The sequence below is a fragment of the Ruegeria sp. BHSB172 genome, assembly GCF_059613165.1.
In genome coordinates, this window is the sequence record NZ_JBXWRZ010000007.1 from 1 (window position 1) to 55760 (window position 55760).

Consider the following 55760-nt stretch of genomic DNA (forward strand, 5'->3'; position numbering starts at 1 on the left):
CATCGGCGAATGCCTGCACCAGTTCAACCGAGACTGGTCGCGCCGAGTTATGGGGCAGGGGGCCGTCGTGCTGCTGATCACAGACGGGCTGGAACGGGGTGACCCCGATCTGCTGGAAAAAGAGATCGAACGCCTGCACCTGTCGGCCCGTCGACTGATCTGGCTTAACCCGCTGCTGCGCTGGGACGGGTTCGCGCCCAAGGCGCAGGGCGTCGCCGCCATGCTGCCGCATGTGGACAGCTTCCGCGCCGGTCACTCTATTGCATCGCTCGAGGATCTGGCCGCCGTGATCTCAAGACCCGACGACCAGGGAGAAAAAGCGCGCCTGATGGCGGCTTTGTCATAGTAGTTACTGCATCAGTTTCTCATTGCATTCGCGTGCCATTTCCATGGCCTTGTAGGTGCCGGTCAGATCGACGGTGAAGCCAAAAGACTTCTCGGGGAAGACGATCATCACCTTCTGGCGCGCCAGATCATCGGCGAATTGCGGATCGTCCGACAGGACATAGCCGCCCGAATAGCCCTTGGTGATGTTGCCCTTCATGCCAGTTGCCTCGCCGACATAGAGGTTGTCGCCCAAAAGGATCGCGACCCCTTCCTTCTCGCCACGCTTGATGTCGGTTTCGGCCTTGGTAAAGACCCCGACATATCCCACGCCGCGATCTTCGGTCAGGCCCATCTGAACCACGTTTTCCACGTCGTCCACGGCCTCGATCAAGCAGGATTTCTTGTCGTTGTCGATGAAGACCTTCCAGCCCTCGACCTCTCCGTATTTTTCGAATGTGTCTGCCCAGGCGGGGGCTGCCGCGACAAGCGCCGCCAAGAAAGATGCGGAAATGTGTTTCAACATGTTCGTCTCCAAATCTCGAAAATCAGGGATACCGCAGACCGGCGCCGCGAGCGTAGAGCGGCGGCTCGCGTTAATCAACCGGAGGCTCCCGGGCCATTTGATCCAAATCATGCAGGAAACGGAATGCTTAAAGTATAAGGGAAATGGAATGTGAGAATCTTCAGGAGGAAATGCCATGCCAATGACCTGGAAAGCGGGTGGAGTTCTGCTCGGCCTTGTGTTCTTTTTGGCGATCTTGCTGGTCAAGCCGATCGGCGTGTCCACGCAGTTCGTCATTCTGGACGGCATCATCGCCGATGCCGTCAACCCGGATTTCGTGACCGCAACCGATGAGGGCTATACTTCGACCAACGCCTATCTGGCGAAATCCGGGGGCAAATACGCGAAATCGGTTGCGAACCCGCTGAACTATTCCTTTGTCTTCGTCCTTGCGATGATGTTGGGCGGGTTCCTGTCGGCTAGGGCACGGGGCGGTATCGAGGGCCAGGACCGCAAGGTTCCCGCATTGTGGCGGGCGAATTACGGCGACGACCCGTTGAAACGCTATCTGGTCGCCTTTCTGGGAGGTTTCATCGTTTTGTACGGCGCACGGCTGGCCGGGGGCTGCACGTCCGGACACATGATGTCGGGCATGATGCAGACGGCCGTCAGCGGGTACATTTTCGCCGCCGGAGCTTTTGCCGCCGCGATCACCGTTTCGATCCTGATGTTCAAGAAGGAGGCCTGAGCCATGATGTCGATCATACTTGCAATTGTCATAGGGGTCGCATTTGGCGCGGTCCTTGATCGGGTCGGCGCGTCGAACCCTTCGACCATCAACAAGATGCTGAACCTGACGGATCTGCGGTTGGCCAAGGCGATCATGCTGGCCATCGGTCTTGGTTCGGTTCTGATGTTCGGCGGTCAAATGATCGGGCTGGTCGATGTGGGCCACATGTCGATCAAGGCGGCCTATGCCGGCGTCTTCCTGGGCGGGCTGCTGCTGGGGGCCGGCTGGGCGATGGCCGGCTTTTGCCCCGGAACGGGCTTGGTGGCCGCGGCCTCGGGGCGCAAGGACGCGCTGTTCTTCGTGGCGGGCGGATTGCTGGGCGCTGCGGCCTACATGATGACCTATCCGATGTGGAAGGCCAGCGGCCAGCTCGACCCGATCTGGGGCGGAAAGGTAACACTCGGTGTCGTACCGGGCTCGGGCTATGATGCTGTAACAGGCCTGCCTGGCGACATTCTGGGCATTGTTCTGGGCCTGGCGTTCATCGCCATTGCCTTTGCGCTGCCCGAACGGCTGTTGGGCCAACCCTCAGAGCAAGCGCATCCGGCCGAGTGACGGCCCGCTGCGCATATCCTTGAAAGCCCGGCGCGCGGTGACGTGCCGGGTTGCTTTTCATCCCGCAAAACCTGCTTATGTTGAAGCGGATCAGGCGGGAGACTCCGATGGACAGATTTGACAACAGCCCGGAAACGGCTCTGGCGTGGTTCCGCAAAGGGCGTGGAGCCGCGTTGGCCACCGTCGTCGAAACCTGGGGCAGCGCGCCCCGGCGGGTGGGTGCCCAGCTGGTCATCGGCGGCGACGGCCGGATCGAAGGCTCGGTCTCGGGCGGATGTGTCGAAGGCGCGGTGATCGTCGAGGCGCTCGAGGCCATGCAGGAGGGCGAGGCGCGCCTGTTGGAATTCGGTGTCAGCGACGAGGATGCCTTTGCCGTCGGGCTGGCCTGCGGAGGCACGATCCGGGTTCTGGTCGAGCCGGTGGGCTCGGTCCTGCCAGAACCGATGCTGGCCGAACTGGTGGCGGCGCGGGCGCGGCGCGAGCCCATGGCCTATGAGGTCAACGTCGAGACCGGCCACCGCGCGCTGCGGCGCAACGCCTATGCGGACCGGCTGCGCATGGATCGCTCGGGGTTCGAAGAAGATGGTCAGACCTTCGTGGCCGTGCACAACCCGCCCTTGCGGCTGATCGTGGTGGGCGCGGTCCATATCGCGCAGGCACTGGTGCCGATGGTGCGGATCGCGGGTTATGACCCGATCATCATCGACCCGCGCGAGGCGTTTGCGTCCAAATCCCGTTTTCCCGGTGAAAAGCTGCTGACCGACTGGCCGGACGAGGCCGTGGCCAGCATCGGTCTGGACGCGCGCACGGCGATGGTTCTGCTGACCCACGACCCCAAGCTGGATGATCCGGCTCTGCAGGCTGCGCTGAACTCGGACGTGTTCTATATCGGCGCGCTGGGGTCGTCGCGCACCCATGCCAAACGGGTGCAGCGGATGACCGAGGCGGGATTCTCGGCAACGCAGTTGCAGCGCATTCATGGGCCGATCGGTCTGGATATCGGTGCTGCAGGACCGGCTGAGATTGCTGTTGCGATCATCGCGCAGATGACGGCCGTGCTGCGGGGCAAGGCATGAAATTCGGCCCATTACCGGTTGCGGACGCGAAGGGTGCGATCCTTGCGCATTCGGTCATGGCTGGCACGAAAAAGCTGCGCAAGGGAATGATGCTAGGCGACGCGCATGTTGCCTTGTTGACCGAGGCGGGCGTGTCCGAGGTGGTCGTAGCGCGGCTGGAACCCGGCGACTGTCACGAGGACGAGGCAGCGCGCCAATTGGCCGCGGCGCTGACCCCGGATCCGAAGGGTGCCAACTTGCGCGTGACCGATCCGTTTACGGGCCGCGTCAACCTGATTGCGGATCAAGCTGGGGTTGCCGTTCTGGACGTTGAGGCTCTGCTTGCGTTCAATCAGGTCAACCCGATGATCACGGTGGCCACCGTTCCTCAGCATCAGCAGATGGGTGCGGGCGGCATGGTCGCCACGATCAAGGTCATTTCCTACGCGGTGCCGCTGGCGGACGTTCAGCGTGCGGCGAAGCTGGACAAAGGAGCCATTCGCCTTGCCACGCCGAAGTTTGGCAGCGCCGGGTTGGTGGTGACCGACATCCCCGGCGGGCCGCCCAACGAAAAGGGTATCGTCGCGATGCGCGGCCGGGTCGAGGCCCTGGGTCTGAGCCTGGACGACGTACAGATCGTTCCGCACGCGATCGACGCTCTGGCGCAGGCATTGTCCCGGATGAACACCGATATCGTGATGATCCTGACCGGCTCGGCCACATCCGATGTCGAGGACGTCGCGCCGCAGGCTGTTCGGCGCGCGGGCGGACAGGTGGAGCGCTTCGGCATGCCGGTTGATCCGGGCAACCTGTTGTTTCTCGGGGCTTTGGGCAAGCGGCCGGTCATCGGTTTGCCGGGATGCGCACGCTCGCCCGCGTTGAACGGGGCCGACTGGGTGCTCTCGCGGGTGGCCTGCGGGATCCCGACGACGGGTGCCGATATCGCGGCGATGGGCGTCGGTGGTCTGCTCAAGGAAATCCCGACCCGTCCGCAACCCCGCGCGAAACGCAAAGTGACGTAACGGCAGTTTCGCTCCGCTGGCGACCTGCAATACATGTTGGCAATTGCCCCCCAACGGACGGGTTCGAAACGGCCAAGATTTTTGTTCTCAAACGACTTTTCCCGTGTTTAACTCGGGCCAAGGATAAATACGAAAATGGGAGGAACTTATGACACAGGTCTCAATGACCGTGAACGGAAAGACCGTGAGCGGTGATGTCGAGGGCCGGACGCTGCTGTCCAGCTTTCTGCGCGATCACCTGTCGCTGACCGGTACCCATGTGGGCTGTGACACGGCCCAATGCGGCGCCTGCGTGGTTCATGTGAACGGCGCGGCGGTGAAGTCCTGCAACATGCTGGCGCTCGAGGCGGACGGGGCCGAGGTCGGTACCATCGAGGGGCAGGCCAACCCGGACGGATCGCTGAACGTGATCCAGCAGGCGTTTCAGGATCATCACGGCCTGCAATGCGGTTTCTGCACGCCCGGTATGGTGATGTCGGCGGCGGCCCTGCTGAAGGAAAACCCACGCCCGACCGAGGCCGAAATCCGCAAATACCTGGAAGGCAACCTGTGCCGCTGCACCGGGTACCACAACATCGTCAAGGCGATCATGGCCGCGTCCGGCCAGGACGTCAGCCACATCGCTGCCGAGTGATGCCGCTGCGGGCGCAGGAGGAGGCGCCCGTGGGATGACAGGGATGCGCACAAGCATCCGTTTATGGGAGGAGAACAAGCTATGCCCAAAGACAGTGGCATCGGAGCCAGTTCCAAGCGCCGCGAGGACGTGCGCTTTTTGACCGGAGCGGGCAATTACACCGACGACATCAACATCCGCGGTCAGGCCTATGTGTATTTTCTGCGATCTGACATCGCACATGGCCGGATCAAAAGCATCGACTTGTCCGCCGCCGAGGCCATGCCCGGCGTGGTTCGGGTGTTTACCGGCAAAGATTTCGAAGGCGTGGGCGGCATGCCCTGCGGCTGGGAGGTGACCGACAAGCATGGCGCGCCCATGCAGGAACCGCCGCACCCGATCCTGGCGCAAGGCAAGGTGCGCCATGTGGGCGACCCGATCGCGGCCGTCGTGGCCGACAGCCTGGAACAGGCCCGTGACGCGGCCGAAGCAATCGACGTGGATATCGAGGAATTGCCCGCCGTTCTGGACATGAAAGCCGCCGCTGAAGAGGGCGCGCCGCTGGTCCATGACGATCTGAAAAACAATATCTGTTATGACTGGCAGTTGGGCGAGGCCGACGATGACAAGGTGAACGAGGTGTTCGCCAATGCGGCGCATGTCACCACCTTGGAACTGGTGAACAACCGTCTGGTCGCCAACCCGATGGAGCCGCGCGTGGCCGTGGCGGAATACAGCCGGGGCACGGATGAATACACGCTCTATACCACCTCGCAGAACCCGCATGTGATCAGGTTGCTGATGTGTGCCTTCGTGCTGGGCCTGCCCGAGCACAAGGTCCGCGTCGTGGCGCCGGACGTGGGTGGCGGTTTCGGCACCAAGATCTTCCACTACGCAGAAGAGGCGTTCTGCACCTTCGCGGCCAAGGCGTGCAACCGCCCGGTCAAGTGGACGGCCAGCCGGTCCGAGGCGTTCATGTCGGATGCGCAGGGCCGCGACCATGTCAGCAAGATCGAGCTGGCGCTGGATGCCGACAACAATTTCGTCGGGCTGCGGACCCATACCTATGCCAATCTGGGGGCGTATCTGTCGACGTTTTCCAGTTCGGTGCCGACCTGGCTGCACGGGACGCTGATGGCGGGCAACTACAAGACGCCGGTCATTCAGGTGAACGTGCGGGCGATGTTCACCAACACCGTGCCGGTGGATGCCTATCGCGGCGCAGGCCGCCCCGAGGCGACCTATCAGCTGGAGCGCGTGATCGACAAGGCTGCGCGCGAGTTGGGCGTTGATCCGGTGGCGCTGCGCCGGCAGAACTTCATCACGCAGTTCCCCTATGACACGCCGGTGGCGCTGACCTATGATACCGGCGACTACAACGGCACCATGGACAAGCTGGAGCAAGCCGCCGATTTCGCGGGCTTCCCGGCGCGACGCGCCGAAAGCGAGGCGCGGGGCAAGCTGCGCGGCCTGGGCGTGAACTGCTATATCGAGGCCTGCGGCATCGCGCCCTCGAACATCGTGGGGATGCTGGGGGCGCGTGCGGGCCTGTATGACGCGGCAACCGTGCGGGTGAACGCCACCGGTTCGATCAGCGTCATGGTCGGGGCGCACAGCCACGGGCAGGGGCACGAGACCGCCTTTCCGCAGGTCGTGGCCGACATGATCGGCATCGACGAGTCGATGGTCGAGATCGTGCACGGCGATACCTCGAAGATCCCGTTCGGCATGGGCACCTATGGCTCGCGCTCGCTGGCGGTTTGTGGATCGGCCATGGTCAAGGCGACCGAGAAGGTGATCGAAAAGGCCAAGAAGATCGCGGCGCATCTGCTGGAAGCCTCCGAGGCCGATATCGAGCTGAAAGACGGCCAGTTCACCGTGGCCGGCACCGACAAGTCGGTGGCCTGGGGCGATGTGACCCTGACGGCCTATGTTCCGCACAACTTCCCGCTGGAGGTCGAGCCGGGGCTGGAGGAGACCGCGTTCTATGATCCGGCCAACTTTACCTTCCCGGCCGGCGCCTATGCCTGCGAGGTCGAGGTTGACCCCGAGACCGGGCAGGTGACCATCGAACGGTTCACCGCGGCGGATGATTTCGGCAACATCATCAACCCGATGATCGTTGATGGCCAGGTGCATGGCGGTATCGGACAGGGGATCGGTCAGGCCTTGCTCGAGAACTGCGTCTATGACGAGAACGGTCAGCTGCTGAGCGCGTCCTTCATGGACTATGCCATGCCGCGGGCCGATGACGTGCCGTTCTATACCGTGGATCATTCGAGCCAGACGCCGTGCACGCACAACCCGTTGGGTGTAAAGGGCTGCGGCGAGGCCGGGGCGATTGGATCGCCGCCTGCGGTGGTCAATGCCGTGATCGATGCGCTGAACTCGGGTGGCAAGGCGGTGGACCACATCGACATGCCGGTCAGCCCGTCGCGTGTTTGGGCGGCGATGAACAGCTGAGTGGAGAGGTTGGTGTGCGAGGGGGCAGCCCCTCGCGCTCCCCGGGATATTTACAGCCAGATGAAGGGCGGTTCCTCGCCTTTCGGAAAGGAAGAGCGAAATGTACAATTTCGAGTTCAAGAGTCCCTCGACCATCGCCGACGCGGTTGCGGCATTGGCGGGGGAGGATGCACAGGCGTTGGGTGGCGGGCAGACCCTGATCCCAACGATGAAACAGCGCCTTGCTGCGCCCACGACACTGGTGAGCCTGGGCGGCATTCCCGAATTGAAGGGGGTGTGTGTCGAGGATGACGGATCGATTGCCATCGGTGCAGCGACGACCCATGCGACCGTGGCGCGAGAGGTTGCCGACAAGTATCCGGCGCTGGCCGATCTGGCCAGTCATATCGGCGACCCGGCGGTACGCAATCGCGGCACGATCGGTGGCTCGCTGGCCAACAACGATCCGGCGGCGTGTTACCCGGCGGCGGTGTTGGGATCGGGTGCCGTGGTCGTGACCCATTCCCGTCAGATCGCTGCCGATGACTTCTTTCAGGGCATGTTCACCACGGCACTGGACGAGGGGGAGATCATCACCTCGGTTCGGTTCCCGGTGCCGCAGGTTGCGAGCTATCAAAAATTCCTGCAGCCAGCCTCGCGCTTTGCATTGGTTGGCGTGTTCCTCGCGCGCTTTGCCGATGGGGTGAGGGTGGCCGTAACCGGGGCCAGCGAGGATGGTGTGTTCCGCTGGACCGAGGCCGAGCAGGCGCTGAACAAGGAGTTCCGGCCCGATGCCCTGATGGACCTGCGGGTCAACCCGATGAACATGATAGGAGATCTGCACGGCAGCAAGGAGTACCGCGCCCACCTGGTGGGGGTGATGACTCGACGGGCCGTGCAGGCCTGCATCTGACATCACGACTGCGAAAAGCCCCGGCGAGGGGCTTTTTATTTGGAGCGCAGGCGCGGCAGTTTGGCGGGTTCCCAATATGCGCCTGCGTCTTCGCGGGCTTGCTGGTATCGGCGGACCCGTTCTGCGGCGGCGTCACCGCTCTGCGCGAAAAGGTGACCCAGCAGAACTTCGATTGCGGCCATGGACCCGGAAAAGCTTGAAAACAGATGTCTCGACCGTGTGCTGACCGTCAGGGTCACGTCCGCGTCAATGCCCGGCGCGATTACGTCGCTGTCGGCCAGCAGGATCAGCCGAAGCCCCCGGTTACGGGCAAATCGCATGGCTTGGATCGTATCGGCGGAATAGGGGTGCACCGTCATGGCAAACAGGCAGTCACCATGATCGGCCTCGAGAAGATCGTCGATGGCTGATCCCATGTGGCGCGGGATAAGGTGCAGGCCGGGATGCGCCATTCGGCCCGCATAGTGGAAATAATAGGCCAGCGCGTAGCTGGCGCGCGTGGCGGTCACGAAGCACCTGCGCGCCGAAGTCATGAGTGTCACCGCGCGCTCCACCTTGGCCGGATCCAGCAGGCGCAAAGAGCGCGCCACCACGTTTAACTCGTTCCGGGCGAATCCCGCCTGGGCGGCGCCGAACTCTCCGCTGTCGGCCATGCGCGACAGCCAGCCTTGATTGAGCCGGTCTTCCCGGTCGGTTGTCAGGTCGTGGCGGAACGGTCTTCGAAAGTCCTCGAAACGCTCATAGCCCATGTATCGTGCAAGCCGGATGACCGCGTTCGTGCTGACGCCGATCTTGTCTGCCGTGGTGCGGATCGAATCCAACGCGAAATCGGCCGGGTGGTCGATGACATACTTGGCGGCGGCCTGAAGCTGGGCCGGCATGCGGTCGATCTCGTGGCGCAGCTGGTCGATCAGTTGAGGGGTCGAGTTTTGCATGAGAGAAGAAAAACATATGTTATGAAAATTTCAATCACAAAACGGCGAGCTGAGGTATACATCTCGGGCAGAATGAACGGATGAGACCATGAGCGAAACTCAACGGCCAAAGATGCTTCCCTATGTGCTGGTCGCTCCGAATGGGGCGCGCCGTCAGTATTCGGACCACCCGGCGATCCCATTGACGATCGGCGAGATCGTGGCGGCGGCACGGGCCTGCCATGCGGCCGGTGCCGATGGTCTGCACCTGCATGTGCGTGAAGGTGACGGGACGCACTCGCTGGATGCGGGGAAATACCGCGAGACACTGGCCGAGTTGCGCCGCACCGTTCCCGCGCTGGACATCCAGATCACCACCGAGGCGGCAGGCATCTTTGATGTTGCAGCGCAGTACGACTGCCTGCGTCTGGTTCAGCCCGCATGGGCGTCGATCGCGGTGCGAGAGATGGACCGCGCGCCCCGGCTGGCAGAGCGGGTTTATGCGCTGTGCGCCGAACAGGGCACGCGGGTTCAGCATATCCTGTATGATGCGGCCGATGCGGAGCTGTTGCGGGACTGGCAGGCGCGCGGTGTCGTGCGGGCCGGGCAGGAAGAACGCCTGCTTGTTTTAGGGCGCTATGCGACGGGCCAGGAATCCCTGCCCGCCGATCTGGACGCCTTTCCCGAAACCCACGCGCCATTGATGGTGTGTGCGTTCGGCCGGCGCGAACATGACTGTTTGCTTGCGGCTGCGTGTCGTGGCGCTGATGTGCGGGTTGGGTTCGAGAACAGCCTGACGGACGCCGATGGAAATATCTGGCCGGACAACGCAGCCTCGGTCGCGGCGCTTGTGGCCCGTTTGAAAGGACTTTGACATGAGCCATGTTTTTCCCCGCCACACCAAGGCCCAGTTGCCAACAGCCGCCAAGGGCGACGGGTGTTATCTGATCGATACTCTGGGCAAACGGTACCTGGATTGCGGCGACGCGGCGGTATCGTGCCTGGGGCATTCCGACCCTGAGGTGATCCGCGCGGTGCAGGAACAGGTTGAAAAGGTCGCTTTTGCCCATACCGGGTTCATGACGTCGGAACCGGCCGAGGCGCTGGCGGATCTGCTGATCGCACAGGCGCCGGGCGAGCTGGAGCGGGTCTATTTCGTCTCGGGCGGGTCCGAGGCGACCGAGGCGGCGATCAAGCTGGCGCGTCAGTATTTCCTGGAAGTCGGGCAGCCCGAGCGCTCGCGGGTCATCGCGCGCCGCCAGAGCTATCACGGCAACACGCTGGGGGCGCTGTCGGCCGGTGGCAATGCGTGGCGCCGGGCGCAGTTCGCGCCGATGTTGATCGATATGAGCCATATCGCGCCCTGCTATGAATATGCCGAGAAGCGGGACGGCGAGACCAGGTTTGACTATGGCCAGCGCGTCGCGGATGAGCTTGAGGCCGAAATCCTGCGGCTGGGGCCGGACACCGTGATGGCCTTCATCGCCGAGCCGGTGGTCGGGGCCACGCTGGGGGCGGTGCCGGCTGTCGAGGGCTATTTCAAGCGGATCCGCGAAATCTGTGACCGCTACGGCGTTCTGTTGATCTTGGACGAGGTCATGTGCGGCATGGGCCGCACCGGCCACCTGTTTGCGTGCGACCACGATGGGGTCGCGCCGGATATCCTGTGCATCGCCAAAGGGTTGGGGGCCGGGTACCAGCCCATCGGTGCGACCCTGTGTACTGGGGCAATCTACGAGGCGATCCGCGACGGGTCGGGGTTCTTCCAGCACGGGCATACCTATGTCGGTCATCCGGTCGCGACCGCGGCGGCGCTGGCCGTGGTGCAGAAGCTGACCGATCGCCACCTGCCCGAGCGGGCGCGGGCGATGGGAGATGCGCTGCACGAAAGGCTGCAGGCCGCTTTCGGCCAGCACCCCAATGTCGGCGACCTGCGTGGGCGCGGCCTGTTCCGCGGGATCGAGCTGGTGGCCGATCGTGACACGCGCGCGCCGTTCGATCCGGGCCTGGGCGTGGCAGCGAAGATCAAGAAGGCAGCGTTTGACGAAGGGCTGATCTGCTATCCCATGTCCGGCACCCGCGATGGCCGGAACGGCGACCATATCCTGCTGGCGCCGCCATTCATCATCGAAGAAGTGCAGCTGGACGAACTGGTCGAAAAGCTGGGCCGCGCGATGTCGCGGGTGATCTGAGCCGGCCAACGAAAAAGGCTCCCTCGATCCGAGGGAGCCTTGATGCCCTGAACAGGTGCTGGGTTACTTCTGTGGCAGCGGCCCGATCATCATGATCATCTGGCGGCCTTCCATCTTCGGCATGTTCTCGATCTTGCCGATTTCCTTGACGTCCTCGGCCACGCGCTCAAGCAGTTCGCGCCCCAGATTCTGGTGCGCCATCTCGCGGCCGCGGAAGCGCAGGGTCACCTTGACCTTGTCGCCCTTCTCAAGAAACTTGACCACGTTCCGCATCTTCACGTCATAGTCATGCGTGTCGGTGTTGGGCCGGAACTTGACCTCTTTCACTTCGATGATTTTCTGTTTCTTGCGGGCTTCGGCTTCGCGCTTCTGCGTTTCGTACTTGTACTTGCCGAAGTCCATGATCTTGCAGACCGGCGGATTCGCGTTGGGCGAAATCTCGACCAGGTCCAGGCCGGCGTCGGCGGCGAGTTGCATGGCTTTGGCGGGATGAACCACCCCGATATTTTCACCATCGGCGCCGATCAGGCGGATTTCGGGGGCACGGATCTTGTCATTGACGCGCGGGCCGGTGTCGCGTTGCGGCGGCGCGTTGTGAGGTCTGCGAGCTATGGGTTCATTCCTTTGATAATTGCAGAATTTCGAGCCGGGAATTTAAACTGAGACCCCGCGTCTTTCAAGCGGGATAAAGCAGGCGGCGCGCGAAATTCTTTGCCCCGACCGCGCCCGGGGCGGCGGCCGGCGCCTGGGGCACCGGCCATTTCCTACTTCAGCCGACAAAGGCCTTTTCGATCACGAACTCTTTCGGGTCCGAGTTCGCGCCTTCGCGCAGGCCGAACTCTTCGAGAATGGCCTTGATGTCGTGGTTGAAGGCCAGCGACCCGCATACCATGGCGCGGTCGGTTTCGGGCTTGATCCCGCCCTCGATGCCCAGATCCTTGAACACGGTGCCGTCCTTCAGCAGGTCGGTGATCCGGCCCATCTTGGGGCTCTGTTCGCGGGTGGTCGTCGGGTAATAGCGGATCTTGTCGGCAAAACCTTCGCCGATCAGTTCGGACAGCATCTCGTCCTGCTTGATCTTCTCGATCAGTTGGCGGCCGTATTCCAGATCGGCCACCTCGCGGCAGGTGTGGGTGATGATGACCTCGTCATAGTCCTCATATGTCTGCGGTTCGCGAAGCAGCGAGGCAAAGGGCGCAAACCCGGTGCCGGTTGCAAAGAACCAGATCCGTTTGCCCGGCAGCAGCGCGTCATGCACCAGCGTCCCCACCGGCTTGGGCCGCAGGATGATTTGGTCGCCCGGCTTGATGTGCTGCAGTTTCGAGGTCAGCGGGCCATCCGGCACCTTGATCGAGTAGAATTCCAGCTCGTCATCCCAGGCTGGCGAAGCGATGGAATAGGCGCGCAGCAGCGGTTTGCCGTTGTCGCCCAGAAGGCCGATCATCACGAACTCGCCCGAGCGGAACCGCAGCGATTGCGGGCGCGTCACATTGAACGAGAACAGACTGTCGGTCCAATGCTTCACTTCGGTGACGGTCTGAGCGTCAGGCAGGGTAGGGGCCTTCACGGCGGTTGCTTCGGTCACGGATTTCATCTCGGTCATCGTTTCACCTGCCGGTCTGCTAAACCGGCATCTCCGTTTAATCTTTGATCCATGTCAGGAAAAGGGGGCAGATTGCCCCGTTTGTCGCATCAGCCGCGCAGGCGGGCCTGATAGTCGTGGCCCTGCCAGTTGGCGCGGGCCAGCCATTGGTCCTCGGGCTGGCGGGCGGCAAGCTCGGCGTCGATCTCGACCTCGTCGAAGCCGCTGCGCCGTGCCATTGCGTATTGGTCGGCCAGAACGTGCCCCTTGGCGCGCAGGCGGCCGGTATAGCCCTTTAGGCGCAGGACGCGCGCGATGGTGAAACCGCGCCCGTCGGCGAAAGAGGGGAAATCCACCCGCACCATCTGTGCATTGCCCAGCCGCTCGAACAGCGCGTCGGGGTCGGTGTCCGACGTCACGTCCAACGCGATCACGTCGTTTGCGGCATCGTCCAGCGAGACGAAGCCGTCGGTCCAGTCATCGGGGGCAAAGCCCCCATCGGTCACGATAACAGTCATGTTTTCTCTCCGCTGCGCACCATCTTGCCGTTCACGAAATGGATGCCGCATTCTTCCTTGTTCTGATCGCGCCAGCGCCCGGCGCGGGGGTCTTCGCCTTCCTTCACCGGCGAGGTGCAGGGCGCACAGCCGATCGAAGGGTATCCCTTGGCCACCAGCGGGTGCCGAGGCAGCCGGTTTTCTTCCATATAGGCGCGTACGTCTTCGGGCGCCCAATGGGCCAGAGGGTTGACCTTGATCCGGCCGGTGCCGTCCTCGACCTCAAAGAATTCGAGTGCGGCGCGGGTGCCCGACTGGAACCGCTTGCGCCCGGTGATCCAGCCGTCATGACCCGCCAGCGCCCGCTGCAGCGGGATCGTCTTGCGCAGGGTGCAGCAGGCATCAGGGTCCTTTAGCCGTAGCGCGCCATAGGGGTCGTCCCGCTGAAGGTCTTCTTCGTCGGCGCGGATGACCCGCACGTTCTTCAGCCCTAGGCGCTCGCTCACCTCCTGCTGATAGATCAACGTCTCGGCGAACAGCATCTGGGTGTCCACGAACAGCACCGGGGTGTTCTTGTCGATCACCGCAGCCATGTGCAGCAGCACTACCGACTCGGCGCCAAAGCTGGAAACCAGAGCGATCTTGCCGGCATTTTCCAGCGCCCCATGCATCACGTCATGGGCGCTGTGATGCCGGTAGCGGGCGTTGAGCGCCTCGACCTTCTCGGTCAGCGCCTGGCGCCCCTTGCCCAGCTCGGTCTGGATTTCGTCAAGCGGCATTGGCGCGCGCCTCGGGGTAGAGGGCCGCCTTGAACGGGGCCATTCCAATCCGGCGATAGGTCTCCAGAAAGGTCTCCTTGGGGCTTTCGCGTTGGTCCAGATAGGTCTCGATGATCCGCTCGATGGCCGGGACGATCTCGTCATAGGCAAAGCCCGGACCGGTGCGGTCGCCGATGGCGGCCGTTTCGGTGGCGTCTCCGCCCAGCGTGATCTGGTAGTTCTCCACTCCGGCGCGATCCAGGCCCAGGATGCCGATATGGCCCACATGGTGGTGCCCGCACGCGTTGATGCAGCCCGAAATCTTGATCTTCAGGTGGCCGATGTCGTGCTCCAGCTTCAGCTCGTCGAACCGGGTCGCGATCTGCTGCGCGACAGGGATCGAGCGGGCCGTCGCCAGCGCGCAATAGTCCATGCCGGGGCAGGCGATGATGTCGCTGATCAGGCCGATATTCGCGGTGGCCAGGCCGTGCTCTTTCAGCTTGGCGTGGATCGCGGGCAGGTCCGATTTGTGGACATGCGGCAGGATCACGTTCTGCTCGTGGCTGATGCGCAGCTCGTCATAGGCGTATTGCTCGGCCAGATCGGCCATCACGCGCATCTGCTCGGCGGTCGCATCACCCGGCGTTGCCCCGTGCTTCTTGAGCGAGATCGTGACGATCGCGTGATCCGCCTGCTTGTGCGGCGCGATGTTGGTGTCGATCCACGAGCGGAACACCGGGTCGTCCGAATAGGCGCTCTCGAACGCTGCGACCGAGCCTTCGCGGAAGGCGGGCGGCGCGAAATGCGCCTTGATCTGATCCAGCAGCGCCATGTCGGCGCCCTTGAACTGCGGGCGCACCTGCAGGAAGCGCTCGTTCACCTTGGCCCGGATGGCGTCGATGCCGTGTTCATGCACGGTGATCTTGATGCGGGCCTTGTACTTGTTGTCGCGCCGGCCGATCTGGTTCCAGACGGAAACGGTGGCCTCCAAGTATGCCAGCAGGTCGTCGAAGGCGACGAAATCAGACAGTTCCTTGCCGATCATGGGCGTGCGGCCCAGGCCGCCCCCCACCAAAACGCGGGCACCCAGAACGCCGTCGCGCTCGACAAGTTGGAGGCCGATGTCATGGGCCTTGATCACGGCGCGGTCATGCTCGGACCCGGTGATGGCGATCTTGAACTTGCGCGGCATGAACTGGAATTCCGGGTGGTCTGTGGACCACTGGCGCAGCAGCTCGGCATAGGGGCGCGGATCGGCGATTTCATCTGCTGCGGCACCGGCGAAATGGTCGGCGGTCACGTTGCGGATGGTGTTGCCGCTGGTTTGGATCGCGTGCAGGCCGACCTCGGCCAGCGCGTCCAGCATGTCGGGCACGTCGCGCAGCTTGGGCCAATTGTACTGAATGTTCTGGCGCGTGGTGAAATGGCCGTAACCCTTGTCCCACTTCTCGGCCAGCAGGGCCAGCTGACGCATCTGGGCGCTGTTGAGCGTGCCATAGGGGATCGCCACCCGCAGCATGTAGGCGTGTAGTTGCAGATACAGGCCGTTCATCAGGCGCAGGGGCTTGAACTCGTCCTCGGTCAGCGAACCGTCGATGCGGCGCTCGACCTGCGCGCGGAACTGGGCGTTGCGCTCGGCCAGGAATGCTTTGTCGAACTCGGAGTAGCGATACATGGTCTAGCTGTCCTTGTTGCAGCCCCGGACCCGGGGCCTTTTTATGGGGAGAGAGGGGCCTAAGGTCAGGCCCGGGGCTGCGGGGAAGATTCCTGTTTGCCGTGGGCATAGTTGGACGGGCCAGTCCGACGGAAATCTTCCCGGAAATGCGTGGGTTCGGGACCGTTTTCCCCGGCGACGGCATCGGCCAGATAGGCGCCGACGATCTTGTCCACCTGCCGCTGCGCGTCCAGCAGGCGCAGCTGCGCGTGCGCTTCGTCGGTGATCAACTCGGCCTCGCGCAGATCGCGCGACCAGCGGTCATCGGCGGTCAGATAGATCACGTCGCCTTCCAGCAGATCGTTGGCGGTAACGACTTTCGGTGTAAAAGCGCGGGCCATCAGGCGTGCTCCTTCTTCAATTCGGTTGCGGCCCGGACCGCGGCGCGCGGGGCAAGGCCGTAGAACATCAGCGCAGGGCCGGTCATGTCGGCTTGCGACAGGTCGGACGCCAACCGGTCTAGGGTGGTTTCCAAAATCCGCTGGTCGGGGCGCGAGGCGTTTTCGATCAGGGTAACGGGCGTGGCCCGGTCGGCGCCGTGCATGAGCAGGCGACCCTGGATGAAACGGGCGGATTTCTTGCCCATGTAGATCGCGGCCACCGACCCCGGACGCGCCAGCCCGGCCCAGTCGTGATCGGCAAAGCCTTGCATGTCGTGCCCGGTCAGGAACCGGACCGACGAATTGCGGCCTCGGCGCGTCAGGCTTTGCCCGATGCTGGCGGCCGCGGCCGAGGCGGCGGTGATTCCGGGAATGATGGCCCAGGAAATGCCCGCCGCATCCAGCGCTTCGATTTCTTCGTCTAGGCGGCCAAAGACGGTGGCGTCTCCGGATTTCAGGCGCACCACGCGCTGCCCTTCCAAGGCTAACCGTACCAGCAGTGCGTCGATGTCCTCTTGCCGCCACGAGGGGCCGAAACCGGCCTTGCCCACGTCGATCAGCCGGGCCGACCGGCCGGCGATCTGCAGGATGGCGTCGCTGATCAACCGGTCGTGCAGCACCACGTCGGCCCTGTCGAACGCGGTCAGAGCCTTGACCGTCAGCAGGTCCGGATCACCGGGACCCGCGCCGACGAAATCGACATGGCAGGTCTTTTGGGCTGTGTGCGTTTGTTGCATCTGGGCGGTCCGCCGGTTGTTTGACTTGACCTGCAATATAGGAAATATTCCCCATTGTTCGCCAGATTGCGCGACAAATAAGAACGAACGTTCCAATGGATCCACCATTCAGGACGTGAGTTTCTAAACGAAAGGAAAATTGGAATGTCGGTGCGCATTGACGACATGGATCGGAAAATTCTGGCCGAGCTGCAGCGCGACGCCAGCCAGTCGCTGGACGAAATCGCGGCCCGCGTCGGCAGTTCGAAGACGCCGGTCTGGAATCGCATCCGCAAGATGAAGGGAGCCGGGATCATCGGGCAGCAGACCGTTCTGCTGGATGCCGAGGCGCTGGGGTTCGAGGCCACGTTCTTCGTACTGATCCGTACCTCGGAACACGAGGCCGACTGGCAGCGCAAGTTCCTCAAGGCCCTGCGTGATCGTCCCGAAGTGCAGGAGGCGCACCGGCTGGCGGGCGATATCGATTACATCCTCAAGGTGCGGGTCAGGAACGCGCGGGCTTATGATGCGTTCTATCAGGCGCTGATTTCCGAGGTGCGGGTCTACAACGTGACCGCCCTGCTGTCGATGGAAGAGATCAAGTCGACCACCATGCTGCCCTTTAACGCGCTGGCCGAGGCCTGATCAGACCCGCACCATCAGCCGTCGCAACCCGTGGAAGTGGTAGCTGTTGGAATAGACCGGCGGTTCGGTCAGGTGCAGGCCGGGGCAGCGGTCGAACAGGATGGGCAGGGCGATGCGCATTTCCAGCCGCGCCAGCGGCGCGCCGACGCAGAAATGCAGGCCGCCGCCAAAGCTGGTGTTGGTCTGGATCTCGCGCGTGGGGTCGAAGCGGTCGGGGTCGGCCCATACCGAAGGGTCGCGATTGGCCGCCCCCAGCAGCAGCGCCACCTGGTCGCCGCGGGCAAAGCTGTGACCGAATACCTCGGCCTCCTCGTAGGCGTACCGGGTGAACATGTGCAGTGGCGGGTCATAGCGCAGGATCTCCTCGACCGTGGCGTCGATGCGGTCGGCTGTCAGCGCCTCGGCCCCGGTTCCCGTCTCAAGCAGGGTTTTCACGCCGTTGCCGAGGGAATGCACCGTCGCCTCGTGACCGGCATTCAGCAGCAGGATGCAGGTGGCGATCAGTTCATCGCGCGAGAGTTTCTCGCCGTCCTCCTCGGTGGCGATCAGCCGGGTGATCAGGTCGTCGCGCGGGTCTGAGCGGCGCCGGTCGACGTAGTCGTTCAGAAACGCGGTGAACGCGGCGGATGCACGGGCGGCATCGTCCTCGGTCTGGCGCGTGCGGCTGGCCTGATACATGGCCACCATCGCGTGCGACCAGTCCAGCAGTTGCGGCGCTATGGATTCGGGCACACCCAGCAGGCGGCAGATCGTGATTACCGGAACCTGGGTGCAATAGGCATCCAGCAGGTCGAAGGGCGCGTCCGGGAAGGCGTCGATCAGGTCGTGGCACAAGCGTTCGATATCGGGCGCCAGCGCGGTGATCGCCCGCGAGGTGAAGGCGCGCAGCACCAGTGACCGCAAGCGGGTATGGCGGGGCGGTTCGGCCTCGAGCAGCGAATGTGCCTCGACAGCAAGCCAGGGCGCCAGGTGGTCTGGGCCCGCGGTCGCCTGCTCGGGTGGCACCTCGCGCCCGAACCGCCGGTCGCGCAGCAGGGCCTGCACGGCGGCCAGCGACACTGCAGCGGGCATGTCATATTCGGGCCAGTACACCAGATCGCCGTGCTGTCGCGCGGTGTGATAGAACGCATAGGGGTTCTGCACGAAGGTTTGGTCGGTGGGGGCTTGCGACAGAATGATCATGGCCGACAGACTTGCCATGAGCCTTCGTGAATGCAAGACCCTGTAACATGCAAAGGCTTCTTGTTCCGGTCGGTTTTCTGTTGGCGGTCGCGCTGTTGGCGGCCGGGGTGTGGTCTTACGGCTATCGTCAGGCCCTGTTTCAACTGAGCGAAAAGGCACAGGCCGATCTGGAACTGGCTTCGGACCGGCTGAGCTCGCAGTTGCAGGTGTATCAGGAACTGGCGGTTCTGATGTCCGAGCATCCGGCGCTGCGCGATCTGGAGACCGAGGCCGACCGGGCCGCCGCGCGGGCGCTTCTGCTGGAGGTTGCCGACAAGTCCTCGGCGGTGGATGTGATTTTTGCGGATACTTCGGGTCGCGTGCTGGCCGCGGCGCTGGACGTGGTGGGCGGCAACGTGGCCGGCCTCTCGGCGTTTCGGCGCGCGATGCAGGGCGCCTTGGGCAGCGCGCATGGCGTGCTGGGGGAAACTGGAAACCGGATCTATTCCTACGCCGCGCCGTCCTTTGCGCCCGACGGACGGGTCAGAGGCGTGTTGATGGTGATTGCCGATGTCGAAGATGTCGAACGCACCTGGCGCGGCAGCACCGAGGCGGTATTCTTCGTCGACCGGTCGGGGCAGGTCTTCATCACCAACCGGTCCGAGCTGCTGTTCTGGTCCCGACCACCCGGCGAGGTGGGCCTGCGGCCACCCGGTCAGCCGGCGGGGGATTTCCGGTCCACCCGGATCGGTCCGCATGAAGTGTGGACCATCGGCTGGGGCCCGTATCTGCCCCGGCGGGCCTTGCACCTGACCCGGGATCTGCCTGTGATCGGCATGACCGGAGAAGTGCTGATGGATGTCGCACCGGCCCGCCGGCTTGCCGCCTTGCAGGCGGCGGCGGTCGCGGCGATCTGCATGGCCTTCGGGGCCTTGCTATTTCTGGCCACTGAACGTCGGCGCACCCTGGCGCAGGCCAACGCGGTCCTGGAAAGCCGCGTGGCCCAGCGCACCCGCGCGCTGACGGCCGCGAACGCCGCCCTGCGCCGAGAGGTGGCCGAACGGCAGGAGGCCGAAGCCGCGCTGAAACGCGCGCAGGCCGATCTGGTCCAAGCGGGCAAGCTCAGCGCGCTTGGCAAGATGTCGGCCGGCATCAGCCACGAATTGAACCAGCCGCTGATGGCAATCCGCCAATTCGCCGACAACGGCGCCGCCTTTCTGGCTCGGGACAACACCGAAAAGGCGCGCGAAAACCTGGGTCGTATCTCGGACATGGCCGCGCGGATGGCGCGTATCATCAAGAACTTGCGGGCCTTTGCGCGCAATGAGAGCGAGCCGATGGGCAAGGTCGATCTGGTGCAAGTGCTGAACACCGCCGTCGAACTGACCGAAAGCCGCCTGAAATCCGATGGCATCGCCGTGGACTGGCAACCGCCCAATACACCCGTTCCGGCCTGGGGCGGCGAGGTGCGGCTGGTGCAGGTTTTCGTGAATCTCATCAACAATGCCGCAGACGCCATGGAGGGCCGCGATCGGCGGCAGCTGACCATCACCCTTGACCGGGCCGAGCGCATCCGGGTCGGCATCCGCGACACCGGTCCCGGCATCGCCGACCCCGACCGCGTGTTCGAGCCGTTCTATACCACCAAGACGGTCGGCTCGTCCGAGGGCATGGGGTTGGGCCTGTCCATCTCGTACGGTCTGGTGCAAAGCTTCGGCGGCGAAATACGCGGCGCCAACACGGAGGATGGTGCCGTATTCACCGTCGAACTGGAACCGTTCGAAAAGGAAGTCGCCGCATGATCCGCTCGGTCCTGCTGGTAGATGATGACGCCGCCGTGCGCGAGGCCCTGGCCCAGACGCTGGAACTGGCCGAACTGACGGTCATTCCGGCGGGGTCGTTCGTGGCCGCCAAGGATCATATCCACGCCGGCTTTCCCGGCGTGATCCTGTCGGACATCCGCATGCCGGGGCGCGACGGGTTTCATCTGCTGTCGTATGCCCGGTCGGTCGATCCCGACCTGCCGGTAATCCTGCTGACGGGCGAGGGCGACATACCCATGGCGGTGCAGGCCATGGGGCAGGGGGCGTTCGACTTTCTTGAAAAACCCTGCGCGGCCGCGGATCTGTTGGCAGTGCTCGATCGGGCCTTCGCCAACCGGGCCGAGGTGCTGGCCGAACGCCGGGCAAAACGCGAGTTGGAAAAGGGCGACCCGGCCGCGCGGCTGCTGTTCGGACACTCCCCCCAGGCCGAGGACCTGCGCGCCCGCGTGCGCAGCGTGGCCCCGACCCAAGCCGAGGTTCTGGTGACCGGTCCGCCGGGCAGCGGCATCTCGAAGGTCGCCGAGGTGGTCCACCTGATGTCGCCGCGGGCGCAGGGACCGTTCGTCAAGCGTCCGGCGGCCGGGCTGACGGCGCACGATCTGCGTCAGGTGGCTGGGGATGCGGCTGGTGGCTCTCTGTTTCTGGACGAGGTGTCGGCGATGCCCGAGGCCACACAGTACGCCACGCTCGACCTGATCGAGGCGGGCGCAGGGGTGCGCATCATCGCCGGCACGACCGCGGATCTTGCCGCGCTGGTGGCCGAGGGTCAGTTCAACGCCGATCTGTTCTATCGGCTGGACGTGATGCGGGTTCGGGTGCCGTCCTTGGCGGAACGCCCCGAAGACATCCCCGTGATCTTTCGCCACTATGTGGCTCAGGCGGCAGAACAGGCCGGGATCGCCGCGCCCGAGGTCACGCCCGAACACCTGGCCAGCCTGATGGCGCGCGACTGGCCGGGCAACGCCCGGTCGCTGATGTCGGCGGCCATGCGCTTTGTCCTGGGTATGCCGGAGGAGGTGGCGACGGCGGCCGATCTGGGACTGGCCGAGCAGATGGCCCGGGTCGAGCGGTCGCTCTTGATCGCAGCGCTGGGGCGGCACAACGGCAAGGCCTCGGAGGCTGCTCGGTCGCTGAAGCTGCCGCGCAAAACCTTCTATGACAAGCTGGCGCGCTATGGGATCCGCCCGGAGGACTATCGCCGCTAGGCTGTTGGCGATTCGCAGGCGATTCGACAGGTGTGCGGTTTTTCGCACGGGTGGCCACCTTGGTGTGCGGATTTTCGCACATCGCGCCCCCGGCGATCAGACAAGCATGTTGAATACGCTTTTTAACAATCAGATAATAAACAGAAAAAATCAAAATTCGCGCAAAATCTCCGAAACGTTGATTGGCTACCTCCGATTCGCTTCACTTCTTCGCATCTGGCGCCTTGGTAGGCGCCAACGGAGGTTTCAAAACGTCTGGGAGGACACCAACATGAAATTCCTTGCAACAGCTGCGACCGCTCTGGCCCTGTCCGTGACCGCTACGGCCGGCTTCGCCCAGTGCGATGAGGGCGAGATAGTCGTCAAATTCGCGCATGTGACCAACACCGACAAGCACCCCAAGGGCATCGCCGCCTCTCTGCTGGAAAAGCGCGTGAACGAGGAAATGAACGGCAAGATGTGCATGGAGGTCTATCCGAACTCTACGCTCTACAACGACGACAAGGTGCTGGAGGCGATGCTGCAGGGTGACGTGCAACTGGCCGCGCCCTCGCTGTCGAAATTCGAAAAGTTCACCAAGCAGTTCCGCCTGTTCGACCTGCCGTTCATGTTTAAGAACATCGACGCGGTGGATGCCTTCCAGGCCTCCGAGGCCGGTCAGGCGATGAAGGACAGCATGCAGCGCCGCGGCCTGCAGGGCCTGGCCTTCTGGCACAACGGCATGAAGCAGATGTCGGCCAATAAGCCGCTGACGCTGCCCAGTGACGCAAACGGACTGAAATTCCGCGTGCAGTCGTCTGACGTGCTGGTGGCACAGATGGAAGCCATCGGCGGCAGCCCGCAGAAAATGGCCTTCTCGGAAGTCTATGGCGCTCTGCAGCAGGGCGTTGTCGACGGGCAGGAGAACACCTGGTCGAACATTTACGGTAAGAAGTTCTTCGAGGTGCAGGACGGCACCACCGAAACCAACCACGGCATCATCGACTATCTGGTCGTGACCTCGGTGGACTGGCTTGACAGCCTGGAACCGGACGTGCGTGAGCAGTTCCTGACGATCCTTGCCGAGGTGACCGAGCAGCGAAACAAAGAGTCGTTCGCGGTCAACGAACAGGCCAAGCAGGCGATCATCGACGCCGGCGGCACCATCCGCCAGCTGACGCCAGAACAGCGTCAGGCCTGGGTCGACGCGATGAAGCCGGTCTGGGAGAAGTTCGCCGGCGACGTTGGTCAGGACAAGATCGACGCGGCGCAGGCCATCAACGCCGGGTTCTGATCCGGCCGCGCCCGACCCCTTGGCAACCTGCGCGTTGCCGAGGGACGGGCAGGGCGGGCCCGACGGCCCGCCACTAATTCTCTCAATGAAAAAAACGTGGGGACAGAAAGATGTCTGGTGCGAAATCCGGCCCGACCGGGCTGGTCGACCATATCGAAGAAACCCTGATCGCGGCGTTGCTTGGTTTGATGACCGTGGTGACCTTCGCCAACGTAATCGCGCGCTTCGTCTTCAATTCCAACATCCTGTGGGCGCTGGAACTGACCGTGTTCGCCTTTGGATGGCTGGTTCTGCTGGGAGCGTCGTACGCGGTCAAGAAGCACGCCCATCTGGGTGTGGATGCGATCCTGAACATGCTGGCGCCTGGGCCGCGCCGGATCATGGCGCTGGTATCCGTTGGCTTCTGTTTGATCTTCTCGCTGCTGATGCTGAAAGGGGCCTACGACTATTGGGCGGTGTTCGCCGACCTGCCGCCGACCTCGGGGCGCTGGTTCCCCACAGGCTTCGACTTTTCGGCCCGCAGCCAGAGTTTCTATGAGGTCGACGACATCCCCATGGTCGCGCCGCTGCGCTTCCTGGAAGACCTCATAAACTATGGCGAACATTACGAAAAACTTCCCAAAGTCGTGCCTTATCTGGTGCTGCCGGTTTCCATGCTGCTGTTGGTGATCCGCTTCGCCCAGGTGGGCGTGCAGATCTGGCGCGGTGAAACCGACCGTCTTGTAGCCAGTCACGAAGTCGAGGACGAAATCGAAGAAGTCCGGGCCCAGCAGGGAGAGCATGACTGATGGACGTTGTCTTTCTTTTCTCGATGGTCGTGGGGCTACTGCTGATCGGCATGCCGATCGCGGTGGCGCTCGGCCTCAGCTCGACCCTGTTCCTGCTGATCTATTCCGACAGCTCGCTGGCCTCGGTCGCCGCAACGCTGTTCGAAGCCTTCGAGGGGCATTTCACCCTGCTGGCGATCCCGTTCTTTATCCTGGCCTCGTCCTTCATGACGACGGGCGGGGTGGCGCGGCGGATCATCCGTTTTTCCATCGCCTGCGTCGGACACCTGCCGGGCGGTCTGGCGATTGCTGGCGTGTTTGCGTGTATGCTGTTCGCGGCCCTGTCGGGCTCCAGCCCGGCGACGGTGGTCGCCATCGGCTCGATCGTCATCGCCGGGATGCGGCAGGTGGGCTATTCGAAAGAATTCGCCGCGGGGGTCATCTGCAACGCGGGTACGCTGGGCATCCTGATCCCGCCGTCGATCGTGATGGTCGTCTATGCCGCCGCCGTCGAAGTGTCGGTGGGCCGGATGTTCCTGGCCGGCGTGATCCCGGGTTTGATGGCAGGACTGATGCTGATGGTGACGATCTATGTCATGGCCAAGGTCAAGAACCTGCCCAAGGGCGATTGGCTGGGCTGGGGCGAGATCTTTGAATCGGCGCGCGAGGCGGCCTGGGGGCTGTTCCTGATCGTCATTATCCTGGGCGGTATCTACGGCGGGATTTTTACCCCGACCGAAGCCGCGGCGGTGGCGGCTGTTTACGCCTTCTTCATCGCCAGCTTCGTCTACAAGGACATGGGACCGCTGCGCACGGCCGATGGCGAACAGAATATGTCGCTGCTGAAAAAGCCCCATGCCTTGATCACCGCGTTCTTCCATGCGGACACCAAGCACACGTTGTTCGAGGCCGGCAAGCTGACGGTGACGCTGCTGTTCGTGATCGCCAACGCACTGATCCTCAAGCATGTTCTGACCGACGAGCAGGTGCCGCAGCATATCGCCAACGCGATGTTGTCAGCGGGGCTGGGGCCGGTGACCTTCCTGATCGTGGTGAACGTGATCCTGCTGATCGGCGGTCAGTTTATGGAGCCCTCGGGGCTGCTGGTCATCGTGGCGCCGCTGGTGTTCCCGATCGCCATCGAACTGGGCATCGACCCGATTCACCTAGGGATCATCATGGTGGTCAACATGGAGATCGGGATGATTACGCCGCCCGTCGGTCTGAACCTGTTCGTCACCTCGGGCGTCGCAGGCATGCCGATGATGAGCGTGGTCCGAGCCGCGCTGCCCTTCTTGGCGGTGCTGTTCGTGTTCCTGATTATGGTCACCTACATCCCGTGGATCTCGACGGTGTTACCGAACACCTTCATGGGCCCCGAGATCATAACGAACTAGCGGAAAAGATCCGATCCGAACCGGTGCGCCGGTTCGGGTCCCTCAGGCCGGGTCGCCGTATTTCGCCAGATAGTCCGCGACCCACCGGATGCCCCCGTAGCCCCGCCGCCGCCGTGCGCCCCAAGATCCGATGTCATCGTTGACAAGTTCATCGGGATTGGGCCGGCCATTGAAGATCACGATCTTGGGGCGCCGGGGCAGGTTTCGGTAGGGTTTGTAGACCAGGCCGAACGGCCAGTAGGGCACCAGATGAATCAGTCCGATGCACCAGTTCTTGGGGAAACACCGACGCTTGTAGGCTAGGGCCGAGATATAGTTCTGGTCGTTTTCGTATTTCGGCAGATGGGTGTCGCCGTCGAAGTCGTCGAACAGGTGATATTGCTGGGACGGGACAAAGCCCACCACGGATGAATTGCCACGGGTGACCTTGTTCATCAGCCACGGCACAAGATCCCAGACACCAGCCGGAATCATCCGCCAGACGAAGCCGCGGAATTTGGGCATCAGATACAGCCCGCCCTTGTCCAGCGTGATCTGAAACAGCGGATCGAGATCGCCGGTGATCAGCAGGTCGAGGTCCAGAAACAGCGCCGCATCGTACTGGCCGACGAGCCGGCGGTCGAACATCTGCAGCTTGGGCCATTTTCCATGCGTCCACAGCGGGCGGTCCAACTGGGGAAAGGCAAAGGGCTGCCGTTTGATGCCGGGCTCGAACCCCGTGAAATCATCGGAAATGCAGATGAAGTCATGCTCGATCGACAGGTTGTCCTGAACCGCCCGGTACAACAGGTTGACGTATTCGGGGCCATAGACATCACCCCATTTCATGCAGATGACACAGACTTTCATGGTTCCGGTCCCGGGTTTCAGGTGATCGCACGGCCAGGCCGGCATCCATGTGGCATTGGACGGGTCAGGCCTGTTCGAGCGCCGAGATGATGCCCGAGAAATCGCGGGCCTTCAGGCTGGCCCCGCCGACCAGCGCGCCATCCACGTTCGACACGCCGAAGATCTCGGCCGCATTGGCCGGTTTTACCGAGCCGCCGTACAGCAACCGCACCGACCGCCCCACGCCCTCGCCGAACCGCCGTTCAAGCCGGGCGCGGATGAAGTCGTGAACCTCGCCGATCTCGTCAAGCGTCGGGACCTTGCCGGTGCCGATGGCCCAGATCGGCTCGTAGGCGATCACCAGGTTTTCGCCGGTCGACTGGTCGGGCACGGATCCCGACAGTTGCCCGCCGATGATGTCTAGCGTATTGGCTGCCTCGCGCTGCTCGAGGCTTTCGCCGACGCAGATGATGGCGATCAGTCCGGTATCCATGGCCGCGCGGGCCTTGGCGCGCACGTCCTCATCCTGTTCGCCGTGGTCCTCGCGCCGCTCGGAATGCCCCAGTATTACATGGGTCGCACCCGCGTCCTTCAGCATCTCGGCGCTGATGTCGCCCGTATGCGCGCCTGAGCGTTCGGCATGGCAGTCCTGACCGCCGATGGCGATGCCACCCCCGGCCGTCTGCGCCGCGCGGTGGATCAGGGTGGCCGGTGGGCAGATCAGGATGTCGACCGTGGGCGCGGGGTGGCTTTGCTTCAGCGTTTGCAACTCGGACAGCGCGGCCCCGGTTCCGTTCATCTTCCAGTTGCCTGCCGCCAGCTTGCGTCGCATGTCGGGTCCTCCGCGGTCGTTGATGCAAATATGGTCGCATCCCAGTTAGCACCGCTGGTCGGGCGTGACAATTCCGGTTGCAGGACACCGGTTTCGCCGCCACTCTGCGGGGGCCAATTTGCCCTGTATGCCGATGATTGACGACCTTGATCTTGCGAAACTGGACCACCGCGCGCCCGAGGACCTGACGCGCCTTGCCGATGCTGCGCAGCGGGTCGGGTTTCTGACCGTCTCTAATACCGGATTGACCGCAGATCGCGTGCGTTCTGTCATCGAGACCTACCGCGTGTTCTTTCACCTGCCGCGCGCCGACAAGCGGGCCGTCGACATGGCGCGGACGGGCGCGAACCGCGGCTGGGGCGCGCCCGGGTCCGAGCAGGTCGACCCGGACGCCAACCCCGATTACAAGGAAGTGTTCGATTGCGGGTTCGAACTGCCGCCGGGAAACCCGTACCAGGGCCGGGGGCTGAGCGTCTATGCGCCGAACTTGTGGCCCGTGCAGCCGCCCGAGTTTCGCGCCGTCATCCAGGCCTATTACGCGGACGCCTGTGCCGTGGCGACGCGGATCCTTCGGGCCATTGCCTGTGCCCTGGGGCGGGATGCAAACAGCTTCGACCGAGCATTCGATACGCCGATGGCCTTGCTGCGCGGCAACTACTATCCCCGGCGCCCGGACTGGGCGGGTGACAAGGATTTCGGAATCGCCGCGCATACCGACTATGGCTGTCTGACCCTTCTGGCCACCGACGGCCAGCCCGGGCTCGAGGTTCAGATGCCCGGGGGCGAATGGCAACCGGTGCAGGTTGACCCCGGCACCTTCATCATCAATTTCGGGGAAATGCTGGAATTCTGGACCGCCGGGCGCGTCAAGGCCACCATGCACCGTGTCAGGGGCGGCCGGGACGAGCGGATCTCGGTTCCGCTGTTCTTCAACCCGTCCTACGACACAAATGTCGCACCGCCCGGTTCAGGCCGGACGATCAGCGCCGGGGAACATCTGACCCGGCGCTTTCAGGAAACCTATCTGCACCTGAAACAGAAACCTTAGCCCTGCTGGGCTAGCGACTCGTCGAACTTGATCGATTCGCCGCAGCCGCAGGCATCGACCACGTTAGGATTCTTGAATTTAAACCCCGATTCCAGCAGCGAGGTTTCATAGTCGATTTCCGTGCCGAACAGGAACATCTGGGCCATGGGGGCAATCATTACCCGGGCGCCGTCCTGTTCGACGACTTCGTCATTCGGGTCGGCCTGATCGACATATTCCATCGTGTATTCCATGCCTGCGCATCCGCCCTTTTTGACGCCGATGCGCAGGCCGGCATGGCCGCCCGACTTCATCAGCCGAACGATCTGCTCGGCCGCTTTCGGGGTCATCGTCACGGCTTGCTTGCCGGGAATGCCAAACATCATGCTCTCCGTATTCGCGCGTTGTTCATAATCTAGGGTGGCCGAGGGCAAGGCTCAAGCCGGCCCAGTGGTTTCGTGTCTTTTTCTGCCGGGCGCGCCTCGCCCATGACCGAGATTGCCCGTGGCGAGCATCCCTATATGCTGAAGGTGGTTCGGTGTGATCGCGCCACCGCTTTTGGACAGAAGGCCTGGAAATGATACGTTCCTCATTCAAACCGATCCTGTGCGGCGTGGTCGCTGCCCTGTCCGCCTCGCCGGCCATGGGTGATCCGGCCAAGCATCCGGTCGATTGCACCACCGCCGAGGGCAATCTGAGAGCCATTTCCGTCGAACGGAAACATGCCCGGGCGCAGCAGGTCTAAAGCATTCTGGTCATCACGCCGACCGGCGCCTTGCTCGGGTTGGTCGCGGGGGCCGAGCAGAAAAGGCTGAAGATGTTGTCGGGCGAAGATGTCGATAAATTGGACGCCCGTGCGGCCGAGATCAAGACAACCTGTGACCTGAAATGAGCGCTGGCAAAGAGCGATCGCGATGCCGGGTGCCGGGACGACCCCGGACTTGCGGCGTTACATGAAGCCCAATTCCAGGCGGGCCTCGTCCGACATCATTTCCATGCCCCAAGGCGGCTCCCAGGTCAGTTCGACGTCCACCTCCTTGACCCCGGCCACCGGCTCGATCGCCTCGACTACCCAGCCCGGCATGTCGCCCGCCACGGGGCACCCCGGAGCGGTCAGTGTCATGATGACCTTGACCGCGTTGTCATCGCTGATCTCGATCGTGTAGATCAGACCCAGATCATATATGTTCACGGGAATTTCAGGGTCATAGACGGTCCGGCAGGCCTCGACCACGGACTCGTACAGAGGGTGCTCAACCGTAGAAGGCGCGATCAAAGGGGTGCCTTCCAACTGTTCGCTTGGGTGGGTCATGGATGCCTCGGGTTGTTACCTGAGCGATTATATAGGGAAAGCCGCCGCCAGCGTCCAGAGGCGGATGGCGCCCGGGAAAGGGGCGCCATCGTGGTCATTCGTTGATATCCTTGTCAAAGGTCTTCACTTGTCCGTGCGGCAGAGCGAACATGCGCCGCAGGATCAGCCACGCGATCAGCGACAGCACCGCAAAGATCAGCAGCAGCACGGCCAGGTCCGGCCCAATGCCGGGGATCGCCAGAAGCAGTCCCGTGATGGCGGCGCCGATCGCGAAACCCAGGAAGATGAAACCGGGCAGGGCGACTTCGAGGATGCCCAGAACCAGCGCCGCCGCCAGCCAGAGCCACCAGGTCAGCCAGAACGGGTCAGCCATCATTTCCCCCCTTTCAACATGTTGAAGGCATTGCCGAAGGCCTCGAGCGCATTGGCGGGCACCACGATCGTCTGGCTGCCACTGCCTTTGCCCAGGGCGTTCAGGGCTTCGACCTGTTTCAGGGCAACCTGGTACTGGGCCGCTTCCAGACCGTTGGCCTGAATCGCTTTGGCGACCACCTCGGTGGCAAAGGCCTCGGCTTCGGCCTGCACACGGCGCGCCTTGGCGGCCTGCTCGGCGGCATAAAGCTCGGCGTCGGCCTGCAGCTCAACGGCGCGCTTCTGGCCCTCGGCCTCGGTCACCTGGGCACGACGGGCGCGCTCGGCGTTCAACTGCTGCAGCATGGCGTCGCGGGTGGCCTGATCAAGGTTCACGTCCAGAATTTCGGCCCGGGTCACCTCTATGCCCCAGTCATCAACGGCGGTTTCCACGCTTTCCTGGATACGTTCGATCAGCTGCGCGCGGTTCGACTGAACCTCGTCCAGATCCATCTTGCCGATCTCGGCGCGCACGATGCCCGCCACAGTGGTGGCGATGGCGCCATCGACATCACGGATGCGGTACACGGTCTTTTCGGGTTCCAGAATGCGGTAGAAGACAGATGTGTCAATCTGCACCAGAACGTTGTCCTTGGTGATGGCGTCCTGCGTGGCGTTGGGAAGCTGGCGTTCCAGAATCGAGATCTTGTGGCGCGCTACGTCCAGGAATGGCACGATGAAATTGATGCCGGGGCCCAGCACCGAATGCAGGCGCCCGAACCGTTCGACCACATATTTTTCGGATTGCGGAACGATCTTGATGCCCTTCAGGATGACGACGACGACCAGAACGGCCGCCAGAAGGTAAATGATGTTGGATGAAAGCAGTCCGATAATCTGGTCTTCGGTCATATCTGTCCTCTTTTATTGTGTACGATTGTATACATTTGGGGATTGAGTCCCATGATTTCAACTCTGGTATGGCGGGAACGGCAGTGGAATCCCATGCCGGATATTCGCGGGGCAATGCCGAAATTCTGGTCTGTGACTGCTTTGCATCCGCAACTGATTGCGCTATCGGGGCGGGATGAAACTGATCATCGACACCGACCCGGGCATCGACGACGCGATGGCCATCGCCTATGCCGCCGCTGCGCCGGAATTCGACCTGGTGGGGTTGACCACGGTATTCGGCAACACGCATGTCGAACAATCCAGCCGCAACGCCCGCTATCTTGCGCACCGGCTGAGGTTGGACGTTCCGGTTGCCTTGGGGGCCGGCGTCGCGCGTGGCGCCGACGGTCATGTGCCATCGCGGCACGTTCACGGCAACGAGGGGTTTGGTGACCTGACCCAGATACCCGAGATCGGGCAAAACCACGATCTGCCGGCGGCGGACTTCCTGGTGGAGATGGCGCGCCGGCACGGCAAGGACCTGACGGTCTGCGCGGTTGGGCCGTTGACCAACATTGCCGACGCGATGCGGCTGGACCCGGAATTTGCAGGCAATATCGGGCAGTTGGTCATCATGGGCGGGGCAGTGTTCTGCCCCGGCAACATCAATGACCATGCCGAGGCCAACATCTTTCACGATCCGGTGGCGGCGGACGAGGTGTTCTCGACCCTGGCGCCGACGGTTCTGGTGGGGTTGGATGTCACGCTGAAAACGCTGTACCGGGCCGATGATTTCGAGACGCTGGCCCAAAGCGCCCCGGAAACAGGTGGGTTCCTGCGTGACATTTCCCGGTTCTACCTGAACTTCTACCGCGAGGTGGCGGGGTTGGACGGTTGCGGCCTGCACGACTCGACCGCCGTCATTGCCTGTTCGCACCGGTCGATGTTCAGCCTGCACGAAACCGGTTTGCGGGTCGCGCTGGATGGCGAGGCGCGGGGCGCGACCCGGCCCGATCCGTCGCGGCCGCCGGTACTGGTATGCACCGACGTGAACGGCGATCAGGTCGTCGATCTGTTCACGCAAAGGGTTGCGGCATTGCCCTGACGGGTTGCATTGCGCGCGTCGATCGGGCAAAGCCTGCCCGGTTCAGCGACCCGAGGCGATGACATGACCGAGCGTTTTTCATTCGAACTGAAGGCCACCGACGGCAAGGCCCGCACCGGCGTGATCCACACGCCGCGGGGCGAGGTGCGCACGCCGGCCTTCATGCCCGTGGGCACGGCCGCGACGGTCAAGGCTATGATGCCCGAAAGCGTGCGGGCGACCGGCGCCGACATCCTGCTGGGCAACACCTATCACCTGATGCTGCGGCCCACGGCCGAACGGATCGACCGTTTGGGCGGCCTGCACAAGTTCATGAACTGGCACCGGCCGATTCTGACCGATTCGGGCGGGTTTCAGGTCATGTCGCTGGCCGGCCTGCGCAAGCTCACCGAAAAGGGCGTGACCTTCAAATCGCATATAGACGGATCGAAGCACGAGCTGACACCTGAGCGGTCGATGGAGATCCAGCGCCTGCTGGGGTCGGACATCGTCATGTGCTTTGACGAATGCCCCGCCTTGCCTGCCGACCGCGACCGGATCGCCGAGTCGATGCGCCTGTCGATGCGATGGGCCGAACGGTCCCGCGAGGCGTTCGGCGATCGGCCCGGCCACGCGCTGTTCGGCATCATGCAGGGCGGGTTGGAGCGGGACCTGCGCGAGGAAAGCGCCGAGGCCCTGAAGGCCATCGGGTTCGACGGCTATGCCGTTGGCGGCCTGGCCGTGGGCGAAGGGCAGAAGGCCATGTTCGGCTGTCTGGATTATGCGCCCGATTTCCTGCCCACCGACAAACCACGCTATCTGATGGGCGTGGGCAAGCCCGATGACATCGTGGGCGCCGTGGCGCGCGGGATCGACATGATGGATTGCGTGCTGCCGTCGCGCTCGGGGCGGACGGGCCAGGTGTTCACCCGCCGCGGCGTGGTAAACATCAAGAATGCCCGCCACGCCGACGATCCGCGCCCGCTGGATGAACAGTGCACTTGCCCGGCCTGCTCGAATTATTCGCGTGCCTATCTGCACCATGTGTTCCGCGCCAACGAGATGATTTCGGGCATGCTGCTGACCTGGCACAACCTGCACTACTTCCAGGAAATCATGCAGGGTATGCGGGACGCGATCGCTGAAGGCTCATTCGAAGTGTGGCAGGCAGAGTTCCACGCGCAACGGGCGCAGGGCGACATCGAGCCGCTCTGATACGATCTGATGCACGTGCGACCAAAACTGCATCGGGCCTCAGCTGATGCCTTGCAGTCGCGTCAGCGTCAGGTCATTGTGTTCGGACAGGTACGGCGAAAAGGTTGAAACCGGGCGATCCGCGCCCCACCTTTATCGTCGAATGAAGGAGATGGCCAAGGGCTGCCTGCGACAGGGGTCAGTGCCGTCTTGCCAATGATAAGGATAGAGCATGCAAGAGCCTCTTAATTCCTCATACCCCGTCCTGCCGCTGCGCGACATCGTTGTGTTTCCGCACATGATCGTGCCGCTGTTCGTGGGCCGTGAAAAATCGGTGCGCGCGCTGGAAGAGGTGATGCAGGACGACAAGCAGATTTTGCTGTCCAGCCAGATCGACCCAGCGGTCGATGATCCGGATACGGATGGAATCTATCGCACCGGTGTGCTGGCCAATGTGCTGCAGCTGTTGAAGCTGCCCGACGGAACCGTAAAGGTTCTGGTCGAAGGTCAGGCGCGCGTGCGGATCACCGAATTCGTGGACAACGTCGAGTTCTTCGAAGCCCGCGCCGAGTACCTGAATGAAATTCCTGGCGACGTGACCACGACCCAGGCACTGGTGCGCACCGTTTCGGATGAATTTGAGCGTTACGCCAAAGTCCGCAAGAACATCCCCGAAGAAGCCTTGACCGCGGTCAGCGACACCACCGACCCAGCCAAGCTGGCCGATCTGGTTTCGGGCCATCTGGGCATCGAGGTCGAACAGAAACAGGACCTGTTGGAAACGCTCAGCATCAGCGAGCGGCTCGAGAAGGTCTATGGCCTGATGCAGGGCGAGATGTCGGTTCTTCAAGTCGAGAAGAAGATCAAGACCCGCGTCAAGTCGCAGATGGAGAAGACCCAGCGCGAGTATTACCTGAATGAGCAGATGAAGGCCATTCAGAAAGAGTTGGGAGATGGCGAGGACGGAGCGAACGAGATCGCCGAACTGGAAGCCAAGATCGCCGAGACCAAGCTGTCGAAGGAAGCCCGCGAAAAGGCTGAGGCCGAGCTTAAGAAGCTGCGCAACATGAGCCCGATGTCGGCCGAAGCGACGGTAGTTCGGAACTATCTCGACTGGTTGCTGTCGCTGCCGTGGGGCACCAAGTCGCGGGTCAAGAAAGACCTCAGCCGCGCGCAAGAGATCTTGGACGCCGATCATTATGGCCTCGAAAAGGTCAAGGAGAGGATCGTCGAATATCTCGCGGTGCAACAACGTTCGAAGAAGCTGAAAGGCCCGATCATGTGCCTTGTCGGCCCTCCGGGCGTGGGCAAGACCTCGCTGGGCAAATCGGTCGCCAAGGCTACGGGGCGCGAGTTCATCCGCATCTCATTGGGTGGGGTGCGCGACGAATCCGAGATCCGCGGCCACCGTCGGACCTATATCGGCTCGATGCCCGGCAAGATCATCCAGGCGCTGAAAAAGGCGAAAACCACGAACCCGCTCATCCTGCTTGATGAAATCGACAAGATGGGGCAGGACTTCCGTGGTGATCCGGCCTCGGCCATGCTCGAGGTGCTGGACCCGGAACAGAACAGCACGTTCATGGACCACTACCTTGAGGTCGAATATGACCTGTCGAACGTTATGTTTCTGACTACGTCCAACAGCTACAACATGCCTGGGCCGCTGCTGGACCGTATGGAGATCATTCCGCTGGCCGGCTATACCGAGGACGAAAAGCGCGAGATCGCCAAGCGCCACCTGATCCCAAAGCAGGTCAAGAACCATGGCCTGAAGACCAAGGAATTCGAACTGACGGACGAGGCGCTGACTGCGATCATCCGGTTCTATACCCGCGAGGCGGGCGTGCGGAACCTGGAACGCGAAATCGCCAAGGTGGCGCGCAAAGCGCTGACCCGGATCATCAAGAAGGAATCCGAGTCCGTGACCGTGACCGCCGAAAACCTGCACGAATTCTTGGGCGTGCCCAAATACCGCTATGGTCTGGCTGAACAGGACGATCAGGTGGGCGTGGTGACCGGTCTGGCCTGGACCTCGGTCGGCGGCGATCTGCTGCATATCGAGGCGCTGAAGCTGCCAGGCAAGGGCCGCATGAAGACCACGGGCAAGCTGGGCGAAGTGATGAAGGAATCCATCGACGCCGCTTCGTCCTATGTGCGCTCGATCGCGCCCGAGATCGGTGTGAAGCCGCCGCAGTTCGACAAGATCGACATCCACGTGCACGTGCCTGACGGCGCGACGCCAAAGGATGGCCCCAGCGCCGGCCTGGCGATGGTGACGTCGATCGTGTCGGTCCTGACCGGCATTCCGGTCCGCAAGGATATCGCCATGACCGGCGAGGTTTCGCTGCGCGGCAACGCAATGCCGATCGGCGGGTTGAAGGAGAAACTGCTCGCGGCTCTGAGGGGTGGCATCAAGACGGTGCTGATTCCCGAAGAGAACGAGAAGGATCTGGCCGACATCCCGAACAACGTGAAGGAAGGGCTGGAGATCATCCCGGTCAAGCACGTGTCCGAGGTTCTGGAACGTGCGCTGGTGCGCAAACCCGAGCCGATCGAATGGGACGAGGCCGACGAAGAGGCCGCGGCAGCAGCAGCCAAGGCCGTTGATGGCGGCACCCCGGTCGCCACGGCGCACTGACCGGACAGCGCAAGAAATCTTGAAAGGGCGGGTTTCATCCCGCCCTTTTTTTCATGCCGCTCACCGGCGGCAGTGTCGAACCATTGCGGCGGATGCCTGCTAGCAGGGTTCAGGCAGATGGTCGCACAAAAAGAGAGAGAATGGTGGGTGATAAGAGATTCGAACTCCTGACATCTTCGATGTGAACGAAGCGCTCTACCACTGAGCTAATCACCCGTCGGAACGCTCTCTACAGTGTCTGCGAACCGGCTTCAAGCCGGTTCGAGGAAAAATTTTCTGGTCTTCCCGAGCGGGGAAAAAAGGTAAGAAGAGTCGGGCCCTCAAGCGGCCGACCCTCTGTCACCGGTGGCCGCGGGCAGGTCTTTAGGGCGTCACATCCACTGATGTTCCCGCAGGGCAAAGGGCGGCAAAACTGGCCCTCTGCAGTGCGGCGTGCGATCACAAAATAAAGTCGCCTGCGGTCAGATTGTGCAAGCCCGTCAGTTCGATCACCATTTCAGGCGCCCGGTCGCCATCGGTGTCAAGATAGACATAGGTGCGATCATTTGTGCTGCCGGGCGCGTTGACTTTCTCGAAATAGACCTCGCCTTGGTTCGACAGGCCGAACGGCTTTTGCCCCCGAAAGACAAACGCATCATCGCCGTCGAAAACTGTGCTGGCATCGATTGCGCTCAGGTCGATCTTGTCCTGCCCGGGGCGGAAATCCTTGATCTTGTCCGTGCGACGGGTCGATGCGGTACTTTCCCGCGCGGTCAGGAATACGAAGGTATCGGCTCCGGCGCCGCCGGTCATGATGTCCAAACCGGCGCCACCGAAGATCGCGTCGGCACCGTTCCCGCCATTCAACGTGTCGCGTCCTCCGCCGCCGATCAGCGTGTCGTTGTGGTTTCCGCCGTTCAGCCGATCATTGCCGCCGAGCCCGGACAGAGAGTCGTTTCCGCTGCCACCATTCAGCACGTTGGCGTCGGCCGACCCGGTGAAGTCATCGGCGGACCCGGTGCCACTTGCGTTCTCAACATCTACGACCGTATCCATGCCATAGCCGGTATCCTGCCGCGTCGAATTCGACAGATTGACGGTTGCGCCAACGGATCCGACAAATCGGATCCAGTCCGAGTTGTTGCCGCCGTTGATCACGTCATCGCCGTCGCCCACCTTTGCCACGAAACTGTCGTTTCCGTTCCCACCGATCATGCGGTCCGATCCATTGTCTCCCGACAGCGTGTCGTTCCCGTGCGAACCGAGCAGAACGTCGCTGCCGCCCCGTCCATAGAGAATGTCATTACCCGCTCGGCCTTCCAGGCGGTTGGCGGCTTCGTTGCCCAGAATTCGGTCGGATCTGTTGCCGCCGATCGCGTTTTCGATCACGACCGTGTTTGCAATGGTATACCCGCCGCGAATTCCGCCGGCATAAGACGGAACACCTCCGGCATCCGAGCCAGAAAGATCCGCATCATTCAGGTTGATGACGGTGTTCCGATTCAGACCGGCAGCCGAGATCGTGTCGACGCCGCCGGTATCCCAGATGCACGACCAATAGGTGCCGGCGCCGTTCACGTCGCGCAGGTCGTACACGTTGTTGCCGTTTTTGTGCGCGGTGGTGCCATAGATCGTCTGCAGTGCAGCGATGTCCAAAGCCATCGGCGTAGCGGTGCTGCCGTAAGCATAGCTTTTCAACGGCAGCTTTTCCGCATACCCCGAATTGTAGGACATGATCGTATAAATGCCCTGATTTTGGCCGTGGTTGCCATAGTCATCGAACGCTGCGGTAACGCCGGGAAAAGTCGACGATCCTCCGCCGTTGTCATGCGGATGCGCAAGGCCAAGCCCGTGCAGGATCTCGTGCAGAATGGTCGCGAATCCTTCGCCTCCCTTCTTCAAGCCAGGTGCCGTGAAGATCGGCGAATCGAACCCGAAGGCACCGATCAGTGTGTTCAGCCCATAATTGGCAAGATACGGTGTCTCACCAGGTACTTCGTGAAAGCCGACGGCGCCGCCCAAGGTATCCACGCTGGTCAGGGCATAAATGACATTCACCTCGGCCACTTGCCCGACGGGGGTCAGGAACGGCCGTTCCAGAAAGGTGACGGGGATGATCTTCTCGATCGTATTGAAGGCCATGCGCACGGCGCTTTTCATGGCGCTGGTAAAGCCCCGGTCGCCGACAGTTCCATTGTCGAAGGAAAAGGTAATCGTGCTTCCGCCCCAGGATGAGCCCCAGATCAGGCTGTCGAGAAATGGATTCCCGGTCGGGTTCGTTCCGGGCGTGGTTGGTCTTGCAATTGCCATTGGTTTTATTGCTGCTTTCTGTTCCTAACAGTTTTGGTCTTTGGACGAATAATCAAGGACGCTCGGGGTTGAGACGAATATGGCAGCTCTGATCGCCCAGACCGGCTTGCCGACTGACTACAAATCATGAACGGTCAGATTAGTCGGAGCAAGGCAAAATCATGATTTTTTCAAGTGGGGCATCATTTTAGCCGCGTTTTCTAGAGCGTTCATTTCTTGCATTCATAACTATAATTTTGACCGTGAAATATGAACGTGATGTCGTAAACAACCCTCGCGAGCGCTAATTAGATACGTGTAGTTGGAGCGTATTGCGCGCGCTTGGCCCGTTCGATGCGGTGGATCGAACAAAATCGTTCGTTCTCGAAAAAAAACTTCAAAACCCCGCTTGACGACGCCGGGGCAGGGCCATAATACACCCCAACGTTCAGCACTGAACGGGCAGCGGGCGGTTGTAGCTCAGTTGGTTAGAGTACCGGCCTGTCACGCCGGGGGTCGCGGGTTCGAGCCCCGTCAACCGCGCCATCGCTGCCAGCCTTTGATCCGGGCAAACGGATCCACATAGACCCTAATGCGCGGTTGTAGCTCAGTTGGTTAGAGTACCGGCCTGTCACGCCGGGGGTCGCGGGTTCGAGCCCCGTCAACCGCGCCATTTCTTCAAGTGAAATCGCAGGTATATCCCCTGAAGCACAAACGGTTTTGCGTTTTGTCTTGCTGGCATGCATGCGGATATCGGAGAAAAGTCGCGCGTTCACACTTTGTTCTGATTTTTTGGTTGGAGACTCGGCATCGCTCGCCTATCTCTAGGGCACTTGTGTGTTGGGGGCCTGAATGGCTGAGCTGAAGAATATCGAGGTGCGCGGCGCGCGCGAGCACAACCTGAAAAACATCGACGTGGACATTCCGCGCGATCAGCTGGTTGTCATCACGGGTCTGTCTGGGTCGGGCAAGTCGTCTCTGGCGTTCGATACGATCTATGCCGAGGGCCAGCGCCGCTATGTCGAAAGCCTGTCGGCTTATGCGCGCCAGTTTCTGGACATGATGGAAAAGCCTGATGTGGATCACATCAGCGGCCTGTCCCCAGCGATCTCGATCGAGCAGAAGACCACGTCGAAGAACCCGCGATCGACCGTGGGAACCGTCACCGAAATCTATGATTATCTGCGCCTGCTGTTCGCGCGCGCAGGAACGCCCTACAGCCCCGCCACCGGTTTGCCGATCGAAGCCCAGCAGGTGCAGGACATGGTCGACCGGATCATGGCGATGGAGGAGGGCACCCGCGGCTATCTGCTGGCGCCCATCGTTCGTGACCGCAAGGGTGAGTACAAGAAAGAGTTTCTGGAACTGCGCAAGCAGGGGTTCCAGCGCGTCAAGGTCGATGGCCAGTTCTACGAACTGGACCAGCCGCCGACGCTGGACAAGAAGTTCCGCCATGACATCGACGTGGTCGTTGACCGCATCGTCGTGCGCGAGGGGATGGAGACCCGCCTGGCCGACAGCCTGCGCACCGCGTTGGATCTGGCCGATGGCATCGCGATTCTGGAGACCGCCCCGCGCGAGGGAGAGCCCGAGCGTATTACGTTTTCCGAAAACTTTGCCTGCCCGGTCAGTGGGTTCACCATCCCCGAGATCGAACCGCGCCTGTTTTCGTTCAACGCGCCCTTTGGTGCCTGCCCGGATTGCGACGGGCTGGGGGTCGAGCTGTTTTTTGACGAACGGCTTGTTGTGCCCGATCAGACGCTGAAACTGTATGACGGCGCGCTTGCCCCGTGGCGCAAGGGCAAATCGCCGTATTTCCTGCAGACGATCGAGGCGATCGCGCGCCACTATGAGTTCGACAAGAACACACCGTGGAAGGACCTTCCGGCGCATGTGCGGCAAGTGTTTCTGTATGGCTCGGGCGATGATGAAATTCAGTTTCGCTATGACGAGGGCGGACGGGTCTATCAGGTGACCCGCAGCTTTGAAGGCGTGATCCCGAACATGGAGCGCCGCTATCGCGAAACCGACAGCGCGTGGATCCGCGAGGAATTCGAACGGTATCAGAACAACCGGCCGTGCCACACATGCGAGGGCTACCGCTTGCGCCCCGAGGCGTTGGCCGTCAAGATCGCTGGGCTGCATGTCGGCCAGGTGGTCGAAATGTCGATCAAAGAAGCTCTGGCCTGGGTCAAGGACGCGCCGAACCATCTGAGCGCCCAGAAAAACGAGATTGCGCGCGCCATTTTGAAAGAAATCCGCGAACGGTTGGGATTCCTGAATAACGTTGGTTTGGAATACCTTACGCTCTCTCGTTCAAGTGGCACCCTGTCAGGGGGCGAAAGCCAGCGCATCCGGCTGGCTAGCCAGATTGGCTCGGGCTTGACCGGTGTGCTTTACGTGCTGGACGAACCCTCGATCGGGCTGCATCAGCGCGACAATGACCGCCTTTTGGGCACGCTGAAGAACCTGCGCGATCAGGGCAATACCGTGATCGTCGTCGAACATGACGAGGAAGCCATCCGCGAGGCTGACTATGTGTTCGACATCGGCCCCGGTGCCGGCGTGCATGGCGGGCAGGTGGTCAGCCACGGCACACCCGAGCAGATCGCAGCGGATGCGGCCTCGATCACGGGGCAGTATTTGTCAGGGGTGCGTGAGATTCCGGTGCCCGCCGAGCGGCGCAAGGGGAACAAGAAAAAGGTAACGGTTGTAAAGGCTTCGGGTAACAACCTCAAAGACGTGACGGCCGAGTTTCCGCTGGGCAAGTTCGTCTGCGTGACCGGGGTGTCGGGCGGCGGCAAGTCGACCCTGACAATCGAGACGCTGTTCAAGACTGCCTCGATGCGTCTGAACGGCGCGCGTCAAACGCCTGCGCCCTGCGAAACGATCAAGGGGCTGGAACATCTGGACAAGGTGATCGACATCGACCAACGGCCTATCGGACGCACGCCACGGTCGAACCCGGCCACCTATACCGGCGCCTTCACCCCGATCCGCGACTGGTTCGCCGGTCTCCCCGAGGCGAAGGCGCGGGGCTACAAGCCCGGGCGGTTCAGCTTCAACGTCAAGGGCGGGCGCTGCGAGGCCTGCCAAGGCGACGGTGTCATCAAGATCGAGATGCATTTCCTGCCCGACGTCTATGTCACCTGCGAGACCTGCAAGGGCGCGCGCTACAACCGCGAGACGCTGGAGATCAAGTTCAAGGGCAAGTCCATCGCCGACGTGCTGGACATGACGGTCGAAGATGCTCAGGAGTTCTTCAAGGCGGTTCCGGCGATCCGCGACAAGATGGATGCTCTGGCGCGGGTCGGGCTGGGCTACATCAAGGTCGGCCAGCAGGCCACGACCCTGTCGGGCGGCGAGGCGCAGCGAGTCAAGCTGTCGAAGGAACTGTCCAAGCGATCCACCGGGCGCACGCTGTATATTCTGGACGAGCCCACCACCGGCCTGCATTTCGAAGACGTGCGCAAGCTGTTGGAAGTGCTGCATGAATTGGTCGACCAAGGCAACACGGTCGTGGTGATCGAACACAATCTGGACGTTGTGAAAACAGCCGACTGGATCATCGACATCGGCCCCGAGGGTGGCGATGGCGGCGGCGAGATCGTGGCCGTCGGCACCCCGGAAGAGGTCGCCGAATGCGAGCGCAGCCACACCGGGCGATACCTCAAACCGATGCTGAACCCCGAACGCGTGGCGGCCGAATAGGCTGCCTGCGCGTCAGTACAGAATATCCGCCACCGCGCCGATCAGGTTCAGCACTTTGCGCGTATCGGGGTCGATGCTGTAGACGTAGTCGCCCGCGCGAACGTAGTTGCCGCCGCGTTTCAGACCATAGCGGTACGGATCGTCGATCCAGACATAATCGCGGTCGATCCGATCGCCGACCTTGTACCGATTCTTGACCTGTCCGGGCGGGACGCAGGGCACGGCCTTCTTGGCGAGCCCGGGTGGACAATCGGCAACGGATTTTGCGCCCTTCTGCGGGGTCACGCGCTCGACCGAGAGCGTGTCCTTGTTCTTTCCCTTGCCTTTGCCGTTGTCAGCCAGCGTCGCGACCGGGGTCAGTGACAGGCCGGCAAGCAGTGCAATATGCAACAGTGTCTTCATGGGCGGTTCCTCTCGGTTCGTCGCGCCGTCATGCCGCGTTTCCCAGTATTTTGGAATGCCCGCCCGAAGTGCAAGCCTCGGGCGGCGAAATGCCGCCCAAGCTCAGCTGCGGCCGCGCTTTTCGAACCGGGGCAGCATGGCCGAGAAATCCATGCCCTTGCCGTCTTCGGATTCGACGAACTGTTCGTACAGGGCTGTGGCGATCTGGCCCATCGGCGTGTCCGCATCGGCGCTTTCGGCGGCCTGCTGGCTGAGCCGCAGGTCCTTGAGCATCAGTTCGGCAGCGAAACCGGGCTTGTAGCCGTTGTCGGCGGGGCTTTGCGGCCCGACACCGGGGGCGGGGCAATAGGCATTCATTGTCCAGCTGTAGCCCGACGAGGTGCTGACCACGTCGAACATCTTCTGCCGGTCCAGGCCCAGCTTGTCGGCCAAGGCAAAGGCCTCGCAAGTGGCGATCATGGTGACGCCCAAGATCATGTTGTTGCAGATCTTGGCGGCCTGACCGGCGCCCGCCGCGCCGCAATGCACCGCCTTCTGGCCCATGATGTCGAACAGCGGGGCCGCCTTGGCAAAGGCCGCGTTCGAGCCGCCGGCCATGAAGGTCAGCGTGCCCGCGGCCGCGCCACCGATTCCGCCCGAAACCGGCGCGTCCACGGCCAGAAGCCCGGCCTGTTCGGCCTGATCCGCCACGGCGCGGGCGCTGTCCACATCGACGGTCGAGCAGTCGATGAAAACCGTCCCTTTTTCCATATGCGGAATGATCTGATCGGCCACCGCGCGCAGGATGTCACCGTTGGGCAGCATGGTGATGACCGCCTCGGCCTCGCGGACCGCATCAGTGGCCGTTTCGGCCTTGGTCACGCCCTCGACCGACACGCCCGCGGTGTCGAACCCGGTCACGTCGTGACCGGCCTTGGCCAGAATGGCCGCCATCGGCGCACCCATGTTGCCCAGGCCAATGAATCCGATCTTCATGTTTCACTCCTCCTCGAATGTCAGCGTGTCCGCGCCCAGCGGCATCAGCATCCGTGATACCGCCGTGGCCGGCACGTTCATGTCCGCAAACTGCCATTTCGGGTTGCGGTCCTTGTCGATGATCTGCGCCCGGATGCCCTCGAGAAAGTCGCCATGCTCCATCGACCGGAAGGTAAAGCGGTATTCCAGCTCCAGCGCCTTGCGCATGGTCAGGGCAGGACCGCGCAGGCGGTGCAGCATCTCGATCGCACACGCCATCGACAGCGGCGAATTGCGGCCCATCGCCTCGAGCGCGCCGCGGGTGAATTCGGTGTCGCCATTGCGCAGGTCGGTCAGAACGTCGCCCAGGGTTTCACCGCCGAAGAAACGGTCGATCTCGTCCTGCGGCAAGGTGCGATCAGGGGCAGGGGCGGCGTGTTCGGCCAACAGGTCGGCCTGGCCCGAGGCCTCGAGCATCTCGATCATGTCGGGCCATTGGTCCTGCGGGATGAAATGGTCGGCGAAACCGGCATAGATCGCGTCGCCTGGACCCATGCGCGCGCCGGTGACGCCTAGATATTCGCCCAGCCGCCCCGGCGCCAGCGCCAGCAGCAGCGACCCGCCCACATCCGGCACTAGCCCGATCGAGCATTCGGGCATCGCGATCTTCGAGCTTTCGCCGACGATCCGGTGCGTCCCGTGACAGCCGATGCCCACGCCGCCGCCCATGGTAAAGCCCTGAAGGAAGCTGACCACCGGCTTGGGATATTCGAAGATCATCGCGTTCAGGCGGTATTCATCGCGCCAGAACTTCTGCCCATAGGCATAGTCGCCCTTTGTGCCCGTTGCGTACAACTCGGCAATGTCTCCGCCCGCGCAAAAGGCCTTTTCGCCCTCGGCATCAAGGATGACCAGATCGACCTCGTCATCCTCGCGCCAATTGCGCAGGGCGGTGTCGATGGCCATGCACATCTCGTAGCTCAGCGCATTCAGGGCCTTGGGCCGGGTCAGGGTGATCCGGCCGGCACGGCCCGTGGTGCGGATGTCGATATCGGACATGGAAACCTCAGCGATGGGCGAGTAGTTGGCGGGCAACGATCACGCGCATGATCTCGTTCGTGCCTTCCAGAATTTGATGGACCCGCAGATCGCGCACAAGCTTTTCGATGCCGTAGTCGGCCAGATAGCCGTAGCCGCCATGCAATTGCAGGCACTGATCGACCACTTTCGATCCGGTCTCGGTCACGAACTTCTTGGCCATCGCGCAGAATTTTGTGGCGTCGGGCGCGCCCTGATCCAGCTTCCATGCCGCCTGACGCAAGAAGGTGCGGGCCGCTTGCAGTTCGATCTCCATGTCCGCCAGCCGGAACTGCAGGGCCTGGAACTGGTCGATCGTCTGGCCGAAGGCCTTGCGTTCGGACATGTACTGCAGCGTCATGTCCAGCCCCGCCTGCGCCGCACCCAGCGAGCATGAGGCGATGTTCAGGCGCCCGCCGTCCAAGCCCATCATGGCGTATTTGAACCCGTCGCCCTCGGTCCCGACAAGGTTTTCGGCCGGGATCTTGCAGTCGTCGAACTGGACCTGCGCGGTGGGCTGGCTTTTCCAGCCCATCTTCTGTTCCAGCGCCCCAAAGCTGAGGCCTGGTGTGCCGTCCTCGACATAGACGGTCGAGATCCCCTTGGGCCCGTCGCCGCCGGTGCGGACCATGCAGACATAGGCATCGGAATAGCCGCCGCCCGAGATGAAGGCCTTGGTGCCGTTCAGCGTATAGCCCTCGTTTGTGCGCTCGGCCCGCGTCTTGAGCGCCGCCGCGTCCGAGCCCGAGCCCGGTTCGGTTAGACAATAGCTGAGAACCGTGTTCAGGCTTAGAACGTCGGGCATGATGCGCGATTTCAATTCGTCGCTGGCAAAGGTGTCCAACATCTTGGCGCACATGTTGTGGATCGACAAAAAGGCCGCGACCGAGGGGCAGGCCATCGACAGCGCCTCGAACACCAACGTGGCGTCCAGTCGGGTCAGTCCAGAGCCGCCGCTTTCCTCGGACACATACAGCCCGCCAAAGCCCAGTTCGCCGACCTTGGGCCAAAGATCCTTGGGGATGGTGCCCTCGGCCTCCCACTGGCGGGCGAAAGGTGCGATCTGTTCTTGCCCGAACGCATAGGCCATATCGAAAATGGCCGTCTGTTCCTCGGTCAGCGCGAAATCCATGGCCGGTCTCCCCCTTGTGGCGACGTGAATTGAACGACTGTTTATTTATTGCGCAATCCTTACAGAATTTTTTCACGCGGGGCAAACCCCATGACGCGTTTGGACCTTTATTTGGGTCATGCGCCGAAGGCTGGTATGATGGGGTCTTTCATTCAGGAATTAATACGGAGCGTATTATGCCGAACTACAAGATGGCCGTTGTCGTCATTCACGGCATGGGCAGCCAGTACCGCAAGCCGCATCCGCCGTCCTCGGTGCCGACCTTTTCGAAGGACCTGCACCGCCGGGTGGCGCGTCGGGTCGGCGCGGACATGAACAAGGTCGCCTGGCACGAGGTGGTCTGGGCGCAGATCCTGCAGGAGCGTCAGAAAGACTATCTGCGCAAGATCAAGCGCAGCACCGGCTATGATCAACTGCGCGAGTTCGTGGTGTGCAACCTGTCGGACGCGGCCTCTTACCGGCAGACGCCGGATGCCAGCGACAAGACCTATGACGAGATCCACAAGAAGGTGGAACTGGTGATGCAGGTTCTGCGCCACCAGATCAGCGACCGGGCACCGGTTCTGATTCTGGCGCATTCGCTGGGCGGTCACATCATGTCGAACTACATCTATGACGCGCAGCGATACCTGCGCAACGGCGGCCCGCCCAAACATGCGACCCCGATCGAAAACATGGAAACCGTGGCCGGGTTGATCACCTTCGGCTGCAACATACCGATCTTTCTGTTCGCCTATCCCGAGGCAGGCATTTTTCCGATCCAGCCGCCCAATCGGGCCCTGCCTGCTGCGCTGCGGTTCCGTACCTGGTGGCACAATTATTTCGACAAGCACGATGTTCTTGGGTTTCCGCTGGGCAAGATCGCGCCCAGCTATGCCCAGTTGGTTCAGTCCAAGGCCATACGCGACCTGCCGATCAACGCGGGCAAGATCTTCACCTCGTGGAACCCGCTGTCGCACAACGGCTACTGGAAAGACCGCGACCTTTACGAGCCGGTCGCCGCCCGCATCCAGAAGGTTCTGGCGGCGGTCTGACGGTCAGAGATCGGCGTGGAATTCCTCGATCAGGTGGCGCACGACCGCCTGGCCGGGGTCATCGCCCTTGGCCTGGGCTTCGGCGTGTACGCGCCGTTGACGTGTGGCCGACGTGCCCGTTTCGGCAATCTGGCGCAACTGCGCCAACTCCGCCATCGTGCCAAGGGTCTCGGCGTCTTCAGCCAGCATGCCCATCAACTCACCCATCAGCTCGGGCATCGTCTTGATCGACCGGTCGCCGAAATCAATCAGACCTTCGCCCACGCCGTAGCGCTGCGCACGCCATCGGTTCTCGCCGATCAGGAACCGGTCATAGACCCGCCAGCGCAGGTTGCGGTCCTTCAGTCGGCACAGCATCCGGGTCAGCGCCTGCACCAGCGCCGCCAGTGACAGGGCGTGTTCCAACCGCGGCTGCACGTCCATGATCCGCGTTTCCAAAGTCGGATAGCTGTGCGAGGGGCGCAGGTCCCACCAGATCTTCGAGGTGTCCTCGATCACCCCCAGCTCGACCAGCACCCCAGTTGTGCGTTCATATTCTGCCCAACTGCCGAACACGGGCGGCAGGCCGGTGCGGGGCAGGTTGTCGAACACCGTCAACCGGTACGAGGACAGCCCGGTGTCGCGCCCGCTCCAATACGGGGACGAGGCGGACAGGGCCAGCAAGTGCGGCAGGAAATAGCTGAGCTGCGGCATCAGGTCGGCCCGCTGCGCCTTGTCCTCGACGCCCACATGAACATGCATGCCGCAGATCAGCATCCGCCGCGCCACGCCGCCCAGGGCGTGCTGCAAGTTATCATAGCGTTCCTTGCGCGTGTGGTGCTGATCCTTCCAATCCGCGAACGGGTGGCAGGACACGGCGATCGGCGCCATGTTGTGTTCGGCGGCGCGCCGGGCCACGCAGGACCGGAGGCGTTTCAGATCCTCGCGCGCCGATTTGATCGTGGCATGGGGGCGGGTGCCGACCTCGATCTGGCATTGCAGGAATTCCGGGCTGACCTGGCCTTCGAAATCGGCCTGACATGCCTCCATCAGCGCGGCAGGCGCCTCGGTCAGTTGCAGGCTGTCGCGGTCGACCAGCAGGTATTCCTCTTCGATGCCGACGGTGAAATCCTGCTGCATGCGGGGCCTCCCTGTTCCCATTCGGGATCAGTGAATACGCAATTTCTTAATTTGCCAAGGGTTTGTGGTGATCCGCCTTGCGCTGACACCGCTTGCGGCGGTAAGCAGCCCGCAGCCAAATGCCAAGCCGGAGCCGCCACCGTGAAACCCAGGAAATTTCCCAAGCTGAACGCCGTTCTGGACCGGTTCGGTGTCAAGCTGATCGACAAGGCGCCGGAACGAGATGAGCGCGCGCGGCTCGAGTCCTTCGAGCGGGCCGGCGGGCTGGAGCGTCCGGCCTATGCCCTGTCTCCGGGGATGCAGGATTTCGACATCAGAACCTTGGTTGCCGAATACGCCGCGCACAAGGATGCGCTGGCGGCCCTGAAGGACCCGGCCCGCAACCAGACGGGATACCGCATCGGCAACGGTTATTATGACAGCCCGGACGCGGATGCGCTGTATCTGATGATCAGGCGGTTTCGCCCCGAACGGGTGATCGAGGTCGGCTGCGGCAACTCGACCCGTGTGACCCGGCAGGCGATCATCGACGGTGGGCTGGCCACGACACTCACGGCCATCGACCCCTATCCCCGCGCCGACATCGCCCATGTGGTCGACCGGTTCGAGCAGAAGCGGCTGGAGGACGTCGACCCGTCTCTGTTCGCCGAACTGGAGGCAGGCGACGTCTTGTTCGTCGACTCCAGCCATGTCGTGCGGATGAGCAACGACGTGGCGCACCTGTTCTGCCGGATCATACCCACCCTCAAGCCGGGGGTGGTGATCCATGTGCACGATGTTTTTCTGCCCTACGAATACCCCAAGCGGTTCTTCTATGATTGCCCCGGATGGGGCGAGCAGTACATGCTGCACGCGCTGCTGCAATCGGGTGCGTTTTCAATGCTTTGGCCCGGGTATTTCCTGCAACGCGCCCGCCCCGACGCGGTCGAGGCGCTTCCGTTTCTTAAGGAAGGCAGGGCGCAGAGCATCTGGGTGCAACGGGCCGGGGCCTGAAATTTTTCGTGATCCGGTTTCACGGAAGCGCCGTACCCCTTTCCATAACACGCTGGAGAGGAGACATCAGCCATGTTCCGTCGCACTTTCATGGGCGCAGCCGCCGCCATCGCCTTGGCTCTGCCGATCAATGCCAAGGCCGCAGACATCGTGGATACCGCGGTTGCCGCCGGCTCGTTCAACACGTTGGTCGCAGCCGTACAGGCCGCCGGTCTGGTTGACACGCTGAAGGGCAAGGGCCCGTTCACCGTGTTCGCGCCTACGGACGAAGCATTTGCCGCTCTGCCCGAGGGCACTGTCGAGAGCCTGCTGCAACCCGAGAACAAGGATCAGCTGGTTGCGATCCTGACCTATCACGTTGTCCCGGCCAAGGTGATGTCCGGGGACATCGCCGGCAAGCGCGCGAAGGTGCTGACCGTTCAGGGCGACCGCCTGAGCGTGAACGCAAAGAACGGCGTCAAGGTTGACGGCGCAAATGTCGTGCAGGCCGACATCGAGGCCAGCAACGGCGTGATCCACGTGGTCGACAAGGTTCTGCTGCCTGAATAAAGCTACCACTCACCTAGGCAGACAAGCCCCGGTGCCTGCGCGGCCCGGGGCTTTTTCAATTCACAAAAGCCGCACCTGTGTGCCGATCTGGACCATCGGATACAGCTCCTCGACATGCTGGTTGTACAAGCCAATGCAGCCCGACGAGCTTTGACGCCCGATCTTGCGCGTATCATGTGTGCCGTGAACTAGATAGGCGGGCCATGACAGATACATGGCACGGGTGCCCAGCGGGTTGCCTGGGTCGCCGCCCTCGACGCGCTGCGGCAGGGTCGGGTCGCGCTCGCGCATGGACGAGGTCGGGGTCCAGCTGGGATTTTCCGCCTTGCGCACCACCTCGGTATAGCCGCGCTTGGTCAGTTCCTCGCTCATCGGAACCGAGCTGGGATAGAGCTTGTAGGTCCCGTCCGGCCCCCAGTAGTGCACCGCGCGGCTGGTGATGTCGGCCAGCAGGCAGCCGACGCCGATTTCGTCAAAATGGTCCTGCCAGTTTTGCTGCGAAAAGGACGAGATGTTCCGGCGCACGGGCGGCTGCACGCTGATCGCTTCCTCGGACTGCGGGAACGCATCCTGGCTTTGAGCGCGCAACACCGACGGAGCGGCCAGGGCAGACACGACGCCCAAAAGGGCCGAGCGGCGGGTGATCTTGCTGGTCAACGGAGCCTCCTGACGAATGACTGCTCTTTTGTTTCGGCCGGCAATCTATGACGTTGGCGGACGCTGGGCCAGAGGGCTTGGCTGAATTTTTCGTGAGAGTGGACCGTGCCGGCGCATCGTCGCCGAACGGAGGTTTCAGAAAAAGAAAAGGCCGCCAACGATTGGGCGACCTTTTAATTTGTTTTTGGATAGTTAGTCCATTGCCTTGAAGTTGAACTCGCCACCTTCTTTGATGCCCGACGGCCAGCGCGACGTCACGGTCTTGGTGCGGGTGTAGAACTTGAAGCTGTCGGGGCCGTGCTGGTTCAGGTCGCCGAACATGGATTTCTTCCACCCGCCGAATGTGTGATAGGCCAGCGGGACCGGGATCGGGACGTTGATGCCGACCATGCCGATGTTGACCCGGTGGGCGAAATCACGGGCGGTATCGCCGTCACGGGTGAAGATCGCGGTGCCGTTGCCGTATTCATGGTCCATCGCCAGCTTCAGCGCCTCTTCGTAGGATCCGGCGCGGACGGTGGACAGGACGGGGCCGAAGATCTCCTGCTTGTAGATGTCCATGTCGGGGGTGACATGGTCGAACAGGTGGGGGCCGACGAAAAAGCCGTTCTCATAACCTTGCAGCTTGAAGTCGCGGTTGTCGACCACCAGCTTCGCGCCTTGTTCAACGCCCGAGTTGATCAGGCCCAGGATGCGTTCTTTGGCAGCGGCGGTCACGACCGGCCCCATATCGACGTCATCGCCTGCGGTATAGGGCCCGACCTTCAGTTTTTCGATGCGCGGCACCAGCTTTTCAATCAGCGCGTCGGCGGTTTCCTCGCCCACCGGAACGGCCACCGAAACGGCCATGCAGCGTTCGCCGGCAGCGCCGAAACCGGCGCCCACCAGCGCGTCGGCGGCCTGGTCCAGGTCGGCGTCAGGCATAACGATCATGTGGTTCTTGGCCCCACCAAAGCACTGGGCGCGTTTGCCGTTCGCTGTGGCGCGGGCATAGATGTACTGCGCGATCGGGGTCGATCCGACGAAGGAAACACCCTGAATGATCTCGCTGTCCAGCAGGGTATCCACGGCTTCCTTGTCGCCGTTGACAACCTGGAACACGCCTTTGGGCAGACCGGCCTCGACGAACAGTTCGGCCAGCATCAGCGGCACCGATGGATCACGTTCCGAGGGTTTCAGCACCACAGCGTTGCCGCAGGCCAGCGCCGGGCCGACATGCCACAGGGGCATCATGGCCGGGAAGTTGAACGGCATGATGGCGGCGACAACACCCAGCGGCTGGCGCATGGAATACATGTCGATGCCGGGGCCTGCGCTGTCGGTAAACTCACCCTTCAGCATCTGCGGGGCGCCGATGCAGTATTCGATCACCTCGAGCCCGCGCTGCAGATCGCCCTTGGCATCGGGCAGGGTCTTGCCGTGCTCGCGGCTCAATGCTTCGGCCAGTTTGTCCATGTCGCGGTTCATCAGCTGAACCATCTGCATCATGACGCGGGCGCGCTTTTGCGGGTTGGTTGCACCCCAGGCAGGCTGGGCTGCAGCGGCGTATTCGATGGCGGCCGTGGTCTCGGCGGCACTGGCCATCGGGCATCTGTACTGAACCTCGCCGGTGGCGGGGTTGTAAACATCATCGAACCGGCCCGAGGTGCCGGGGGTGTATTCGCCGTTGATGAAATGGGTCAGGTCTTGCATTGCAAACTCCTCCGCAGAATTTGGGCGCAGCATAGGCTTGCATAAATCACCTGAACAGGGGCAATGTCTCAAAAGAGTTTTGCAAAAATGCAAAGGTGAGGGATGACCCCCAATTGGGACGACATGCGCGTGTTTCTGGCCGTCGCGCGCGAGGAAAGCCTGTCGTCGGCAGGGCGGCGGCTGAAGATCGATCCGGCCACGGTGGGGCGCCGGGTCGCGCGGCTGGAGACGGCGCTGAAGGCGCCGCTGTTCACCAAATCGCCCCAAGGCTATCTGTTGACCTCGGCCGGAGAGCGCCTGTTCGAACACGCCCAATCCGCCGAAGAGGCGATGCGCGCGGCAGCCGGGGCGATGGACGGGTCGACCAAGGCGCTGAGCGGTCAGGTCCGCATCGGCGCGCCCGATGGCAGTGCGAACTATCTGCTGCCGCAGGTCTGTGCCCGCATCAGCGATGCGAACCCGGATCTGGACATTCAGATTCTTGCCCTGCCGCGCATTATCAATTTGTCGCGGCGCGAGGCCGACATGGCGCTGACCGTCAGCGCGCCCACCGCCGGCAAGTTGCTGGTGCAGAAGGTCAGCGACTATCGCCTGCATATGGTCGCGACAGAGGATTACCTGGCGCGCCATGCCCCGATCCGCACTCTCGAGGATCTGCAGGGGCATCGCATGATTGGATACATCCCGGACATGATCTTCGATCGCGAGTTGGACTACCTCAACGACATCGGTATTGACCGTGTCGCGCTTGCATCGAATTCGGTCTCGGTCCAGTTGCGGCAGGCATCGCTGGGCACCGGGGTCTGCGTGGCCCATGACTTTACGCTTCCGTTCCATCCGGGGTTGCGGAAAATCCTGACGGATCAAGTAAGTCTGACCCGCAGCTTCTACCTAGTGCGCCATCAGGGCGATCAGCGCAATGAACGCCTCAACCGCTTTGCTGACGCGCTGAGTCGCGGCATCCGCGACGAGATTGCGCGGCTGGAAGCTGAAGCCCAAGCTTGACAGGGTCGAGTATTCCGGCAACGCTTTGGAATACGGGAAGATTATTGTCGGAGGTTTTGCCCATGCTTGTTCAGGCCATTCTGAGTTCGAAGGCAACGGACGGGGTCGTGACGGTGGCGCCTTCGACGACCGTTTCCGACGCAGCCAAGATCCTGGCCGAAAAGCGCATCGGGACCGTCGTGGTCTCGGAGGACGGGGGCAAGACCGCCGTTGGGATTTTGTCGGAACGCGACATCGTGCGCGAGCTGGCCGCAAGCGGCAGCGGTTGCCTGACCCAGCCGGTCATCGCCTACATGACCAAAAAGCTGGTTACCGCCACCAAACAGGACAAGGTGCAGGACGTACTGGCCCGCATGACCGAAGGCCGTTTTCGTCACATGCCGATCGTCGAGGACGGCCAGTTGGTCGGCATCGTGACGCTGGGTGACGTGGTCAAGGCGCAATTGTCGGAACTGGCGATGGAAAAGGATGCCCTGCAGGGCATGATCATGGGCCACTAGCCCTACGCTAATGATGCGGCCTCTTGCAGCTGCGGAAAACTTGTGTTTGCTTGCGCAGAAATTTTCTTGCTCAGGAGGCCCAGATGCGGGTTGGATTGTATCCCGGAACCTTTGATCCGATCACCTTGGGTCATATCGACATCATCCGTCGGGCGGCGATGTTGGTCGACAAGCTGGTGATCGGCGTTGCAATCAACCGCGACAAGGGGCCCTTATTTTCTTTGGAAGAACGGGTGGCCATGATCGAGGCCGAATGCGCCCATCTGACCGCGCAGACCGGCACCGAGATCGTCGCGCATCCGTTCGAGAACCTGCTGATCGACTGCGCCCGGGACGTGGGCGCCCAGATCATTGTGCGTGGCCTGCGCGCGGTGGCGGATTTCGAGTATGAATTCCAGATGGTGGGGATGAACCGGGCGATGGATGATTCCATCGAGACCGTCTTTCTGATGGCCGAGGCCCGCCACCAGGCGATTGCCTCGAAGCTGGTCAAGGAAATCGCCCGGCTGGGAGGGGACGTGTCGAAATTCGTCACGCCCCAGGTCAATATCGCGCTGAAAGAGCGGTTAGGCTAGGGCGCCCATCGCGGCGGCCGTATCCAGCATCCGGTTCGAGAAACCCCACTCGTTGTCATACCAGGCCAGAACGCGGACCAGCGTGCCGTCGGTCACCTTGGTTTCGGCCAGCGACACGGTCGAGCTGTGGGAATCGTGGTTGAAGTCGATCGAGATCAACGGGCGGGTTTCCGCGGCCAGAACGGTCGGGATCTTTGCCGCTGCCTCGGTGAACAGGGCGTTGACCTCGTCTTCGGTGGTGGGGCGCGATACTTCGACCACCAGATCGACGACCGAGACGTTCGGGGTGGGAACCCGGATCGCCTGACCGGTCAGCTTGCCCTGCAGTTGAGGCAAAACCAGCCCCACGGCCGAGGCCGCGCCGGTGGTGGTCGGTATCATCGACAGGGCAGCCGCGCGCGACAGGTACGGGTCCTTGCCGGCGGTGTCATGCACTGGCTGGCTGGCAGTATAGGCATGCACCGTTGTCATGTTGCCGTGCACGATACCCAGGCCCGCATCCAATGCGGCAGCGACGGGCGACAGGCAGTTGGTGGTGCAGGATGCGTTTGAAACCACAGTGTCGGCGGCGGTCAGTTCGTGTTCGTTCACGCCGAACACCACGGTCTTCACCTCGCCATCTCCGCGCGCCGGCGCCGAGATCAGAACCTTTTTCGCGCCGTTCTTGAAATGACGCGACGCGGCTTCGCGCGTGCGGAATACGCCGGTGCATTCCAGAACGACGTCCACGTCCGACCAGTCCAGCACCTCGGGGTCACGCTCGCTGGTCAGCCGGATCGGGCCGGCGCCCACGTCCAGCCCGGCCTCGGTCAGGGTGATCGGCTTGGCGTAGCGGCCATGCACGCTGTCAAACTCGAACAGATGCGCGTTCATTTCCGGCTTGGCCAGGTCGTTGATTGCGACGATCTGCACATCAGTGCGACCGCTTTCCATCAGGGCGCGCAGGACGCCGCGCCCGATCCGTCCAAATCCGTTGATTGCAAGTTTGAGTGTCATGTCGCGCTCCGTCTGAATGGCCGCTAAGCCGCGATTGAAATTAGTTAGCGCTAACAAAGGCAGTCAGGCGAAAATGTCAAGCAAAACCTCTGTCAGCGCCAGAACGCGACCCAATCCAAAAGGTCGTAGAACTTCTTGCCGAGGAATAGGAGATGCTCGGTTCCGACAAGGGCATAATCCAGCATCAGTCCACCCAGAATGAGCACGCCAAGCCAGATCGCGATTTGGTTTGTCATTGCCGCTCCGAACGCAAACGCCCGCCCAGATAACCTGAGCGGGCGTTTTCGCGCAAGCTTACTTGGCGATGTCAGTTAAGGCGCCCCATGGCGACGGCCACATCGGCCATGCGCACCGAGAAGCCCCACTCGTTGTCGTACCAAGCCAGCACGCGGACCATGCGGCCATCGACGACACGGGTCTGGTCGGGTGCGAAGATCGAGCTTTCTTCGGTGTGGTTGAAATCGGTCGACACCAGCGGGGCAGGTTCATAGCCCAGAACGCGCTGCATCGGCCCCTTGGCGGCCTCGGCGACGATGGCGTTGACCTCATCAACGGTCACCTCGCGCGCGGCTCGGAAAGTCAGGTCAACGGCCGATACGTTCGGCGTTGGCACGCGGATGGCCGAGCCGTCCAGACGCCCCTTGAGGTTCGGCAGAACCTCGCCCAGGGCCTTGGCAGCGCCGGTGCTTGTGGGGATCATCGACATGGCGGCGGCGCGGGCGCGGTACAGGTCATTGTGACGGCGGTCCAGCGTCGGCTGGTCGCCGGTATAGGCATGGATCGTGGTCATGATGCCGTTTTCGATGCCGATACCTTCGTCCAGAACCTTGGCAAGCGGAGCAAGGCAGTTCGTGGTGCACGAGCCATTCGACACCATCCTATCGTTGGCGGTCAGGCTGTTGTGGTTGACGCCAAATACGATCGTCTTGTCCACGTTCTTGCCCGGGGCCGACAGCAGAACCTTCTGCGCGCCACGCTCAAGATGCGTTTTGGCCTTCAGCCCGTCGTTGAACTTGCCGGTGCATTCCAGAACGACGTCGCAGCCTTCCCAGTCCAGCTCGTTCATGTCGTAGGTCGAGAACATCTGCATCGGCCCGCGGCCGAGGTCCATCGTGTTGCCGCTGATCGAGATCTCGCGCGGAAAGCGGCCGTGGATGCTGTCGTATTTCAGCAGATGCGCTGAGGTTTCAAGCGGTCCGGTGGCGTTAACCTTGATCACTTCGATGTCGTTGCGGCCTGACGCGGCGATGTGCGACAGGGTACAGCGGCCGATGCGGCCAAAACCATTGATGCCGACCTTGATGGTCATGTGACGTCTCCAAATCCGCTTGTGTTGTGGGCGATATAGCGATGATCGGTTCATCAAAAAAGGTAGAAAATATCATATTTGCAATGTGTTAGCGCAAACTTGGCGTGGTTGCGCTAACGCTTGCGCTAGCTGTCGGATCGGTTAGGGTCCAAAGTGCGACGGATGAACGGAAAGGATGCGGCATGAGCGGTTTGCTGGCCCTGTTGGACGATGTGGCGGGAATCGCCAAAGTGGCGGCGGCCTCGGTCGACGATGTGGCGGCGGCCGCCGGCAAGGCGGGGGCCAAGACCGCGGGCGTGATCATCGACGACGCGGCCGTCACGCCGAAATACGTCCAGGGCTTTGCCCCCGCGCGAGAGTTGCCGATCATCTGGCGCATCG

At 62.4% G+C, this 55760-nt stretch carries 55 protein-coding genes, 3 tRNA genes and 1 pseudogene (1 of these 59 running past the window's edge); 31 read left to right on the plus strand and 28 right to left on the minus strand.

The features are described 5' to 3' along the window. A partial coding sequence (locus AC2FM3_RS05555) for a VWA domain-containing protein (protein ID WP_496679753.1) occupies window positions 1–346 on the plus strand: 346 nt, incomplete at its 5' end. Between the two features lie 3 nt (window positions 347–349). On the opposite strand, the gene AC2FM3_RS05560 is transcribed toward AC2FM3_RS05555, so the two are convergent. Then, complete coding sequence (locus AC2FM3_RS05560; RefSeq protein ID WP_496679754.1) at window positions 350–850, minus strand: hypothetical protein; 501 nt, start codon at window positions 848–850, stop codon at window positions 350–352. Between the two features lie 175 nt (window positions 851–1025). On the opposite strand from AC2FM3_RS05560, the gene AC2FM3_RS05565 reads away from it, so the two are divergent. The 7 genes from AC2FM3_RS05565 (at window position 1026) to AC2FM3_RS05595 (ending at window position 8219) form a co-directional block, all read left to right on the plus strand. After that, window positions 1026–1577 (plus strand): YeeE/YedE thiosulfate transporter family protein, encoded by a 552-nt coding sequence (locus AC2FM3_RS05565; RefSeq protein ID WP_496679757.1) that lies wholly within the window; start codon window positions 1026–1028, stop codon window positions 1575–1577. A 3-nt stretch (window positions 1578–1580) separates the two neighbouring features. After that, window positions 1581–2174 carry a DUF6691 family protein gene (locus AC2FM3_RS05570; protein WP_496679758.1) on the plus strand — a complete coding sequence of 198 codons (594 nt, stop codon included), beginning with the start codon at window positions 1581–1583 and terminating at the stop codon, window positions 2172–2174. Between the two features lie 107 nt (window positions 2175–2281). Continuing rightward, window positions 2282–3250 (plus strand): XdhC family protein, encoded by a 969-nt coding sequence (locus AC2FM3_RS05575; RefSeq protein WP_496679761.1) that lies wholly within the window; start codon window positions 2282–2284, stop codon window positions 3248–3250. Next, window positions 3247–4251: a molybdopterin-binding protein gene (locus AC2FM3_RS05580; protein WP_496679763.1), complete on the plus strand. Its 1005-nt coding sequence runs from the start codon at window positions 3247–3249 to the stop codon at window positions 4249–4251. Before AC2FM3_RS05575 ends, AC2FM3_RS05580 begins: the two co-directional genes overlap by 4 nt. A 148-nt stretch (window positions 4252–4399) precedes the next feature. Continuing rightward, complete coding sequence (locus AC2FM3_RS05585) at window positions 4400–4885, plus strand: (2Fe-2S)-binding protein (RefSeq protein ID WP_073279505.1); 486 nt, start codon at window positions 4400–4402, stop codon at window positions 4883–4885. 81 nt (window positions 4886–4966) lie between these two features. Continuing rightward, window positions 4967–7327 carry a xanthine dehydrogenase family protein molybdopterin-binding subunit gene (locus tag AC2FM3_RS05590; protein ID WP_496679766.1) on the plus strand — a complete coding sequence of 787 codons (2361 nt, stop codon included), beginning with the start codon at window positions 4967–4969 and terminating at the stop codon, window positions 7325–7327. 100 nt (window positions 7328–7427) lie between these two features. Further along, complete coding sequence (locus AC2FM3_RS05595) at window positions 7428–8219, plus strand: FAD binding domain-containing protein (protein WP_496679768.1); 792 nt, start codon at window positions 7428–7430, stop codon at window positions 8217–8219. Between the two features lie 35 nt (window positions 8220–8254). Here the strand turns inward: AC2FM3_RS05595 and AC2FM3_RS05600 are convergent, their stop codons facing one another. After that, complete coding sequence (locus tag AC2FM3_RS05600) at window positions 8255–9154, minus strand: MurR/RpiR family transcriptional regulator (protein ID WP_496679770.1); 900 nt, start codon at window positions 9152–9154, stop codon at window positions 8255–8257. 88 nt (window positions 9155–9242) lie between these two features. Here AC2FM3_RS05600 and AC2FM3_RS05605 point away from each other — a divergent pair, with 88 nt between their 5' ends. Both AC2FM3_RS05605 and AC2FM3_RS05610 read left to right on the plus strand, forming a co-directional pair. Continuing rightward, window positions 9243–10007, plus strand: coding sequence for a beta-keto acid cleavage family enzyme (locus tag AC2FM3_RS05605; protein WP_496679772.1), 765 nt, complete (start codon window positions 9243–9245; stop codon window positions 10005–10007). A gap of 1 nt (window position 10008) precedes the next feature. Further along, entirely contained in the window at window positions 10009–11325 is a 1317-nt protein-coding gene (locus AC2FM3_RS05610; protein ID WP_496679773.1) for an aspartate aminotransferase family protein, read from the plus strand. A gap of 63 nt (window positions 11326–11388) precedes the next feature. On the opposite strand, the gene infC is transcribed toward AC2FM3_RS05610, so the two are convergent. From infC to cobA, 7 genes and pseudogenes are all read right to left on the minus strand, one after another. Next, window positions 11389–11979: a translation initiation factor IF-3 gene (infC, locus tag AC2FM3_RS05615; RefSeq protein WP_490360621.1), complete on the minus strand. Its 591-nt coding sequence runs from the start codon at window positions 11977–11979 to the stop codon at window positions 11389–11391. Window positions 11980–12094: 115 nt separating this feature from the next. Then, entirely contained in the window at window positions 12095–12928 is an 834-nt protein-coding gene (locus tag AC2FM3_RS05620) for a ferredoxin--NADP reductase (protein WP_496679775.1), read from the minus strand. 89 nt (window positions 12929–13017) lie between these two features. Further along, on the minus strand, window positions 13018–13425 hold the full coding sequence (locus AC2FM3_RS05625; protein WP_496679776.1) for a DUF934 domain-containing protein: 408 nt from the start codon (window positions 13423–13425) through the stop codon (window positions 13018–13020). Continuing rightward, the gene (locus AC2FM3_RS05630; protein WP_496679777.1) at window positions 13422–14183 is read right to left on the minus strand and encodes a phosphoadenylyl-sulfate reductase; all 762 of its coding nucleotides are present in this window, start codon (window positions 14181–14183) and stop codon (window positions 13422–13424) included. Before AC2FM3_RS05630 ends, AC2FM3_RS05625 begins: the two co-directional genes overlap by 4 nt. Further along, complete coding sequence (locus AC2FM3_RS05635) at window positions 14173–15837, minus strand: nitrite/sulfite reductase (protein WP_496679780.1); 1665 nt, start codon at window positions 15835–15837, stop codon at window positions 14173–14175. The genes AC2FM3_RS05630 and AC2FM3_RS05635 overlap by 11 nt, the downstream gene beginning before the upstream one ends. A 65-nt stretch (window positions 15838–15902) precedes the next feature. Then, window positions 15903–16217 carry a DUF2849 domain-containing protein gene (locus AC2FM3_RS05640; RefSeq protein ID WP_496679783.1) on the minus strand — a complete coding sequence of 105 codons (315 nt, stop codon included), beginning with the start codon at window positions 16215–16217 and terminating at the stop codon, window positions 15903–15905. Further along, a pseudogene (gene cobA, locus AC2FM3_RS05645) lies at window positions 16217–16975 on the minus strand (uroporphyrinogen-III C-methyltransferase); the annotation flags it as partial. The gene AC2FM3_RS05640 and the pseudogene cobA, both read right to left, overlap by 1 nt. Before the next feature lie 162 nt (window positions 16976–17137). Between cobA and AC2FM3_RS05650 the strand changes: the two are divergent. Continuing rightward, window positions 17138–17617, plus strand: a complete 480-nt coding sequence (locus AC2FM3_RS05650) for an Lrp/AsnC family transcriptional regulator (RefSeq protein WP_496679784.1) — start codon at window positions 17138–17140, stop codon at window positions 17615–17617. Here the strand turns inward: AC2FM3_RS05650 and AC2FM3_RS05655 are convergent, their stop codons facing one another. Continuing rightward, a complete protein-coding gene (locus AC2FM3_RS05655) occupies window positions 17618–18799 on the minus strand; it encodes a cytochrome P450 (RefSeq protein ID WP_496679963.1) in 1182 nt (393 codons plus the stop codon). A gap of 47 nt (window positions 18800–18846) precedes the next feature. Between AC2FM3_RS05655 and AC2FM3_RS05660 the strand changes: the two genes are divergently transcribed. From AC2FM3_RS05660 to AC2FM3_RS05680, 5 genes are all read left to right on the plus strand, one after another. After that, window positions 18847–20580, plus strand: a complete 1734-nt coding sequence (locus AC2FM3_RS05660) for a sensor histidine kinase (RefSeq protein WP_496679786.1) — start codon at window positions 18847–18849, stop codon at window positions 20578–20580. Next, complete coding sequence (locus tag AC2FM3_RS05665; RefSeq protein ID WP_496679789.1) at window positions 20577–21806, plus strand: sigma-54-dependent transcriptional regulator; 1230 nt, start codon at window positions 20577–20579, stop codon at window positions 21804–21806. Before AC2FM3_RS05660 ends, AC2FM3_RS05665 begins: the two co-directional genes overlap by 4 nt. Window positions 21807–22077: 271 nt before the next feature. After that, window positions 22078–23079 (plus strand): DctP family TRAP transporter solute-binding subunit, encoded by a 1002-nt coding sequence (locus AC2FM3_RS05670; protein ID WP_496679791.1) that lies wholly within the window; start codon window positions 22078–22080, stop codon window positions 23077–23079. A 110-nt stretch (window positions 23080–23189) separates the two neighbouring features. Beyond that, window positions 23190–23867 (plus strand): TRAP transporter small permease, encoded by a 678-nt coding sequence (locus AC2FM3_RS05675; protein ID WP_496679794.1) that lies wholly within the window; start codon window positions 23190–23192, stop codon window positions 23865–23867. After that, window positions 23867–25243: a TRAP transporter large permease gene (locus AC2FM3_RS05680; RefSeq protein WP_496679796.1), complete on the plus strand. Its 1377-nt coding sequence runs from the start codon at window positions 23867–23869 to the stop codon at window positions 25241–25243. Before AC2FM3_RS05675 ends, AC2FM3_RS05680 begins: the two co-directional genes overlap by 1 nt. A gap of 42 nt (window positions 25244–25285) precedes the next feature. On the opposite strand, the gene AC2FM3_RS05685 is transcribed toward AC2FM3_RS05680, so the two are convergent. After that, on the minus strand, window positions 25286–26092 hold the full coding sequence (locus AC2FM3_RS05685) for a hypothetical protein (RefSeq protein ID WP_496679797.1): 807 nt from the start codon (window positions 26090–26092) through the stop codon (window positions 25286–25288). A gap of 64 nt (window positions 26093–26156) precedes the next feature. After that, complete coding sequence (tpiA, locus tag AC2FM3_RS05690; RefSeq protein WP_496679798.1) at window positions 26157–26903, minus strand: triose-phosphate isomerase; 747 nt, start codon at window positions 26901–26903, stop codon at window positions 26157–26159. 133 nt (window positions 26904–27036) lie between these two features. On the opposite strand from tpiA, the gene AC2FM3_RS05695 reads away from it, so the two are divergent. After that, entirely contained in the window at window positions 27037–27951 is a 915-nt protein-coding gene (locus AC2FM3_RS05695; RefSeq protein WP_496679801.1) for an isopenicillin N synthase family dioxygenase, read from the plus strand. Here the strand turns inward: AC2FM3_RS05695 and AC2FM3_RS05700 are convergent. Continuing rightward, complete coding sequence (locus tag AC2FM3_RS05700) at window positions 27948–28313, minus strand: HesB/IscA family protein (RefSeq protein ID WP_149775221.1); 366 nt, start codon at window positions 28311–28313, stop codon at window positions 27948–27950. The genes AC2FM3_RS05695 and AC2FM3_RS05700 overlap by 4 nt on opposite strands. A gap of 194 nt (window positions 28314–28507) precedes the next feature. Here AC2FM3_RS05700 and AC2FM3_RS05705 point away from each other — a divergent pair, with 194 nt between their 5' ends. After that, window positions 28508–28675, plus strand: coding sequence for a hypothetical protein (locus tag AC2FM3_RS05705; protein WP_496679803.1), 168 nt, complete (start codon window positions 28508–28510; stop codon window positions 28673–28675). Between the two features lie 204 nt (window positions 28676–28879). Here the strand turns inward: AC2FM3_RS05705 and AC2FM3_RS05710 are convergent, their stop codons facing one another. The 3 genes from AC2FM3_RS05710 to AC2FM3_RS05720 form a co-directional block, all read right to left on the minus strand. Then, window positions 28880–29242, minus strand: coding sequence for an SUF system Fe-S cluster assembly protein (locus AC2FM3_RS05710; protein WP_005983465.1), 363 nt, complete (start codon window positions 29240–29242; stop codon window positions 28880–28882). Between the two features lie 94 nt (window positions 29243–29336). Next, window positions 29337–29615 (minus strand): NfeD family protein, encoded by a 279-nt coding sequence (locus AC2FM3_RS05715; protein WP_496679805.1) that lies wholly within the window; start codon window positions 29613–29615, stop codon window positions 29337–29339. After that, a complete protein-coding gene (locus tag AC2FM3_RS05720; RefSeq protein WP_496679807.1) occupies window positions 29615–30505 on the minus strand; it encodes an SPFH domain-containing protein in 891 nt (296 codons plus the stop codon). The genes AC2FM3_RS05715 and AC2FM3_RS05720 overlap by 1 nt, the downstream gene beginning before the upstream one ends. A 175-nt stretch (window positions 30506–30680) precedes the next feature. On the opposite strand from AC2FM3_RS05720, the gene AC2FM3_RS05725 reads away from it, so the two are divergent. From AC2FM3_RS05725 to lon, 3 genes are all read left to right on the plus strand, one after another. After that, a complete protein-coding gene (locus AC2FM3_RS05725; RefSeq protein WP_496679810.1) occupies window positions 30681–31592 on the plus strand; it encodes a nucleoside hydrolase in 912 nt (303 codons plus the stop codon). 63 nt (window positions 31593–31655) lie between these two features. Then, entirely contained in the window at window positions 31656–32786 is a 1131-nt protein-coding gene (tgt, locus tag AC2FM3_RS05730) for a tRNA guanosine(34) transglycosylase Tgt (RefSeq protein WP_496679812.1), read from the plus strand. A 211-nt stretch (window positions 32787–32997) separates the two neighbouring features. Further along, a complete protein-coding gene (gene lon / locus AC2FM3_RS05735; protein ID WP_496679814.1) occupies window positions 32998–35406 on the plus strand; it encodes an endopeptidase La in 2409 nt (802 codons plus the stop codon). A 141-nt stretch (window positions 35407–35547) separates the two neighbouring features. On the opposite strand, the gene AC2FM3_RS05740 is transcribed toward lon, so the two are convergent. Further along, a tRNA-Val gene (locus AC2FM3_RS05740) sits at window positions 35548–35622 on the minus strand. Between the two features lie 222 nt (window positions 35623–35844). Further along, window positions 35845–37695, minus strand: a complete 1851-nt coding sequence (locus AC2FM3_RS05745) for a M10 family metallopeptidase C-terminal domain-containing protein (protein WP_496679817.1) — start codon at window positions 37693–37695, stop codon at window positions 35845–35847. 448 nt (window positions 37696–38143) lie between these two features. On the opposite strand from AC2FM3_RS05745, the gene AC2FM3_RS05750 reads away from it, so the two are divergent. The 3 genes from AC2FM3_RS05750 to uvrA all read left to right on the plus strand — a co-directional run bounded on the left by AC2FM3_RS05750 (window position 38144) and on the right by uvrA (window position 41385). Beyond that, a tRNA-Asp gene (locus AC2FM3_RS05750) sits at window positions 38144–38220 on the plus strand. Window positions 38221–38270: 50 nt separating this feature from the next. After that, a tRNA-Asp gene (locus tag AC2FM3_RS05755) sits at window positions 38271–38347 on the plus strand. Between the two features lie 179 nt (window positions 38348–38526). Then, complete coding sequence (gene uvrA, locus AC2FM3_RS05760; RefSeq protein WP_496679820.1) at window positions 38527–41385, plus strand: excinuclease ABC subunit UvrA; 2859 nt, start codon at window positions 38527–38529, stop codon at window positions 41383–41385. Window positions 41386–41397: 12 nt separating this feature from the next. On the opposite strand, the gene AC2FM3_RS05765 is transcribed toward uvrA, so the two are convergent. The 4 genes from AC2FM3_RS05765 to AC2FM3_RS05780 form a co-directional block, all read right to left on the minus strand. Beyond that, window positions 41398–41787, minus strand: a complete 390-nt coding sequence (locus tag AC2FM3_RS05765) for a hypothetical protein (RefSeq protein WP_496679821.1) — start codon at window positions 41785–41787, stop codon at window positions 41398–41400. Between the two features lie 102 nt (window positions 41788–41889). Next, window positions 41890–42762: a 3-hydroxyisobutyrate dehydrogenase gene (gene mmsB / locus AC2FM3_RS05770; RefSeq protein ID WP_496679823.1), complete on the minus strand. Its 873-nt coding sequence runs from the start codon at window positions 42760–42762 to the stop codon at window positions 41890–41892. A gap of 3 nt (window positions 42763–42765) precedes the next feature. After that, window positions 42766–43800, minus strand: coding sequence for an enoyl-CoA hydratase/isomerase family protein (locus AC2FM3_RS05775; protein ID WP_496679825.1), 1035 nt, complete (start codon window positions 43798–43800; stop codon window positions 42766–42768). Window positions 43801–43807: 7 nt separating this feature from the next. Next, window positions 43808–44950, minus strand: coding sequence for an acyl-CoA dehydrogenase family protein (locus AC2FM3_RS05780; RefSeq protein ID WP_496679827.1), 1143 nt, complete (start codon window positions 44948–44950; stop codon window positions 43808–43810). Window positions 44951–45126: 176 nt separating this feature from the next. Here AC2FM3_RS05780 and AC2FM3_RS05785 point away from each other — a divergent pair, with 176 nt between their 5' ends. Then, entirely contained in the window at window positions 45127–45984 is an 858-nt protein-coding gene (locus AC2FM3_RS05785; protein WP_496679829.1) for a hypothetical protein, read from the plus strand. Between the two features lie 3 nt (window positions 45985–45987). On the opposite strand, the gene AC2FM3_RS05790 is transcribed toward AC2FM3_RS05785, so the two are convergent. Then, window positions 45988–47103, minus strand: a complete 1116-nt coding sequence (locus AC2FM3_RS05790; protein WP_496679832.1) for a carboxylate-amine ligase — start codon at window positions 47101–47103, stop codon at window positions 45988–45990. 141 nt (window positions 47104–47244) lie between these two features. Between AC2FM3_RS05790 and AC2FM3_RS05795 the strand changes: the two genes are divergently transcribed. After that, window positions 47245–48096, plus strand: coding sequence for a class I SAM-dependent methyltransferase (locus AC2FM3_RS05795; RefSeq protein ID WP_496679834.1), 852 nt, complete (start codon window positions 47245–47247; stop codon window positions 48094–48096). 72 nt (window positions 48097–48168) lie between these two features. Then, window positions 48169–48645 carry a fasciclin domain-containing protein gene (locus AC2FM3_RS05800; RefSeq protein ID WP_490360983.1) on the plus strand — a complete coding sequence of 159 codons (477 nt, stop codon included), beginning with the start codon at window positions 48169–48171 and terminating at the stop codon, window positions 48643–48645. Between the two features lie 60 nt (window positions 48646–48705). Here the strand turns inward: AC2FM3_RS05800 and AC2FM3_RS05805 are convergent, their stop codons facing one another. Together AC2FM3_RS05805 and AC2FM3_RS05810 are read right to left on the minus strand one after the other, a co-directional pair. Beyond that, entirely contained in the window at window positions 48706–49302 is a 597-nt protein-coding gene (locus AC2FM3_RS05805) for a L,D-transpeptidase (RefSeq protein WP_496679835.1), read from the minus strand. A 192-nt stretch (window positions 49303–49494) separates the two neighbouring features. Next, a complete protein-coding gene (locus AC2FM3_RS05810; protein ID WP_496679837.1) occupies window positions 49495–50994 on the minus strand; it encodes a CoA-acylating methylmalonate-semialdehyde dehydrogenase in 1500 nt (499 codons plus the stop codon). A 102-nt stretch (window positions 50995–51096) separates the two neighbouring features. Here AC2FM3_RS05810 and AC2FM3_RS05815 point away from each other — a divergent pair, with 102 nt between their 5' ends. The 3 genes from AC2FM3_RS05815 (at window position 51097) to coaD (ending at window position 53074) form a co-directional block, all read left to right on the plus strand. Then, on the plus strand, window positions 51097–51999 hold the full coding sequence (locus tag AC2FM3_RS05815) for a LysR family transcriptional regulator (protein WP_496679838.1): 903 nt from the start codon (window positions 51097–51099) through the stop codon (window positions 51997–51999). A gap of 62 nt (window positions 52000–52061) precedes the next feature. Then, window positions 52062–52499, plus strand: coding sequence for a CBS domain-containing protein (locus tag AC2FM3_RS05820; RefSeq protein WP_496679841.1), 438 nt, complete (start codon window positions 52062–52064; stop codon window positions 52497–52499). Window positions 52500–52582: 83 nt separating this feature from the next. After that, window positions 52583–53074, plus strand: a complete 492-nt coding sequence (coaD, locus tag AC2FM3_RS05825; protein WP_496679842.1) for a pantetheine-phosphate adenylyltransferase — start codon at window positions 52583–52585, stop codon at window positions 53072–53074. Here coaD and gap (AC2FM3_RS05830) read toward each other — a convergent pair. The 3 genes from gap (AC2FM3_RS05830) to gap (AC2FM3_RS05840) all read right to left on the minus strand — a co-directional run bounded on the left by gap (AC2FM3_RS05830) (window position 53066) and on the right by gap (AC2FM3_RS05840) (window position 55379). Continuing rightward, window positions 53066–54070 (minus strand): type I glyceraldehyde-3-phosphate dehydrogenase, encoded by a 1005-nt coding sequence (gene gap / locus AC2FM3_RS05830; protein ID WP_496679844.1) that lies wholly within the window; start codon window positions 54068–54070, stop codon window positions 53066–53068. The genes coaD and gap (AC2FM3_RS05830) overlap by 9 nt on opposite strands. A gap of 92 nt (window positions 54071–54162) precedes the next feature. Further along, the gene (locus tag AC2FM3_RS05835) at window positions 54163–54306 is read right to left on the minus strand and encodes a hypothetical protein (RefSeq protein WP_005983416.1); all 144 of its coding nucleotides are present in this window, start codon (window positions 54304–54306) and stop codon (window positions 54163–54165) included. A gap of 71 nt (window positions 54307–54377) precedes the next feature. Next, on the minus strand, window positions 54378–55379 hold the full coding sequence (gap, locus tag AC2FM3_RS05840) for a type I glyceraldehyde-3-phosphate dehydrogenase (protein ID WP_496679847.1): 1002 nt from the start codon (window positions 55377–55379) through the stop codon (window positions 54378–54380). A gap of 182 nt (window positions 55380–55561) precedes the next feature. Between gap (AC2FM3_RS05840) and AC2FM3_RS05845 the strand changes: the two genes are divergently transcribed. After that, window positions 55562–55760, plus strand: partial view of a DUF808 domain-containing protein gene (locus AC2FM3_RS05845; RefSeq protein WP_496679849.1) — the beginning only. It continues 773 nt past the right edge of the window; 199 of the gene's 972 nt are visible here — the first part of the coding sequence; its start codon is at window positions 55562–55564; the stop codon falls past the right edge of the window.

Bases quoted from the DNA above. Each gene is read 5' to 3' on its own strand.
- AC2FM3_RS05560 (WP_496679754.1), bottom strand. From the start codon at position 850: ATGTTGAAACACATTTCCGCATCTTTCTTGGCGGCGCTTGTCGCGGCA.
- AC2FM3_RS05565 (WP_496679757.1), top strand. From the start codon at position 1,026: ATGCCAATGACCTGGAAAGCGGGTGGAGTTCTGCTCGGCCTTGTGTTC.
- AC2FM3_RS05570 (WP_496679758.1), top strand. From the start codon at position 1,581: ATGATGTCGATCATACTTGCAATTGTCATAGGGGTCGCATTTGGCGCG.
- AC2FM3_RS05575 (WP_496679761.1), top strand. From the start codon at position 2,282: ATGGACAGATTTGACAACAGCCCGGAAACGGCTCTGGCGTGGTTCCGC.
- AC2FM3_RS05580 (WP_496679763.1), top strand. From the start codon at position 3,247: ATGAAATTCGGCCCATTACCGGTTGCGGACGCGAAGGGTGCGATCCTT.
- AC2FM3_RS05585 (WP_073279505.1), top strand. From the start codon at position 4,400: ATGACACAGGTCTCAATGACCGTGAACGGAAAGACCGTGAGCGGTGAT.
- AC2FM3_RS05590 (WP_496679766.1), top strand. From the start codon at position 4,967: ATGCCCAAAGACAGTGGCATCGGAGCCAGTTCCAAGCGCCGCGAGGAC.
- AC2FM3_RS05595 (WP_496679768.1), top strand. From the start codon at position 7,428: ATGTACAATTTCGAGTTCAAGAGTCCCTCGACCATCGCCGACGCGGTT.
- AC2FM3_RS05600 (WP_496679770.1), bottom strand. From the start codon at position 9,154: ATGCAAAACTCGACCCCTCAACTGATCGACCAGCTGCGCCACGAGATC.
- AC2FM3_RS05605 (WP_496679772.1), top strand. From the start codon at position 9,243: ATGAGCGAAACTCAACGGCCAAAGATGCTTCCCTATGTGCTGGTCGCT.
- AC2FM3_RS05610 (WP_496679773.1), top strand. From the start codon at position 10,009: ATGAGCCATGTTTTTCCCCGCCACACCAAGGCCCAGTTGCCAACAGCC.
- AC2FM3_RS05620 (WP_496679775.1), bottom strand. From the start codon at position 12,928: ATGACCGAGATGAAATCCGTGACCGAAGCAACCGCCGTGAAGGCCCCT.
- AC2FM3_RS05625 (WP_496679776.1), bottom strand. From the start codon at position 13,425: ATGACTGTTATCGTGACCGATGGGGGCTTTGCCCCCGATGACTGGACC.
- AC2FM3_RS05630 (WP_496679777.1), bottom strand. From the start codon at position 14,183: ATGCCGCTTGACGAAATCCAGACCGAGCTGGGCAAGGGGCGCCAGGCG.
- AC2FM3_RS05635 (WP_496679780.1), bottom strand. From the start codon at position 15,837: ATGTATCGCTACTCCGAGTTCGACAAAGCATTCCTGGCCGAGCGCAAC.
- AC2FM3_RS05640 (WP_496679783.1), bottom strand. From the start codon at position 16,217: ATGGCCCGCGCTTTTACACCGAAAGTCGTTACCGCCAACGATCTGCTG.
- AC2FM3_RS05650 (WP_496679784.1), top strand. From the start codon at position 17,138: ATGTCGGTGCGCATTGACGACATGGATCGGAAAATTCTGGCCGAGCTG.
- AC2FM3_RS05655 (WP_496679963.1), bottom strand. From the start codon at position 18,799: ATGATCATTCTGTCGCAAGCCCCCACCGACCAAACCTTCGTGCAGAAC.
- AC2FM3_RS05660 (WP_496679786.1), top strand. From the start codon at position 18,847: ATGCAAAGGCTTCTTGTTCCGGTCGGTTTTCTGTTGGCGGTCGCGCTG.
- AC2FM3_RS05665 (WP_496679789.1), top strand. From the start codon at position 20,577: ATGATCCGCTCGGTCCTGCTGGTAGATGATGACGCCGCCGTGCGCGAG.
- AC2FM3_RS05670 (WP_496679791.1), top strand. From the start codon at position 22,078: ATGAAATTCCTTGCAACAGCTGCGACCGCTCTGGCCCTGTCCGTGACC.
- AC2FM3_RS05675 (WP_496679794.1), top strand. From the start codon at position 23,190: ATGTCTGGTGCGAAATCCGGCCCGACCGGGCTGGTCGACCATATCGAA.
- AC2FM3_RS05680 (WP_496679796.1), top strand. From the start codon at position 23,867: ATGGACGTTGTCTTTCTTTTCTCGATGGTCGTGGGGCTACTGCTGATC.
- AC2FM3_RS05685 (WP_496679797.1), bottom strand. From the start codon at position 26,092: ATGAAAGTCTGTGTCATCTGCATGAAATGGGGTGATGTCTATGGCCCC.
- tpiA (WP_496679798.1), bottom strand. From the start codon at position 26,903: ATGCGACGCAAGCTGGCGGCAGGCAACTGGAAGATGAACGGAACCGGG.
- AC2FM3_RS05695 (WP_496679801.1), top strand. From the start codon at position 27,037: ATGATTGACGACCTTGATCTTGCGAAACTGGACCACCGCGCGCCCGAG.
- AC2FM3_RS05700 (WP_149775221.1), bottom strand. From the start codon at position 28,313: ATGTTTGGCATTCCCGGCAAGCAAGCCGTGACGATGACCCCGAAAGCG.
- AC2FM3_RS05705 (WP_496679803.1), top strand. From the start codon at position 28,508: ATGATACGTTCCTCATTCAAACCGATCCTGTGCGGCGTGGTCGCTGCC.
- AC2FM3_RS05710 (WP_005983465.1), bottom strand. From the start codon at position 29,242: ATGACCCACCCAAGCGAACAGTTGGAAGGCACCCCTTTGATCGCGCCT.
- AC2FM3_RS05715 (WP_496679805.1), bottom strand. From the start codon at position 29,615: ATGGCTGACCCGTTCTGGCTGACCTGGTGGCTCTGGCTGGCGGCGGCG.
- AC2FM3_RS05720 (WP_496679807.1), bottom strand. From the start codon at position 30,505: ATGACCGAAGACCAGATTATCGGACTGCTTTCATCCAACATCATTTAC.
- AC2FM3_RS05725 (WP_496679810.1), top strand. From the start codon at position 30,681: ATGAAACTGATCATCGACACCGACCCGGGCATCGACGACGCGATGGCC.
- tgt (WP_496679812.1), top strand. From the start codon at position 31,656: ATGACCGAGCGTTTTTCATTCGAACTGAAGGCCACCGACGGCAAGGCC.
- lon (WP_496679814.1), top strand. From the start codon at position 32,998: ATGCAAGAGCCTCTTAATTCCTCATACCCCGTCCTGCCGCTGCGCGAC.
- AC2FM3_RS05745 (WP_496679817.1), bottom strand. From the start codon at position 37,695: ATGGCAATTGCAAGACCAACCACGCCCGGAACGAACCCGACCGGGAAT.
- uvrA (WP_496679820.1), top strand. From the start codon at position 38,527: ATGGCTGAGCTGAAGAATATCGAGGTGCGCGGCGCGCGCGAGCACAAC.
- AC2FM3_RS05765 (WP_496679821.1), bottom strand. From the start codon at position 41,787: ATGAAGACACTGTTGCATATTGCACTGCTTGCCGGCCTGTCACTGACC.
- mmsB (WP_496679823.1), bottom strand. From the start codon at position 42,762: ATGAAGATCGGATTCATTGGCCTGGGCAACATGGGTGCGCCGATGGCG.
- AC2FM3_RS05775 (WP_496679825.1), bottom strand. From the start codon at position 43,800: ATGTCCGATATCGACATCCGCACCACGGGCCGTGCCGGCCGGATCACC.
- AC2FM3_RS05780 (WP_496679827.1), bottom strand. From the start codon at position 44,950: ATGGATTTCGCGCTGACCGAGGAACAGACGGCCATTTTCGATATGGCC.
- AC2FM3_RS05785 (WP_496679829.1), top strand. From the start codon at position 45,127: ATGCCGAACTACAAGATGGCCGTTGTCGTCATTCACGGCATGGGCAGC.
- AC2FM3_RS05790 (WP_496679832.1), bottom strand. From the start codon at position 47,103: ATGCAGCAGGATTTCACCGTCGGCATCGAAGAGGAATACCTGCTGGTC.
- AC2FM3_RS05800 (WP_490360983.1), top strand. From the start codon at position 48,169: ATGTTCCGTCGCACTTTCATGGGCGCAGCCGCCGCCATCGCCTTGGCT.
- AC2FM3_RS05810 (WP_496679837.1), bottom strand. From the start codon at position 50,994: ATGCAAGACCTGACCCATTTCATCAACGGCGAATACACCCCCGGCACC.
- AC2FM3_RS05815 (WP_496679838.1), top strand. From the start codon at position 51,097: ATGACCCCCAATTGGGACGACATGCGCGTGTTTCTGGCCGTCGCGCGC.
- AC2FM3_RS05820 (WP_496679841.1), top strand. From the start codon at position 52,062: ATGCTTGTTCAGGCCATTCTGAGTTCGAAGGCAACGGACGGGGTCGTG.
- coaD (WP_496679842.1), top strand. From the start codon at position 52,583: ATGCGGGTTGGATTGTATCCCGGAACCTTTGATCCGATCACCTTGGGT.
- gap (WP_496679844.1), bottom strand. From the start codon at position 54,070: ATGACACTCAAACTTGCAATCAACGGATTTGGACGGATCGGGCGCGGC.
- AC2FM3_RS05835 (WP_005983416.1), bottom strand. From the start codon at position 54,306: ATGACAAACCAAATCGCGATCTGGCTTGGCGTGCTCATTCTGGGTGGA.
- gap (WP_496679847.1), bottom strand. From the start codon at position 55,379: ATGACCATCAAGGTCGGCATCAATGGTTTTGGCCGCATCGGCCGCTGT.